The 57,671-nt window shown below is 38.2% G+C and carries 56 protein-coding genes and 1 riboswitch (1 of these 57 running past the window's edge); of the genes, 35 read left to right on the top strand and 21 right to left on the bottom strand.

Going from position 1 to position 57,671, the window contains the following annotated elements; translation table 11 throughout:
• Positions 1-855 carry the 3' portion of an MFS transporter gene (locus NO346_RS08875; RefSeq protein ID WP_256414936.1) on the top strand. The gene continues 318 nt to the left of window position 1, outside the view, so the window shows 855 of its 1,173 coding nt (coding positions 319-1,173); the start codon falls outside the window, past its left edge; it ends in the stop codon at positions 853-855.
• A 1-nt stretch (position 856) separates the two neighbouring features.
• Here the strand turns inward: NO346_RS08875 and NO346_RS08870 are convergent, their stop codons facing one another.
• Positions 857-2,347 (bottom strand): amidase, encoded by a 1,491-nt coding sequence (locus tag NO346_RS08870; RefSeq protein ID WP_256414935.1) that lies wholly within the window; start codon positions 2,345-2,347, stop codon positions 857-859.
• Between the two features lie 204 nt (positions 2,348-2,551).
• On the opposite strand from NO346_RS08870, the gene NO346_RS08865 reads away from it, so the two are divergent.
• Positions 2,552-3,028, top strand: coding sequence for a hypothetical protein (locus NO346_RS08865; protein ID WP_004661969.1), 477 nt, complete (start codon positions 2,552-2,554; stop codon positions 3,026-3,028).
• A 45-nt stretch (positions 3,029-3,073) separates the two neighbouring features.
• On the opposite strand, the gene accC is transcribed toward NO346_RS08865, so the two are convergent.
• From accC to NO346_RS08840, 5 genes are all read right to left on the bottom strand, one after another.
• Positions 3,074-4,438 (bottom strand): acetyl-CoA carboxylase biotin carboxylase subunit, encoded by a 1,365-nt coding sequence (gene accC, locus NO346_RS08860; protein WP_004661970.1) that lies wholly within the window; start codon positions 4,436-4,438, stop codon positions 3,074-3,076.
• Positions 4,439-4,455: 17 nt separating this feature from the next.
• On the bottom strand, positions 4,456-4,878 hold the full coding sequence (gene accB, locus NO346_RS08855; protein WP_005160413.1) for an acetyl-CoA carboxylase biotin carboxyl carrier protein: 423 nt from the start codon (positions 4,876-4,878) through the stop codon (positions 4,456-4,458).
• 26 nt (positions 4,879-4,904) lie between these two features.
• On the bottom strand, positions 4,905-5,354 hold the full coding sequence (gene aroQ, locus NO346_RS08850) for a type II 3-dehydroquinate dehydratase (protein ID WP_233738970.1): 450 nt from the start codon (positions 5,352-5,354) through the stop codon (positions 4,905-4,907).
• A 745-nt stretch (positions 5,355-6,099) separates the two neighbouring features.
• Complete coding sequence (locus NO346_RS08845; RefSeq protein WP_256414934.1) at positions 6,100-7,110, bottom strand: ABC transporter substrate-binding protein; 1,011 nt, start codon at positions 7,108-7,110, stop codon at positions 6,100-6,102.
• On the bottom strand, positions 7,111-7,701 hold the full coding sequence (locus NO346_RS08840; protein ID WP_004915545.1) for an ANTAR domain-containing response regulator: 591 nt from the start codon (positions 7,699-7,701) through the stop codon (positions 7,111-7,113).
• Between the two features lie 49 nt (positions 7,702-7,750).
• Between NO346_RS08840 and NO346_RS08835 the strand changes: the two genes are divergently transcribed.
• The 12 genes from NO346_RS08835 to NO346_RS08780 all read left to right on the top strand — a co-directional run bounded on the left by NO346_RS08835 (position 7,751) and on the right by NO346_RS08780 (position 22,320).
• Positions 7,751-7,879, top strand: coding sequence for a hypothetical protein (locus NO346_RS08835; RefSeq protein ID WP_017397303.1), 129 nt, complete (start codon positions 7,751-7,753; stop codon positions 7,877-7,879).
• Positions 7,880-8,229: 350 nt separating this feature from the next.
• The gene (locus NO346_RS08830) at positions 8,230-9,582 is read left to right on the top strand and encodes an MFS transporter (protein ID WP_004915549.1); all 1,353 of its coding nucleotides are present in this window, start codon (positions 8,230-8,232) and stop codon (positions 9,580-9,582) included.
• 28 nt (positions 9,583-9,610) lie between these two features.
• Positions 9,611-12,157, top strand: coding sequence for a nitrite reductase large subunit NirB (gene nirB, locus NO346_RS08825; RefSeq protein ID WP_256414933.1), 2,547 nt, complete (start codon positions 9,611-9,613; stop codon positions 12,155-12,157).
• A gap of 11 nt (positions 12,158-12,168) precedes the next feature.
• Complete coding sequence (nirD, locus tag NO346_RS08820; RefSeq protein WP_256414932.1) at positions 12,169-13,788, top strand: nitrite reductase small subunit NirD; 1,620 nt, start codon at positions 12,169-12,171, stop codon at positions 13,786-13,788.
• A 194-nt stretch (positions 13,789-13,982) separates the two neighbouring features.
• Positions 13,983-16,763: a nitrate reductase gene (locus NO346_RS08815; RefSeq protein WP_256414931.1), complete on the top strand. Its 2,781-nt coding sequence runs from the start codon at positions 13,983-13,985 to the stop codon at positions 16,761-16,763.
• Positions 16,760-17,383, top strand: a complete 624-nt coding sequence (locus NO346_RS08810) for a molybdenum cofactor guanylyltransferase (RefSeq protein ID WP_256414930.1) — start codon at positions 16,760-16,762, stop codon at positions 17,381-17,383. The genes NO346_RS08815 and NO346_RS08810 overlap by 4 nt, the downstream gene beginning before the upstream one ends.
• A gap of 277 nt (positions 17,384-17,660) precedes the next feature.
• The gene (gene moaA / locus NO346_RS08805) at positions 17,661-18,689 is read left to right on the top strand and encodes a GTP 3',8-cyclase MoaA (protein ID WP_256414929.1); all 1,029 of its coding nucleotides are present in this window, start codon (positions 17,661-17,663) and stop codon (positions 18,687-18,689) included.
• Between the two features lie 27 nt (positions 18,690-18,716).
• Entirely contained in the window at positions 18,717-18,968 is a 252-nt protein-coding gene (locus tag NO346_RS08800; RefSeq protein ID WP_256414928.1) for a MoaD/ThiS family protein, read from the top strand.
• A 1-nt stretch (position 18,969) separates the two neighbouring features.
• Positions 18,970-19,491 carry a molybdenum cofactor biosynthesis protein MoaE gene (locus tag NO346_RS08795; RefSeq protein WP_256414927.1) on the top strand — a complete coding sequence of 174 codons (522 nt, stop codon included), beginning with the start codon at positions 18,970-18,972 and terminating at the stop codon, positions 19,489-19,491.
• Between the two features lie 17 nt (positions 19,492-19,508).
• Entirely contained in the window at positions 19,509-20,432 is a 924-nt protein-coding gene (gene moaCB, locus NO346_RS08790; RefSeq protein ID WP_256414926.1) for a bifunctional molybdenum cofactor biosynthesis protein MoaC/MoaB, read from the top strand.
• Positions 20,432-21,658: a molybdopterin molybdotransferase MoeA gene (locus NO346_RS08785; protein ID WP_256414925.1), complete on the top strand. Its 1,227-nt coding sequence runs from the start codon at positions 20,432-20,434 to the stop codon at positions 21,656-21,658. Before moaCB ends, NO346_RS08785 begins: the two co-directional genes overlap by 1 nt.
• Before the next feature lie 179 nt (positions 21,659-21,837).
• A complete protein-coding gene (locus tag NO346_RS08780; RefSeq protein WP_249570741.1) occupies positions 21,838-22,320 on the top strand; it encodes a helix-turn-helix domain-containing protein in 483 nt (160 codons plus the stop codon).
• Between the two features lie 18 nt (positions 22,321-22,338).
• Here NO346_RS08780 and NO346_RS08775 read toward each other — a convergent pair whose 3' ends face one another.
• The 4 genes from NO346_RS08775 to tusD are packed head-to-tail and all read right to left on the bottom strand — an operon-like array spanning position 22,339 to position 23,736.
• Complete coding sequence (locus NO346_RS08775; RefSeq protein ID WP_005216019.1) at positions 22,339-22,650, bottom strand: TusE/DsrC/DsvC family sulfur relay protein; 312 nt, start codon at positions 22,648-22,650, stop codon at positions 22,339-22,341.
• 27 nt (positions 22,651-22,677) lie between these two features.
• Positions 22,678-22,962 (bottom strand): hypothetical protein, encoded by a 285-nt coding sequence (locus NO346_RS08770; RefSeq protein ID WP_005160343.1) that lies wholly within the window; start codon positions 22,960-22,962, stop codon positions 22,678-22,680.
• A gap of 11 nt (positions 22,963-22,973) precedes the next feature.
• A complete protein-coding gene (locus NO346_RS08765) occupies positions 22,974-23,324 on the bottom strand; it encodes a hypothetical protein (RefSeq protein ID WP_256414924.1) in 351 nt (116 codons plus the stop codon).
• Between the two features lie 43 nt (positions 23,325-23,367).
• A complete protein-coding gene (tusD, locus tag NO346_RS08760; RefSeq protein WP_005160335.1) occupies positions 23,368-23,736 on the bottom strand; it encodes a sulfurtransferase complex subunit TusD in 369 nt (122 codons plus the stop codon).
• Between the two features lie 63 nt (positions 23,737-23,799).
• On the opposite strand from tusD, the gene galE reads away from it, so the two are divergent.
• The 4 genes from galE to NO346_RS08740 all read left to right on the top strand — a co-directional run bounded on the left by galE (position 23,800) and on the right by NO346_RS08740 (position 28,611).
• Positions 23,800-24,807, top strand: coding sequence for a UDP-glucose 4-epimerase GalE (galE, locus tag NO346_RS08755; RefSeq protein ID WP_005160333.1), 1,008 nt, complete (start codon positions 23,800-23,802; stop codon positions 24,805-24,807).
• Between the two features lie 152 nt (positions 24,808-24,959).
• The gene (gene fumC, locus NO346_RS08750) at positions 24,960-26,354 is read left to right on the top strand and encodes a class II fumarate hydratase (protein ID WP_256414923.1); all 1,395 of its coding nucleotides are present in this window, start codon (positions 24,960-24,962) and stop codon (positions 26,352-26,354) included.
• Positions 26,355-26,468: 114 nt separating this feature from the next.
• Complete coding sequence (locus NO346_RS08745; protein WP_256414947.1) at positions 26,469-26,960, top strand: hypothetical protein; 492 nt, start codon at positions 26,469-26,471, stop codon at positions 26,958-26,960.
• 136 nt (positions 26,961-27,096) lie between these two features.
• Positions 27,097-27,186, top strand: a riboswitch (glycine riboswitch).
• Between the two features lie 180 nt (positions 27,187-27,366).
• Entirely contained in the window at positions 27,367-28,611 is a 1,245-nt protein-coding gene (locus NO346_RS08740) for a D-amino acid dehydrogenase (RefSeq protein ID WP_256414922.1), read from the top strand.
• Positions 28,612-28,658: 47 nt separating this feature from the next.
• On the opposite strand, the gene NO346_RS08735 is transcribed toward NO346_RS08740, so the two are convergent.
• Entirely contained in the window at positions 28,659-29,306 is a 648-nt protein-coding gene (locus NO346_RS08735; protein ID WP_087536144.1) for a hypothetical protein, read from the bottom strand.
• A 98-nt stretch (positions 29,307-29,404) separates the two neighbouring features.
• Here NO346_RS08735 and ispF point away from each other — a divergent pair, with 98 nt between their 5' ends.
• On the top strand, positions 29,405-29,896 hold the full coding sequence (gene ispF / locus NO346_RS08730; RefSeq protein WP_256414921.1) for a 2-C-methyl-D-erythritol 2,4-cyclodiphosphate synthase: 492 nt from the start codon (positions 29,405-29,407) through the stop codon (positions 29,894-29,896).
• Here ispF and NO346_RS08725 read toward each other — a convergent pair.
• The 5 genes from NO346_RS08725 to glnL all read right to left on the bottom strand — a co-directional run bounded on the left by NO346_RS08725 (position 29,884) and on the right by glnL (position 34,963).
• Complete coding sequence (locus NO346_RS08725) at positions 29,884-30,408, bottom strand: protein tyrosine phosphatase family protein (RefSeq protein WP_256414920.1); 525 nt, start codon at positions 30,406-30,408, stop codon at positions 29,884-29,886. The two genes, ispF and NO346_RS08725, sit on opposite strands and share 13 nt — an antisense overlap.
• A 149-nt stretch (positions 30,409-30,557) precedes the next feature.
• On the bottom strand, positions 30,558-31,478 hold the full coding sequence (gene argF / locus NO346_RS08720; RefSeq protein ID WP_004662017.1) for an ornithine carbamoyltransferase: 921 nt from the start codon (positions 31,476-31,478) through the stop codon (positions 30,558-30,560).
• Between the two features lie 112 nt (positions 31,479-31,590).
• A complete protein-coding gene (locus NO346_RS08715; protein WP_256414919.1) occupies positions 31,591-32,232 on the bottom strand; it encodes a TetR/AcrR family transcriptional regulator in 642 nt (213 codons plus the stop codon).
• Between the two features lie 147 nt (positions 32,233-32,379).
• On the bottom strand, positions 32,380-33,867 hold the full coding sequence (glnG, locus tag NO346_RS08710; protein WP_087545073.1) for a nitrogen regulation protein NR(I): 1,488 nt from the start codon (positions 33,865-33,867) through the stop codon (positions 32,380-32,382).
• Positions 33,854-34,963 carry a nitrogen regulation protein NR(II) gene (gene glnL, locus NO346_RS08705; RefSeq protein WP_087536139.1) on the bottom strand — a complete coding sequence of 370 codons (1,110 nt, stop codon included), beginning with the start codon at positions 34,961-34,963 and terminating at the stop codon, positions 33,854-33,856. Before glnL ends, glnG begins: the two co-directional genes overlap by 14 nt.
• Before the next feature lie 328 nt (positions 34,964-35,291).
• On the opposite strand from glnL, the gene rimO reads away from it, so the two are divergent.
• The 12 genes from rimO (at position 35,292) to lpxA (ending at position 47,631) form a co-directional block, all read left to right on the top strand.
• The gene (rimO, locus tag NO346_RS08700) at positions 35,292-36,635 is read left to right on the top strand and encodes a 30S ribosomal protein S12 methylthiotransferase RimO (RefSeq protein ID WP_256414918.1); all 1,344 of its coding nucleotides are present in this window, start codon (positions 35,292-35,294) and stop codon (positions 36,633-36,635) included.
• Positions 36,636-36,686: 51 nt separating this feature from the next.
• Positions 36,687-37,415 (top strand): UMP kinase, encoded by a 729-nt coding sequence (gene pyrH / locus NO346_RS08695; RefSeq protein ID WP_004662027.1) that lies wholly within the window; start codon positions 36,687-36,689, stop codon positions 37,413-37,415.
• A 77-nt stretch (positions 37,416-37,492) separates the two neighbouring features.
• The gene (gene frr, locus NO346_RS08690; RefSeq protein WP_004915629.1) at positions 37,493-38,047 is read left to right on the top strand and encodes a ribosome recycling factor; all 555 of its coding nucleotides are present in this window, start codon (positions 37,493-37,495) and stop codon (positions 38,045-38,047) included.
• Between the two features lie 5 nt (positions 38,048-38,052).
• Positions 38,053-38,802, top strand: a complete 750-nt coding sequence (uppS, locus tag NO346_RS08685; RefSeq protein ID WP_256414917.1) for a polyprenyl diphosphate synthase — start codon at positions 38,053-38,055, stop codon at positions 38,800-38,802.
• 2 nt (positions 38,803-38,804) lie between these two features.
• Positions 38,805-39,632, top strand: a complete 828-nt coding sequence (locus NO346_RS08680) for a phosphatidate cytidylyltransferase (protein WP_256414916.1) — start codon at positions 38,805-38,807, stop codon at positions 39,630-39,632.
• Entirely contained in the window at positions 39,633-40,829 is a 1,197-nt protein-coding gene (ispC, locus tag NO346_RS08675; protein ID WP_005160305.1) for a 1-deoxy-D-xylulose-5-phosphate reductoisomerase, read from the top strand.
• A 5-nt stretch (positions 40,830-40,834) separates the two neighbouring features.
• Entirely contained in the window at positions 40,835-42,190 is a 1,356-nt protein-coding gene (rseP, locus tag NO346_RS08670) for an RIP metalloprotease RseP (protein ID WP_046739595.1), read from the top strand.
• Positions 42,191-42,225: 35 nt separating this feature from the next.
• Positions 42,226-44,739, top strand: a complete 2,514-nt coding sequence (bamA, locus tag NO346_RS08665; RefSeq protein WP_256414915.1) for an outer membrane protein assembly factor BamA — start codon at positions 42,226-42,228, stop codon at positions 44,737-44,739.
• Positions 44,740-44,779: 40 nt separating this feature from the next.
• Complete coding sequence (locus NO346_RS08660; protein ID WP_005160299.1) at positions 44,780-45,280, top strand: OmpH family outer membrane protein; 501 nt, start codon at positions 44,780-44,782, stop codon at positions 45,278-45,280.
• A gap of 3 nt (positions 45,281-45,283) precedes the next feature.
• Positions 45,284-46,354: a UDP-3-O-(3-hydroxymyristoyl)glucosamine N-acyltransferase gene (gene lpxD / locus NO346_RS08655; protein ID WP_256414914.1), complete on the top strand. Its 1,071-nt coding sequence runs from the start codon at positions 45,284-45,286 to the stop codon at positions 46,352-46,354.
• A gap of 6 nt (positions 46,355-46,360) precedes the next feature.
• Positions 46,361-46,846: a 3-hydroxyacyl-ACP dehydratase FabZ gene (gene fabZ / locus NO346_RS08650; RefSeq protein WP_005160297.1), complete on the top strand. Its 486-nt coding sequence runs from the start codon at positions 46,361-46,363 to the stop codon at positions 46,844-46,846.
• The gene (gene lpxA, locus NO346_RS08645) at positions 46,843-47,631 is read left to right on the top strand and encodes an acyl-ACP--UDP-N-acetylglucosamine O-acyltransferase (RefSeq protein WP_046739600.1); all 789 of its coding nucleotides are present in this window, start codon (positions 46,843-46,845) and stop codon (positions 47,629-47,631) included. The genes fabZ and lpxA overlap by 4 nt, the downstream gene beginning before the upstream one ends.
• A gap of 45 nt (positions 47,632-47,676) precedes the next feature.
• Here the strand turns inward: lpxA and NO346_RS08640 are convergent, their stop codons facing one another.
• The gene (locus tag NO346_RS08640; protein ID WP_087537068.1) at positions 47,677-48,609 is read right to left on the bottom strand and encodes an AraC family transcriptional regulator; all 933 of its coding nucleotides are present in this window, start codon (positions 48,607-48,609) and stop codon (positions 47,677-47,679) included.
• 188 nt (positions 48,610-48,797) lie between these two features.
• Between NO346_RS08640 and NO346_RS08635 the strand changes: the two genes are divergently transcribed.
• The gene (locus NO346_RS08635; protein ID WP_256414913.1) at positions 48,798-50,042 is read left to right on the top strand and encodes an alkane 1-monooxygenase; all 1,245 of its coding nucleotides are present in this window, start codon (positions 48,798-48,800) and stop codon (positions 50,040-50,042) included.
• Positions 50,043-50,196: 154 nt separating this feature from the next.
• Complete coding sequence (gene gorA / locus NO346_RS08630) at positions 50,197-51,549, top strand: glutathione-disulfide reductase (RefSeq protein WP_256414946.1); 1,353 nt, start codon at positions 50,197-50,199, stop codon at positions 51,547-51,549.
• 67 nt (positions 51,550-51,616) lie between these two features.
• On the opposite strand, the gene NO346_RS08625 is transcribed toward gorA, so the two are convergent.
• The 4 genes from NO346_RS08625 to NO346_RS08610 form a co-directional block, all read right to left on the bottom strand.
• Positions 51,617-52,816 carry an acyl-CoA dehydrogenase family protein gene (locus tag NO346_RS08625; RefSeq protein ID WP_256414912.1) on the bottom strand — a complete coding sequence of 400 codons (1,200 nt, stop codon included), beginning with the start codon at positions 52,814-52,816 and terminating at the stop codon, positions 51,617-51,619.
• Positions 52,817-52,831: 15 nt separating this feature from the next.
• The gene (locus NO346_RS08620; protein ID WP_256414945.1) at positions 52,832-54,118 is read right to left on the bottom strand and encodes an acyl-CoA dehydrogenase family protein; all 1,287 of its coding nucleotides are present in this window, start codon (positions 54,116-54,118) and stop codon (positions 52,832-52,834) included.
• Positions 54,119-54,354: 236 nt separating this feature from the next.
• Positions 54,355-55,728, bottom strand: a complete 1,374-nt coding sequence (locus NO346_RS08615; RefSeq protein WP_256414911.1) for an AarF/ABC1/UbiB kinase family protein — start codon at positions 55,726-55,728, stop codon at positions 54,355-54,357.
• Between the two features lie 193 nt (positions 55,729-55,921).
• Positions 55,922-56,227 carry a hypothetical protein gene (locus NO346_RS08610; RefSeq protein WP_256414910.1) on the bottom strand — a complete coding sequence of 102 codons (306 nt, stop codon included), beginning with the start codon at positions 56,225-56,227 and terminating at the stop codon, positions 55,922-55,924.
• Positions 56,228-56,390: 163 nt separating this feature from the next.
• Here NO346_RS08610 and ybaK point away from each other — a divergent pair, with 163 nt between their 5' ends.
• Positions 56,391-56,858, top strand: a complete 468-nt coding sequence (ybaK, locus tag NO346_RS08605) for a Cys-tRNA(Pro) deacylase (RefSeq protein ID WP_256414909.1) — start codon at positions 56,391-56,393, stop codon at positions 56,856-56,858.
• A gap of 315 nt (positions 56,859-57,173) precedes the next feature.
• On the top strand, positions 57,174-57,671 hold a 498-nt coding region (locus NO346_RS08600; protein WP_256414908.1), incomplete at its 3' end, for a helix-turn-helix domain-containing protein.

The raw sequence follows: 57,671 nt of genomic DNA, 5'->3' as shown, positions 1-57,671 counted from the left end.
AGTTTCTTTCAAAATGCAATTTTGGCGCAATTTGAAGGCGTTACTTTATTCTGGTTGGGGGATAAACGCGCAGAGCTTTATGGAAAAGTTAGAAAGTGGGGATCTGTTGGCTTCATATTAGGCGTATTCATTATCGGAGCTTTATTAGAAATTATTCAAATTTCAATGCTACCTATTTTACTTCTAGCGATTTCTTTTTTAGCTTTTTTGTGGTCATTTACCATTAAAGAACCTGAACATGCGCCAAGCTCGCAAAAAAAACTAGAATCTATAATACCTATTTTAAAACGACCTACTGTAGCTGCATTTTTTACGATTGAATTTGTTTTATTATTCTCACAAGCGCCATTTTATAGTTTTTATAGTAATTTTTTAAAAGAGATTGGATTTAGCACGACACAGATTGGAACGCTGTGGGCAACAGGCGTAATTGCAGAGATTATGATGTTTGCCATAGCGCAAAAAGTTTTCTTTACTCGTTTCTCTTGGCGGACACTAGTTGCAGTATGCTTGATTTTGACAAGTTTACGCTGGTTTTTAGTTAGTATATTAAACACACATTTTTTGGGTCAGTTATTTGCTCAATGTTTACATGCCTTTAGTTTTGGATTATTTCACTTAATTGCAATGAAAGTGATTTTTCAAAATTTTTCAGCTGAGCAACAAGGGCGGGGACAAGCACTTTACAGCACCATGTGGGGGTTAGGGGTTGCATCTGGAAGTTTATTAGCTGGGCATTATTGGCAAGTGTTTTCAGGCGCAACAATTTTCTTATATGCAAGCGGTATTGTACTCGTCGGTTTGTTTTTAGTATTTTGGCTGCCGAATCAATTGGAAACGGCAGCTAAAACTTAGGTTAGAGTTGAATATTCTGATATTGAGACATCCATGGTTGTGTTTGTTCTAATTGTGCTGCAAGTTGCAATAAACGATCTTCACGTCCAAAAGGTGCAATAAATTGGCTGCCTAAAGGTAAGCCATTTTTGTTCCAGTATAATGGGACTGACATGGCAGGTAGACCTGTAACATTTGCTAACTGCGTAAAAGGTACCCAACTTAAATTATCCTGTACCATTTTTTCAACTAATTTACCTTGTGCCAGATAGTGCGCTTTTCCTACTTTTAACAGTCCTTTCAAGATTGGTTTTTGCCAATTAGGTGTAGCAACTTCCCCATTTTTAGGTGCGACTGATGCTGTTGTTGGGGTTAAATAAAGATCATATTTTTCAAAGAAAATGTTCATTTGAGTGCTATAAAGCCCCCAATTATTAAGCGTATGAATATATTCTGTTGCGGTTGTCTTGGCCCCAAAAGCAGCGAGGGCAATAGAATCTAATTCGAAATCATGATCAGTTGCACCTGCGATTTGTTTAATTTGTGCCTGCATATATGAGAACTGGCTGAACCAAGTCGTTACAAAGTCTTTTCCTAATGCTAAACCATCTATTTTTGGACGATCTTCTACAACAATATGCCCTAAAGATTCCAGTAACTTAGCGGTTTGTTGAACAGCTTGAATCGCGTCTTTAGAAACTTTTGTTCCAATCGGTGATTGAGTATTAAAAGCAATTTTGAGTTTTCTTGGAGTCTGTTGAATGATATCTAAATATTTCTTTTTAGGTGCTTCTATTCTAAAAAGTGAAGTTTGTTCTGGACCTTGAACTGCATCGAGCATGGCAGCACTATCGCGAACTGTTTTGCAGAGAACATGTTGCATGGCAGCACCATGCATTGCTTCACTGTATTGTGGCCCCCAAGGTGTACGACCACGACTCGGCTTTAATCCAAATAAACCACAATAAGAAGCGGGGATACGAATTGAACCGCCACCGTCACCTGCGCCAGCAATCGGGACGATTCCACCTGCAACTGCAGAGCCTGATCCACCAGAAGAACCACCACTATTGTGTTTTAAATTCCACGGATTGTGGCAAGCCCCCCAAGCATCGGGTTCAGTAATTCCTTTGATACCAAACTCAGGCGTGTTCGTACGACCAAAAGTGATAATCCCTGTTTGTTCCCAGCGGTTTACGATTTCAGCATTAAAATCAGGTGTATAGTTAATTTTTTTTAGCGCTTGGCTACCATAAGAGGTTGGAATACCTTGATATTCTTGGAATAAGTCTTTGACTAGAAATGGAACGCCTGCAAATAATCCAGAGAATTCTTGCTGTGTGCGCTGCTTCGCTTGCTCATACATTGGAATAATAATGGCATTTAGCTTTGGATTGACTTGATCTGTTCGTTCTAATGCAATTTTTAATAATTCTGAAGGATGAACTTGTTTGCTTTTGACCAGTTCTGCTAATCCTAAACCATCATATTGCACGTATTCAGAAAATTTCATGGCTTTTATCCTTAAAGCTAAATCTTTATAATGTAAATAAAATAACTGTAAATCTAGAACTAGCATACCTGAAAAAATGCCATAACAATCAAATAAAGTTCAAGCTAAAAATATTGTGTTTATATGGTTATGAATGCATGTTTTTCTCAAAAAATATGCTAATTTAAAGCCTTGCACCGTTTAGATTACGACTTAATTAAATCTATGAAAAATATTTATATTATTGGATTATTATGGGCTTGCTCAACATGGACTATGGCAGACACGGTCGTAAATGAAAAAGCAGTAACAGCACAACAATTGGCTAAAGCAAATGCGATTCGGGTAATAACTCGTCCTGAAATCATGGGGCTATGGGGAATGGAAATTCCCAATAATAAGAAGTGTGTCGAATACTATAATTTTCGTGGAATGAATGAGGTCGTGATTAAGAGTAACCAAGAGTGGTCTTATGGTTTATATGATTATCAACCTTCAGAAGATCATAAAGAGCGTTTACCTGCATTAGTTTTACAGATTAAGTATGACAATAATCAGATGGATTGCTCAGGTCAAACACTAGACCAAACTGGTGAAGTTTCGCAATATTTTGTGAAGTGGGAAAATGATAACACTATTAATTTTTGCGCCAATGAAAAAGGCGAAAAATGTTTTGCGACATTACGCCGTGTGCTACCTTAGAAAGATTGAATAATAAAAAGCCTCTTAACTTAGAGGCTTTTTTATTTATGCTTTTTCAGCTTTGGGTTCAAGCTGTTTTAGTAGATGCTTCTCTAGATAATGAATATCCATAGCTTGTTCACAGAAGTTTTTGTCCTGCAAAATAAGATCTTTGTGCAATGGAATATTGGTTTTGATTCCAGTCAAAATCATTTCATCTAAAGCTTGACGCATGCGAGCTAAAGATGTTTTGCGATCTTTACCATGAGCGATGAGCTTTGCAATCATCGAATCATAATACGGTGGAATACTATAGCCTTGATAAATATGAGAATCTAAACGAATACCTGCGCCACCTGGTGCATAGAAATTTTCTATTTTACCAGGAGAAGGTAAGAAGGTGGTTGGATCCTCAGCATTGATACGGCATTCAATCGCATGACCTTTTACTTCGACTTCATGCTGTTCAATATTTAAACCTAAACCAGCCGCAATCCGCAGTTGTTGTTCAATAATATCAATGCCAGTAACCATTTCAGTTACAGGATGCTCAACTTGAACACGAGTATTCATTTCGATAAAGAAGAATTCGCCTTCTTCAAATAAAAACTCAAAAGTTCCAGCACCACGGTATTGCATCAACTTACAAGCATTGACACATGCTTCTAAAATATCAGCACGTGCTTGTTCTGGTAGATTTGGAGCAGGTGCTTCTTCTAACACCTTTTGATGACGACGTTGTAAAGAACAGTCTCGGTCATATAAATGGATTGCATGACCGTTACCATCACCTAACACTTGAACTTCTACATGGCGAGGTTTCTGTAAGAAGCGCTCCATGTATACAGTATCATCACCAAACCACATCTCAGCATCACGTTGTGCAGCTTGAACTGATTCAAGCAGGGTATCGACACGCTCGACAATACGCATACCACGACCACCGCCGCCTGATGCTGCTTTGACGATCAACGGGAAGCCAATTTCTTTTGCTTCAGCAAGTGCATTGTTAATCGTTACAGCATGGTCACATCCAGGCACGGTGGGTACGCCAGCCTTTTTCATGGCAATAATCGCGGATACCTTGTTACCCATAAGACGAATGTGTTCAGGGCGAGGACCAATAAAAATAAAACCTGAGCTTTCTACAATTTCAGCAAATTCAGCATTTTCAGACAAAAAGCCGTATCCAGGATGGATAGCATCCGCACCTGTAATTTCTGCAGCAGTAATAATTGCAGGAATATTTAAATAACTTTCACTTGTGGTACCCGGCCCAATACAGACAGCTTCATCAACGAAGCGTAAATGCATTAAGTCTTTGTCAGCATCAGAATAAATACCAACTGTTTTAATGCCAAGCGTTTTACAAGCTCGCGTAATTCGTAAGGCGATTTCACCACGATTTGCAATTAATACTTTTTGCAACATTAGAATCCCCAAATTAATTAGGCGCGGTAGCGGAAAAGTGGTTGACCAAATTGGATCACTTCACCATTTTTTACCAAGATTTCTTCAATCACGCCGCTTTTAGTCGCCTCAATTGGGTTCATGATTTTCATCGCTTCGATGATACCCAGTGTTTCACCTGCAGAAACTGTTTGACCTACATTTACGAATGGGCCTTCGCCTGGGCTTGGTGCAGAATAGAACACACCAACCATCGGTGACGTTTCTACGGCGCCACGAGGTGTTTTTGCTGCTGGAGCCGCAGGAGCAGAAGCACTAGGTGCTGCTGCCAAAGGTGCCGCTGCGTAAACTGGAGTAGGGCGAGTTAATGAGATGGATTGATCACCTTCCTTAACTTCAATCGCTTGTAAGTCAGATTCAATCATCAAATCGATGAGTTTCTTGATTTTACGGATATCCATGAGTGAGCATTCCTGAAATGTATAAATTAGTTAGAAGATTGAATTTTTTCGATTGCAAAATCGAGAGCAAAGGAGTAACCCTTCGCACCTAAGCCACAAATAACACCAATGGCTTTGTCTGATAAATATGAGTGATGACGGAATGATTCACGGGCGTGAACATTTGACAAATGAACCTCAATAAATGGAATCGCAACGCCAAGAAGGGCATCGCGTAGAGCAACTGAAGTATGAGTCAAGGCTGCAGGGTTAATAATGATAAATTTAACCCCTTCAGTTTGTGCTTGATGAATGCGATCGACAATCGCACCTTCCCAGTTGCTTTGAAATGTATCTAGTGTAAATGATGCTTGTTCGGCTTGAGTGGTGAGTTGCTGGTTAATATCATCTAAGGTCAGATAACCATAAACCTCTGGTTCGCGTTTTCCTAGCAAGTTCAAATTCGGTCCGTGAATTACCAAAATGGTTGAGCTCATTCAGCCTGCTCCAGTTCTAAATCTGCAAATGTTTTTTGCAAGATGTCTGCAAAGTTTGCTTATTATGGCACAAAATTCTGCATTTTTTCTTATAATTTCTTTTAATGGATGAAGAAAATTGCATACCAAGCATGCTGCATATAATGAAAACTTTGCAAGGAAATGGCAATGTTAAAATATGACAAATTTCAGGCTTATTTATTTTTCACTATTTTAAACTGAATTACCTTATTTCGTTCATGTAATTTGTGTAACTCGAAGGTCATGTAATTCATTGATTTGCTTTTTTGAAACTTAAATTGAGTTCTAATTAGTTCATATGTTTATTTCAAGCTATGAATATTTTTTTATTCTAAACTTTTGAAAAATATTTGTTTTAATTCTAATGGATTTTTTAAAATTAGTATAAACATACTTCTAAAGAGAGCAGTGGATGAAGCGTCGTGATACTGAATTATAAAAATATGCTAGTTTAGATTAATAATAAGCATTAGCTTCAATTTGACATTCGGTTCAAGCTCGTGGGTAGGGGGGTGATTAAATCGACGAAAGTGGCTTATTGGCAAAAAAGATGAATTGTGAAGTTTTGTATGGCTGCTAATGACATGAAAATGTCCGAAAAAGATAAATTGAATATAGATAGTATACCTATTACATAAGAGATCGCTCTCGATTGGCAGAATCTCTTATGGGTCTTTTCAAAGCTGTCTTTTTCACAAGACAGCTTTTTTTATCACGAGTTCTCTTATTTTGATGCTGCTAAATAAGTATCTAATAGTAGAAAACTTTGCGCTTTATTTTCGTAATCTATAGAACCTACAGGCAAATTGTTCCATTTTTGCATTTGCTGAAATAACCATTCAAAATCTGTACTTTTAGGTATAGCGCTACTTTTAACGAAGTTCCGAATTATATCTTGGATCGTATAATATTTTTCAACATGAATGCTTGGCGAACATTCAAACTGGATGACATCAAAATCAATTAAAAGTTGCCAGACAGGTTCAAAATCTTCTAACACACGTAACTCTTGTTGAGCCTGCAAGATTGCGCGAGTTAAGGCAATTAATGTATTTGGATGCTGTTGAGCCCACTCTTGCGTTACAGCTAGAACTTTATCCGCAACATTGGGAATGATGTCTTGGCTCGAACCGACAATTTGCGCTAATCCCGCCAATTCTGCCTGAGTATTCCATGGCTCGCCAACACAAAAACCATCAATTAAATGGTTATTTAGCGCTTCTACCATATATGGAGGTGGTAAGGTTTTGAGTTGTATTGAATGTGCCAGTTCAGAATCTGCTAATGCTAGCCATTCTCTTAAGCAATAATGATGGATGGAATGCTGGAAAACATGTCCTAAAGAGACCACGTGATTTTTTTTCATGTGTTCTACTAATTTTTTAGCTGATAGCTCTACAGCATCATATTTCTTTATATCTAACTGATAACACAGTTTTTGACTTAAACTTATAAAAGCTCGATTTTCACTGAGAACGAGCGGCGTTTGTAAGGGAATACCAATCTGATCATTGCCAATTGCGGCAGCAGGTAACATAGCAGACAAGCAATGTGCAGCATCGAGTAAACCAAATGCTAGTCGATCGCGTAAACTTGCCCAAGAAGCCTCTTTGATCAGGCGAACATTTAATCCTTCTTCATCAAAAAAACCGCGTTGTTTAGCCCAAAGTAGTGCTACGCAATCAAGTAAAGGGATATAACCAAGTTGCAATTCTGTTTTTTCTAAACTGCTCATTTATTCATCCTTTAGTTGATTGTTTAAAAGCTCTTGTGCATCGAGTAGACGACGTGCCATTTCACCGATGGTCATACGATGACTCATCGCATTTTTTCTTAATAATTGGAATGCTGTATCTTCAGTGAGACCGTGAAGTTGCATCAGTAAAACTTTCGCTTTTTCAATATCTTTTCGATCTGCGAGTTTTGTTTTTGCATCTTTTAGATCACATTCAAGTTTTTTATGCTTTTTATATTGCTCAATCGAAATATCCAGAATGGTATGTAAACGACTTGGATCGATACCATCAACAATATAGGCAGTGATGCCTGCATCAATTGCTTGTTTGATGGTGTCTTTGTCAGTGTTTTTAGTAAAGAGTACAGTGGGTAGGTCAAAGTTACTTACACAGCTTTCAATAACGTCACGATGTGGATGATCCATATCGAGCAAAATGACATCTGCTTGAAGATGTTCCAATTTGAAAATATTCAGGTGATCAAGAGTAAAGCAAGCAACAACATCAAAATCATGTTCAATTAAACAAGTTTTGATGTATTCAGCTCGGGCTTGATCATCATCAATAAGTGCGATTCTGAGTTTCGGCATAAGTATAAAGATCAAACGATAAGTGTGTGTGCATTTAAGACGATGCACGATGAATGTTGTTTTAAAAGCAAAATTGGTGCCATTGGAGTTATTCTTATTCGGTGCAATCGCTCCTTTAGCATCTACATTATGCGCTTTATTGTATCGTTCATTGATTTCAGAACCAAAGAAAATTTAGAACTATGTTTTAAAACTATAAAATGTATTGTTTTGGTGCGTAAAAAGAGTTCTTTTGAAGCAGAAAGAATTGTGCTTTAAAACAGGTCATTCTCATAAAGCCCTATTTTGTATAGGGGTAAAATGTAGTGCTTAAGCTATTTTTATTCATAAAAATCATTAAAAAACAATTATTAATATAATATCTTGCTTTGATTTATTAAAGTTGGCATAGCATTTGCTAAATATTTATTGAGTCAAAGACGACTTTCCAAAAAATTGTAAGACGGCCAACGATGTCCGATCTGATCTGTTTGTTCACACAGAGTGCTGTGTCAACAAAGCAATATACGTTCAGTATGGGAGATGGCAATGTCTTTAGATTTATCGGCAAAAAAAGCCACATCAATAAAGTTATTTAACTTTTCTGCACCAGCGATGCGGGCATTCCACATGAGTTGGCTTGCTTTCTTCGTTTGTTTCTTTGCTTGGTTTGCATGTGCACCTTTAATGCCAGTCATTGCAGGTGAATTTCATCTGACTAAAGATCAAATCGCAAATATCAATATCGCAGCAGTCGCAATTACCATCTTAGTCCGTTTGATCGTTGGTCCTTTATGTGACAAGTACGGACCACGTAAAACATATACCGCTTTGTTGATTATCGGCAGTATCCCCGTTTTTGGTGTCGCTTCTGCAAATAGTTATGAATCATTTCTGTTCTTTCGCTTATTAATTGGTGCAATTGGTGCGAGTTTTGTGATTACGCAATATCACACTAGCATCATGTTTGCTCCAAATGTTGTAGGAACTGCAAATGCAGCCTCAGCTGGTTGGGGTAATGCTGGTGGTGGGGCAACACAAGCACTCATGCCGTTATTACTATCTGCATTGGTGATGTTTGGTGTTGAGCAAGCATTTGGTTGGAGACTCGCACTAATCGTTCCAGGTGTCATGATGGTAATCGTAGGTTTCCTTTACTGGAAGTTTACTCAAGATTGTCCTCAAGGAGATTTCAAAGAGTTACGTGCTCAAGGTGTAGTTGTTGGTAGCGATAAAAAAGGTGGTCTAGCAATCTTAATGCATGCTGCACGTAACTACCGCGTATGGATTCTCTTTTTCTCATATGCAGCTTGTTTCGGTATCGAAATCTTTATCCATAACATCATTGCGATGTACTACGTCGAACACTTTAGTTTCGGATTAAAAGAGGCTGGTTTAGCAGCAGGTATCTTTGGTTTGCTCGCATTATTTGCCCGTGCATTGGGTGGGATTCTTTCAGACAAAGTTGCACTCAAAAAAGGCTTGGATGGTCGTACTAAAGTACTGTTTGGATTGATTCTTGGCGAAGGGCTTTTCTTAATGTTGTTCTCGCAAATGAATGGACCTGTACTCGCTATTCTCGTAATGACGGTATTTGCATTATTCACACACATGGCATGTGGTGCGACTTATGCGCTTGTTCCATTTATTGATCGTGAAGCGCTAGGTGGTGTTGCAGGCATCATCGGTGCAGGTGGAAACGTTGGTGCAGTGGCGGCAGGTTTCTTATTGAAAGGTATGTTGGATATTCAAACTTGTTTAATGGTTTTAGGTGGCTTAGTGGTCATTGCTGCGAGTTCGGTCATGCTTATCCGATTTTCGGTAGAGCATAAAGAAAAAGAACAACGTTTATTTGAACAAGCAATTTTAGAACGTGGCTCAGAACAAAACAGCGCAGCTTAATCTCAGATTAGATTTTAGGAGAAACACAATGAAATTAGTGATGATTGGTCACGGTATGGTGGGTCATAAATTCATCGAAGCCATCTTAGAGAAAGCTGATGATGAATTAGAGATAACAATTCTTGCTGAAGAACCACGTATTGCATATGACCGCGTACATTTGACTGAATATTTTTCAGGTAAATCAGCGAAAGATTTATCACTTGCTCGTTTCGATTTTGCCGATGCACATGGTATCGATTTAAGACTAAATACCAAAGCTATTGCAATTGATACAAAAGAACAAACAGTGACAACTAGTATGGGTGATGTCATCAGTTACGACAAACTTGTACTGGCAACTGGTTCATATGCTTTCGTTCCGCCAATTTCGGGCAATGACCGTGAAAACTGTTTCGTTTACCGCACCATTGAAGACTTGGATGCCATTCGTGCAGCCAGTTTAAATGCCAAAACGGGTGTCGTCATTGGCGGTGGTCTACTCGGTTTGGAAGCGGCTAAAGCTTTACGTGATTTAAATCTTGAAACACATGTAGTTGAATTTGCTCCACGTTTGATGGCGGTTCAGATCGATGATTTAGGCGGTAAAGTATTACGCCGTAAAATCGAAAACTTAGGTGTAAAAGTTCACACACAAAAAGCAACGCAATGTATCGAAGCTGGCAATAATGCTAAGCATGTAATGAAATTTGCTGATGGTAGTGAGCTTGAAACGGATGTGATTTTATTCTCTGCGGGGATTCGTCCACGTGATGAGTTAGCACGTTCAAGTGGTTTAGCGCTTGGTGAGCGTGGTGGTATCAAGATCAATGATTACTGCCAAACCTCTGATGAAAATATTTACGCAATTGGTGAATGTGCGCTTTGGGACAATAAAATCTATGGTCTCGTTGCGCCGGGCTATGACATGGCGCGTATTGCAGCCAAGCATATCTTAGCTGAAGAAACACATTGTTTCGCTGGTGCTGATATGAGCACTAAGTTGAAATTGATGGGTGTAGATGTGGCATCGGTTGGTGATGCACATGGTATGACACCGAACTCACTTAGCTATTTCTATGCTGATGAAGATGCATTGGTTTATAAGAAAATCGTTGTAGATGCAGATAAAACCAAATTACTGGGCGCAGTACTGGTTGGTGATGCTAAAGAATATAACGATCTTTTACAAATGATGTTGAATGGTATCCCATTGCCAGAAACACCTGAAAGCTTAATCATGCCAGGATTTGCTGATTCTGGTGCGAAAGCGGGTGGTAGCGGTGTGGATTTACTTCCAGACAGTGCAACGATTTGTTCATGTAACAACGTGTCGAAAGCAGATATTTGCCAAGCGATTTGTGATGGTTCGACCTCTTTAGGTGCTTTAAAGAAATGTACTAAAGCAGCAACAGCATGTGGTGGTTGTGCGCCATTAGTTACTCAAGTTTTAAAGTCTGAGTTACAACGTCAAGGTGTAACGGTTAATAACCATGTCTGTGAACACTTCCCATACTCACGTCAAGAGATCTATCACTTGGTACGTGTCAATGAAATCAAAACATTTGATGACTTGATTCAACAACATGGTCATGGTTTAGGTTGTGATATTTGTAAACCAATGACAGCGAACATTTTGGCATCGTGCTGGAATGACTTTGTATTGGAGCCAACGCACGCAGGTCTACAAGACAGTAATGACTACTACTTAGGAAATATCCAAAAGGATGGTTCATACTCTGTTGTACCGCGTATGGCAGGTGGTGAAGTCACGCCAGATGGTTTGATTGCTGTCGGTCAAATTGCTAAAAAATATAACCTGTATACCAAAATTACAGGTGGTCAACGTGTTGACTTATTTGGTGCTCAACTGCACGAGCTACCATTTATTTGGGAAGAGTTGAATGCAGCAGGCTTCGAGTCAGGTCATGCTTATGGTAAATCATTGCGTACAGTGAAATCATGTGTAGGTAGCACGTGGTGCCGTTATGGCGTAGATGATTCTGTTGGTTTAGCGATTGAATTAGAAAACCGCTACAAAGGCTTACGCTCACCGCACAAACTAAAAATGGCTGTGTCGGGTTGTACGCGTGAGTGTGCTGAAGCACAAGGTAAAGATGTTGGTGTCATTGCGACAGAAAAAGGTTGGAACCTATATGTGTGTGGTAATGGTGGAATGAAGCCGCGCCATGCAGAGCTTTTAGCTTCTGATCTTGATACCGAAACTTTGATCCGTTATATCGACCGCTTCTTTATGTTCTATATCCAAACCGCTGATCGTTTACAACGTACGAGTGTGTGGCGTGACAACATGGAAGGTGGTTTAGATTATCTTAAAGCTGTGATTGTTGATGATTCTCTAGGTCTTGCTGAAGAGTTGGAAAATCGTATGGCGCACGTGATTGGAACTTATCAAGATGAATGGCGTACTGCGGTAGAGAATCCTGAAATTCGTAAACGTTTCCAAACTTACATCAATGCAAGCGCAGAAGAGCAAGCTGATCCATATATTCAATTTACCGAAGTTCGTGATCAGATCCGTCCATTAAATGAAGCTGAACGTTCAGTTGATCGTATCCCGATGGTAGAAGCATAAGGAGAATCAAAATGACAAATTTAAAAGACATGAGTATGCTTCCAGAAAATCAATGGGTCGATGTATGTAACCTTGATGACATCACACCAAATACAGGTGTAGGAGCTCTTATTGCGGGTCAATCCGTTGCTTTATTCCGCGTAGGGAGCGAAAAACGTATTTATGCATTAAGCAATAAAGATCCATTCAGCCAAGCGAATGTTATGGCGCGCGGTATTATTGGTGATTTGCAAGGTGAACGCGTGATTGCATCACCTATTTACAAACAACATTTTAGTTTGGCGACTGGACGCTGCTTAGAAGATAAAGATCAAAAACTATTGGTTTTCCCGACTAAAATTGAAAATGGTCGTGTCTGGGTCGGAGCCGTACCACAAAAAACTTATATTACCAATAATGGAATTTCACAAGAGAAGTTAAAGCTTGTTCTGATTGGTAATGGTTTGGCTGGGATGCGTTGCCTAGAAGATTTGCTTGATATGGCGCCAGATCGTTATGAAGTGACAGTCATTGGTGAAGAACCTTGGGGTAACTATAACCGTATCATGCTGTCACCAGTGCTTTCAGGTGAGAAAACGATCGAAGATATTATGTTGCATCCTCATGCTTGGTATAGCGATAAAAGGATTAAGTTTATTGCTGATGATCCTGCGATAAAAATTGATCGTACTCGCAAGACAGTCCATACAGAAAAAGGTGAAACTGTTGATTATGACCGTTTAATTATTGCGACAGGTTCTAAGCCGTTTATTCCACCAGTACAAGGTGTTGACTTGAAAGGTGTGATTAGTTTCCGTGATATTTATGATGTGAATACCATGATTAAATATTGTGAAACTAAAAAAAATGCAGTTGTGATTGGCGGTGGTTTACTTGGCCTAGAAGCAGCGTATGGTCTGAAGCAACGTGGCATGAATGTAACAGTGCTTCATCTAATGGATCGTATCATGGAGCGTCAATTAGATGGTCGAGCAAGCCGTATGCTACGTCATAGCATTGAAGAGAAAGGCATCAAGATTATTACTGAAGCCAATACCGAAGCTTTAATTGGTAAAAATGGTCATGTCAGTCAGATCCGTTTAAAAGATGGTACTTTATTAGATGCTGATTTGGTGGTCTTTGCTGTTGGTATTCGTCCAAATATCACTTTGGCGCAAAGCGCTGGATTACGTTGTAATCGCGGCATTTTAGTGAATGACACTATGCAAACCTTTGATCCAAGTATTTATGCTGTGGGTGAATGTATTGAGCATCGTAACCAAACCTTTGGATTGGTGGAGCCACTTTGGGGGCAAGCATTTATTTGCGCAACCCATTTGGCTGAACATGGTAGCTTAACGTTTAAGTCTCCAACGGTACCAACTCAGCTTAAAGTGAGTGGTGTCGATGTCTTTTCAGCAGGTAATTTTGAGCCTAAAGAAGATTATGAAGACATCATTCTAAATGACGAAAAACGCCATATTTACAAGCGTATTATTATCCAAAAAGATAAAGTGATTGGCGCTGTTTTATTCGGTGATACCGAAGATGGTATGTGGTATGCCGAGTTAATTGCGGATCAAACACCTGTTTCGACATTTAGAAATAAATTGTTATTTGGTAAAGATTTTGCATTGAAAAAAGCAGGTTAATCTTACTTTGGTTTAGGAGGAATTTCTCCTAAACCAAAAAAACTCAGTTATTTAACTACTTTATGGTAGTCAACCAAAGATTCACAATAAAAGTTAAGGCGTAGATTATAAATTGGCTATTGATCACGGATCATACAATTTTAAGCGATCGAAACTTTAGTTAGGGCAAAGATGGAATAGGTAAAGGAGCAGTCATGAACAGTATTCAAAATTTAGAACACAGTCGCTCCGATCATGCACAAACACTCATTACAAAAACAACTTGTCCATATTGTGGCGTTGGATGTGGTGTTAATGTTGAAGTTCAACATAAAACACAAGGTTCAAATATTAAAGTTTCAGGAGATACAGAACACCCTGCAAATTTTGGGCGACTCTGTATTAAAGGGAGCAATTTAGCAGATACCTTAGGGTTGGAAACCCGTGTTTTAAATCCGATGTTGGGACGCAAACATCACCGTAATGTGACAACATGGGATGTTGCAATTGACAAAATTGCAACTCAATTTCAGGCATGTATTGAGCAATATGGACGTGACAGCATTGCTTTTTATGTGTCTGGGCAATTGCTCACCGAAGACTATTATGTGGTGAATAAATTCGTAAAGGGTTATTTAGGCACAGCCAATATTGATACCAATTCACGTCTATGTATGTCTTCAGCCGTGGCTGCGCATAAACGTAGCTTTGGTGAAGATATTGTACCTGCAAGTTATGAAGACTTTGAACATGCTGATATGGTGGTATTGGTTGGTTCAAATACAGCATGGTGTCATCCAGTTTTGTATCAACGGATTATGCAAGCGAAGAGTCAAAATCCTAATTTATTTGTGGTTGTTGTCGATCCACGATTTACGAGCACTTGTGAGCAAGCAGATTTACATTTGCCAATCTTGCCAGGTCAAGATGTGGCTTTGTTTAAAGGATTATTACAATATTTATATCAACATGGTTATGCTGATCATGAGTTTGTTGAATCTTACACAGAGGGGCTTCAAGCACTTTTAGAAGCGAATCGAACGGAACAAGATTTTAAAGCTGTTGCTAAACGCACAGGTATTTCAGAAGAAAAATTACAATTGTTTTTTGATAAATTTGCCACAACTGAAAAAGTAGTGACTCTTTTTTCAATGGGAGTTAATCAATCATCTCAAGGGGTGAATAAAGCCAATAGTATTATCAACTGTCATTTGATGACAGGTAAAATTGGTAAGCTAGGCGCTGCTCCATTTTCAATGACTGGACAACCCAATGCGATGGGTGGTCGTGAGGTTGGTGGACTGGCCAATATGTTGGCAGCACACTTGGATATTGATAATGCAACGCATCAAAATTTGGTGCAAAGTTTTTGGAATAGCCCAACCATTGCGACACAAGCTGGACTTAAAGCAGTTGATTTGTTTCAAGCGGTTGAAAGTGGAAAAATTAAAGCAATCTGGATTATGGCAACCAATCCTGTGGTAAGTCTGCCTGATGCTGATCAAGTGAAACGAGCATTGGATAAATGTGAATTTGTCGTCGTTTCAGATATTTGTTCCGATACCGATACCACGGCTTATGCTGATATTTTGCTACCAGCGTTAGGTTGGGGTGAAAAAGATGGAACGGTAACTAACTCAGAACGTCGAATTTCACGTCAACGCGCATTTTTAGCTTCACCAAAACAAGCCAAAGCAGATTGGTGGGCTGTTGCTGAAGTTGCAAAAAAACTTGGTTTTTCTGGTTTTGATTTTAGCAATGCGTGTGACATCTTTAATGAGCATGCTGCATTGTCTGCATATCAAAATGCAAGTTTAGCTGAACGTGATCAGGTAGAAAATTTTCGTTATTTTAATTTAAAAGGTTTAACCAATCTAAGTCTTGAAGAATATAACGAGTTAAAACCAACTCAGTGGCCTGTGTGGGAAAAAGGTCAGACGACATCGGTTAAGCAACTTTTTGGTCAAGGTGAGTTTAGTTATGCTTCTCGTAAAGCAAAACTTATTCCAACGGTCGCAATCGATCCCGTACACTCAATTTCTGAAGATTATCCATTAATTTTGAATACGGGGCGTATTCGTGATCAATGGCATACCATGACACGAACAGGTTTATCAGCAAATTTGACCACACATCGTGCTGAACCATTTTGTGAGATTCATCCAAACGATGCGCTTAAATTTGGTATTCGCGATAAAGGATTGGTCGAGATTCGTTCGGCATGGGGAAGTTGTGTATTACGTGTGACATTGGCTCAAGGTGTTCGTCGTGGACAAATCTTTGCGCCGATTCATTGGACAGAACAAGTTGCCTCAGATGCTCGGATTGGTAAAGTAGTTAACCCTGTTGTGGATGCAATTTCAGGTGAACCTGAGTTTAAGCATACGCCAGTATCGATACAGCCTTTCCATACGACTTGGCAAGGCGTTTTATATGTTCGAGAAGGGTTCGAACATCAAATTAAACCATCTTTACAGACTTGTGCTTGGTGGACAAAAATCAAAACTGCAAAAGCAATGCGTTATGAGCTTGCCGATCGACACAGTATTGATCAAACTCAAAAAAACTTAAAAACCTTTTTGCCTTTTGTCGATGAAACATATGAATGGTTAAGTATTGAGGATATTTCATCGCAACTCAGTCATAGTATTGTACTCAAAGATGGGATTTTAATCGCAAGTCTTTATATTGCACCTGCTGAGTTATTACCAGATCGTGATTGGGTTGCAAGTTTATTTAAACGTGAGCGATTAAGTGCTTTGCACCGTAAAGCATTGTTGGCAGGTATGCCAATGTCTGCTGCTAATAATGATGGTCCATTGGTGTGTAGTTGCTTCAAAGTAGGAAAAAACAAGATTATTGAAGCGATCAAAACTCAAAATATCACGCATGAAAAGCAAGTCACTGCATGTTTAAAAGCGGGCGGTAACTGTGGTTCATGTTTACCAGAAATTCGTGGTTTGATTAAGACTTGTCAGTTGGAGGCAGAAGCATGACTATGCAAATTCCCGCTACAGATCTCGTGATCTTGGCGGGAGGACAGGCAAGACGAATGAATGGGATGAACAAACTATTGCAACAGTTTGATGATCAGATTCAATTGTCAAAAATTTGTCAACGCTTTAAATCGGAAGTTCAGCAGATATGGGTCAATAGTCATCGTGATAGCTCGATCTATAAAAGTATAGAGCCGACTGTTGAATGTTTTTCTGATGATCAAAACGGCTTTTTAGGGCCGTTGATGGGAATGAAAAGTGCATGGTCGCGTGTACAAGCAGAATATGCATTATTTATTCCTTGTGATGTGACTTATATCCCAAATCAAGTTTTAATTAAGTTGCATCGCGCACTACAAAAAAATCCACAAGCACTAGTGGCTTACGTTGCAATTAATGGAGATGCTTTATATCCATTTTGTTTATTAAAAAGAGAGAGTTTACCCATTTTAAAACAACAAATTTCCGCTGGTAAATTGAGCTTACGTGAATGTTTTAAACAGCTAAATTCTCAGCAAGTTATTTTGCAAAAGCAAAGTCTGTTTTGTCATAGCATCAATTCGCTAGATGAATTGCAGCAGTACCAGCAGATGAAATTTTTTAAACAATTGTTTATTTAAAATTTTAGCTTTAAGTTAATCGCACCAAAATATTTCAAAAAATACAAAATTGCTTTTAATTGGTGCGAATGGTTTTCGGTTGTATATTGAAATTTATAACAGTTGTGTGTTGTGAAGCGATAAATTGTTTTGTTAGATAAATAAATGCTCTCAAGATGGATTAGAGTAAAATATTGGAATAAATATTGCTTAAGTAGAGCAGTATGCTGCACATATACAAGCCTCGTCGCACATAACTTGTGCTTAAGTGTTCAGCGAATTCACAATATGAGTGCAAATGATGAAGCATGATATATCTACGAACATTCCGATCTTAGAAGATCAATATGGTCGTATTAAACGTAAGTTGCGGATTTCCGTGACAGATCGTTGCAATTTCAAATGTACCTATTGTATGCCTGAACATCCTGAATGGATGAAAAAACAAGATTTACTCAGTTTTGAAGCGTTGCTGCTATTTTGCCAATATATGGTGAAGCAAGGGATTGAAAATATTCGCATTACTGGGGGAGAACCTTTAATGCGGCAGGGCGTGGTACATTTTATACGTGATTTACAAGGTTTGAGAGATTTAGGTTTAAAACGTATTTCAATGACCACTAATGGACATTATTTAGCTAAATATGCTGAAGCCCTAAAACAAGCTGGATTAGATGATCTTAATATCAGCCTAGATAGTTTAGACCCAGATCAATTCAAGCAACTGACTAAAAAAGAACTTACTCCCGTATTAAATGGGATAGAGGCGGCAAAAAAAGCGGGGCTTGCTTTCAAAATCAATTGTGTGTTGATGAAAGGTCAAAATGATGATCAGATTTTGCCAATGGTAAAGTGGGCGAAGCAACACAGTATTCCATTACGCTTTATTGAGTTTATGCCTCTGGATGGTGATCAGCATTGGACTGATCAGGCAGTGGTCAGTGAAGCAGAAATTTTAGCGCAACTTCAGCCTTTTTATCAGATTCAAGTTTTGCAACAGCAGCATGAGCCCGCACGTCAGTATCAGTTAGATGGGCAATATTGTATTGGTATTATTTCTACGATAACTCATTCATTTTGCGGTGATTGTGATCGAATTAGATTAACAGCACAAGGTGAATTATATAATTGTTTATTTGCACAACAGGGTCTGAATATAAAGCCGTATTTACAAGCTGTGATTAAACAGAAACAACTAGCTCAAGATATAAATGATCAAGAGCTTGATCAGCAAATTAAACCTTATATTTGGCACAAAGCGAAAGGTTATCATGCGATAAAACACCAACAAGTACGCAAAATTAGTATGCATATGTTAGGTGGTTAGTTTGGAAAAAAGTGGTCTGGAGAGAATATGCAAACCATTGACATAAAAATAGAAGCTTTTGGTGCTATTGAACGGTTATTGCCAAAAGAGCTTGCATTTGAGTTTGCAGAGGATCAAATGGTTAATGATATATTAACGCATATTGTGACGCTTTATCCAGGTGCAAGTAGTGCGATGGAAAAGTGTGCCTGCGCCATTGGAGAGGATATCGTGACACGTCAAACCCCATTGGACCAGTCCTGTACTTTAGTGCTGTTGTCACCTGTTGCAGGAGGATGAAATGCGCGAATTTTCAAGAGTTCAAGATCAGGCTCTAAGCTTAGATAGTTTTGATCCAATACAATCATTTCCTGAATGTGGTGGTATTGATATTTTTATTGGAACTGTACGTAATCATCATGAAGGCAAAGCAGTTAAAGCATTAAAATATACTTCGTACACACCTGTTGCTGAAAAAATGATTCGTGAAATCGAACAACAAATCAAAGAGAAGCATCAGGTTTCTTATGTGCGTGTGATGCATCGAATTGGTTATTTAGATGTGAGTGAAACAGCAATCATTGCAATTGCGTATGCTGCACACCGCCGTGAAGCATTTCAAGCCTGTGAAGAAGCCGTTGAACGTGTAAAACACGAAGTACCAATTTGGAAAGAAGAGTTCTTTATGGATGGTACAAGTCAATATGTAGAAGGTTGCTGTATTCGTAAAGATACAGTCGAAACTGATGCTCATCTCCATAAACATGAGCATCACCACCGTCACGAACATGAAAATTGTGCACATGAGCATACACACGAATAAAGCGTTAGGAAGTAAAAATGAAAAATGTTGGGATGAAACCCGAAAGTTACCGTGTTGCAGAAGCACAAGCGATTTTATACGCCCCACCGCATTGTATTCAGCTATTGCGTGATGGAAATACTGAAAAAGGCGATGCTTTAAAAACAGCTCGTATCGCAGGAATCTTGGCGGCAAAACGGACTGATGAACTGATTCCTCTTTGCCATCCTTTACCGATTTATCGTGCTGATGTTGAATATGAATTACAACATGATCATGTTGTAATTCTCACGACTGTAGAAACCATTGGGCCTACAGGGGTTGAGATGGAAGCCTTGACTGCTGCGAGTTTGGCAGGATTAACCATTTATGACATGTTGAAGCCGCATTGTGAACCTGATGAATTATGTTTAGACCAATGTAAATTGCTTAAGAAAAAAGGAGGTAAGTCACATTTTAAACGGACTCTGCGTCAACCTGTTTCAGCGGCAGTGATTGTGCTTTCTGATACTGTTGCAGCAGGACGTAAACCTGATACCGCTGGCAAGTCCGTGGTTGAGACTTTAACCGAAGCAGGTTTTGATCCAATTCATTATCAAATTTTGCCAGATGAATCAGATCAATTGAAAGAATTGGTACTAGAATTGACAAAGTCTTATGCATGTATCATGACAGTTGGTGGTACAGGTATTGGTAAACGAGATATTACGGTTGATACACTTGAACCACTTTTAGAACGTAAATTAGATGGTCTGATGGAAGCGGCACGTTCTTTTGGCCAAAAACGTACACCATATGCAGCTATGTCTCGTGGCGTAGCAGGTTTTATTGATCGTTCCTTAGTGGTAACGCTGCCAGGTAGCCGTGGTGGTGCGAGTGAATCAATGGCAGCTATTCTACCAGCTCTGGTTCATATTTTTGATGTTTGCCGAGATTTACCACATCCGGGAGGATATGAATAATGTCTAGATGTGGTGCTGAAAAGGGTTTAATCAGTATTGATGAGGCACTTGAACTCATTCGAACTCAGCCCAAAACATTAACGACTGAGGTATTGGCTTTAGCCCAAGGTTTGAATCGTTATCTCGCTAAAGCAATCTATTCCGAGGTCAATCTACCTAGCTTTTCTCAAAGTGCGGTAGATGGTTATGCGATTAATAGTTCACTTACACAGCTTCAAGATGTTTGTTTTGATGTAATCGGTGAGATTAAAGCGGGTAGTGAACTCGAATATCAATTGCTTGATGGGCAAGCTATTCGTATTTTTACAGGTGGCAAAATTCCTGAAGGCACCACACATGTTGCTCGACAAGAAATTGTTAAAGTTGAGTCGGAGACAATTCGACTGATTGAACAGCTTAAACCACAGGCTGATATTCGATTTACTGGTGAAGAAGTTAAACAAGGTCAACTGCTTGCGGACGTTGGTCAGAATATCAATATCGGTGCACTTGCTGCTCTAAGTATGGCAGGTGTGCAAACTGTCGAGGTATTTCAACAGCCCAAGGTTGCTGTGGTTATTACTGGTGATGAGGTTGCTGAGCACCCTGAAGATTTACACGTTGGTAAAGTTTTTGATGCCAATGGGCCGTTATTGAAGGCTTGGTTCAAAGCTTATGGTATCGACGTCGAGATTCTACATATTGCAGATGCGGCGGAACAAGTCACAGCATGTTTCGAGCGATTAAAATCTTTATATGACGTCATTATTACCACGGGTGGTGTCTCTGTGGGGGATTATGACTTCGTTCGTCCATGTGCTTTTGAGATTGGATTTGAACAGATCTTTTGGAAAGTTAAACAAAAACCGGGTAAGCCATTATTTTTTGCAAAATATGAAGATCCTGACCATCATTGCTATTTATTAGGTTTACCGGGTAATCCAGCAGCTGTTTATGTGTGTATGCAGATTTATGGCAACGCTTTATTAGATACTTTGCAAAATCAACGTGAGCCTATGCAATGGTTTAGTGGGGTACTCACCCATGGACTGAAATCTGATGCACGTGAGCGATTTTTAAGAATGCATGCTTATTTTGATCAGGGACAGCTCAAGTTACAAAGCCTTGCGAAACAACAATCACATATGTTGAGTAATTTAATGCAGACCAATTGTTTAGTGCGTATTCCTGCAAATATTCAGTTAGATGCTGGACAAGAACTTTCAGGTGTTTTTATTCATAGCTAAGTTGTCGAATGAATTTAGATGAAATGATCTGTTTTTTTGACATTTAACTGAGTGCCAATATTGCATCTGATTGATCAGGTGGTTTAGTGTATATTTTATAGTGTTTAGTTTCTAAACGTGACGGTTCAATGCATCGATGAGATGTCTTCAAAGTTCTAAAAAATGATCAGGTGATAATAATGAAATGGGAAGAAATTGGCGATCAGCCATGTTCAGTTGCGAGAACGCTTTCTGTACTCGGTGATCGTTGGACAATGCTAATTTTACGTAACGCTTTCATGGGAATACGTCGTTTTGATGACTTTCAACGTAGTTTGGGACTGACCCGCCACGTACTTTCAGAGCGTCTTAAGCGTTTAGTCGAGCATGGTATTTTAACCAAAGTGCCTTATGTAGAACGTCAAGAACGTTTTGAATATCAACTTACCGATAAAGGTTTGGACTTGTATCCGATTATTCTGGCTATGGTGCAATGGGCCGATAAATGGATGGACATGGGTTTGGGAAAACCGATTGAATTTACCCATAAAACCTGTGGTCATAAATTTAACTCAAAGGTTGTTTGTTCAGAATGTAATGAACCCATTGATGTGAAAGAGGTAAAGGTCGCTGCTGGCCCAGGTTATTTTGCGTTTATGCAACAAAAACAAAATAGCGCCTGATAGATCATTTTCAATGATCTATAAACAATTGGCAGGTTTAGGCACGCCAGCCAAACGGCTTAAATGTCGGGCAACCAACCCTGTATTAAATCTTTGTTGTAATTCAGCATTATTGATTTCAGGACTAACCGTCTTCATCAAAAATTTAATCAGTGGACGAGTTGCTGGGGAATGCCCAAATTGTTGATAGAATTGACGTACGGCGTGGAGAATTTCGAAATGCCAAGCGGTCAGTTCTAGATCAAGTGATTGAGCAAGTTGCTGGGCAACTTCAGTATTCCAAATTGTATAATCGACCAAATGACCGTCTTGATCTAACTCTAATTGCATGAAATAGCCTAATTAACTAAAAATAATTTATTTTAAAGAAATACAGCGTTTGAATTGCAGAACTAAATCAGCGAATTCAGCGTATTCTATAATTTTGACCTCAGATTTGATTTCATCTCCAAGTAAGTTTTGCTCATTACTTAAGCAGTAAAGATTTGGATAAAGATCTACGATCTTTTTAGTTAGCAGTAAAAGCCCATCCCCCATGACTACAATCGTATCATGCACATGTGCCATTTGAGCTAACTCAATCCAGATTTTATCTGTGTTGTAGTAAGGGGATTGAATCAAAAATAAAGTTGAATTTTCCATGTTTCTGAGCTCTACCAATACAAAATATGATCGAAGGATTGAATAAATTCAGGCTGAATCTCAACAAACTCGATTTCTTGATCACTATTTTGCGCAATCGCCAAGTGTTGATTTTTAGTTTCAACTAAAATCGGGGTTAGATCATAGAACTCAAAACTGTCCACCATATTGGCAGCAACTTTGAAAGCTTGTTTGAATTGATCGAACTCTAATTTATTGTTCAATAAGCTCAGTGCAGCATCTTTTAATAATACTTTGACAGAAATACCAAAGGTTGCTAAAACCATAGTTGCAGACACGCTTTCGTTGATCTGCAAACTGGTTAAATTGGATTGCGTTAGGATGACGAGTACAGATTTCACACAATTTACCTTTTAAAAGCAACACTCTATTAATGAACTTAAACTAAAATTGAATTAAACGAGAACAGCTTTGCACAGCATCAGCTAGCTCTCCAAGCCCAACTAGCTCAAAACCTTGCGCTAAGTTGTGTTGTTGAAGTGAATGACGTTGGGCATTGCTTGCATCAGTGATTCCCCGAGCAAGGGCAGCACTGACACAGACAGGGAGTCGAATGCCAAGCTTTTGCCATTCTTGTTTTAGATTGCGTTGATCATCAGGAAACCACTGTAAATCATTCGCAACCTGAACACCATCTTGGTAAAAGAAGACACGAAAATCTTCGGACTTATTTCCTAATGCTTGAGCTAAACCAAAAGCATGCCAAGCCATAATTGAAGTAGGTGCAGAAGTTATTAACAGTAGTGTACTCATTGAACATTCACTATGGTCACGTAAGCAAAATGATGGACAGATTAAAAAGAAGGTAAGTATACAATGATTTTGGTGACAGGTGGTTTAGGCTTTATCGGTTCACATATTGCTTTGAGTTTATTAGCACGTGGGCAAGAAGTTGTTATTGTTGATAATTTAGCCAATTCAACTTTACAAACCTTGGAGCGCTTAGAATACATCTCAGGAATGTATATTCCATTTGTTAAAGTAGATGTGAGAAATACACCTGCCTTAAATAAAGTATTTGAACAATATTCAATCCATACTGTTATCCATACAGCCAGTTTTAAATCGCTTGAAGAATCTGTTCTAAAGCCACTGGAATACTACAATGATAATGTCAGCAGTATTATGAGCTTATTGAGAGCAATGCAGCGGATGGGAGTTAGAGAATTAATCAATATTTCTAGTTTGGCCGTATATGGGCAATCTAATCCAAGTGTAGTTGAAGAGACTGAGTTTAATTATCGCTACCCAAATCCATACATTCGATCTCAGCAAATGGTTGAAGATATTATTGCAGATACTTATAAAGTCGATCATGAATGGAAAATTATCAATCTCAGGTTATCCAATATTGTTGGTGCTTTTGAGCATGGAGTTTTAGGAGAATACGTAACTCAACTCCCTAAAAATATTGTGCCTTTAGCTTTACAAGTTGCAGCGATGCAGCGAGATTGTATCGAATTGCAGAATCAAGCACAGACAGAAGATGGAACGGTTGAAAGAAGCTTTTTACATGTTTTGGATGCTTGTGATGCAGTTTTGATCGCATTAAATTGGTTAAAAACACAAACTAGTTGTTTGGAAGCATTCAACATTGCACATCATCAACTCACATCTATACAAAATTTGATTGATGAAGTTGCGAGAGTCACTCAGACCGAAATTCAAGTGCAACCTGCTGTATATCAAAACCAAGAGTTAGCGCAATTGGGTGCAAATATTGATAAAGCAAAAAAAATATTAAATTGGGTTCCTAAACGTTCTCTATCACAAATGATTGAAGACGAATGGCGTTTTTATCGAAATACCTTAACAGGCAATTAAGATAATGATTCTTATTTACAATTTTAATGGCTTTGTTTAGGATAATTAAGACTTATCGAATATACATCAATATGAACTGAGTCTTCGCTAGCCAAAAGCATCAGTTTGCTTCAGCCCGTGAACATTTTAACCAAATAAAGCAGAGGTTGTTTATGCAAATGCGAATTGAACATGACACTATGGGCGAAGTTGAAGTTCCAAATGACGCCTTATGGGGTGCGCAAACGCAACGAAGTTTACAGAACTTTAAAATCGGTCAAGAACGTTTACCGCATGCCATGATTCGTGCCATGGGTTTGGTGAAAAAAGCAGCTGCAATCACCAACGCTGAGTTAAAACAATTACCTGAAGATTTAAGTCAATATATCGTTGATGCTGCTGAAGAAGTGATTGCGGGTCAATGGGACGCACAATTTCCGCTTGTCGTTTGGCAAACAGGTTCTGGTACGCAAAGTAATATGAACTGTAATGAAGTGATTGCCAATATTGCCAACCAGAAATTAGGTCAAGCATTAGGCGCACAAAAACCTGTCCATCCAAATGATCATGTCAACCGTGCACAATCTACCAATGATTCTTTCCCAACCGCAATCCATGTTGCCGCAAGTCTGCAAATCAATGAATTACTCATTCCTGCAGTGGAAAAGTTAAAAGCGACTTTAGAGCTTAAATCCAAAGAATTTGATGATATTGTCAAAATTGGTCGTACCCATTTGCAAGATGCGACTCCTTTAACCTTGGGACAAGAGTTCAGTGGTTATGTTTCGCAACTAGAGCATGGTCTAAAACGTTTGCAGCAAGCACTTGCAGGTCTTTATGAGTTGCCTTTAGGGGGAACCGCGGTAGGTACTGGCTTAAACGCACATCCAGATTATGCGGTGAAAGCAGCAGAACAACTGGCTGAATTTACAGGTTTACCATTTGTGACTGCACCGAATAAGTTCGAGGCTTTAGCAGGACGTGATGCGGCAGTATTTGCTTCTGGTGCATTAAAAACTTTGGCGGCAAGCTTAAATAAAATTGCCAATGACATTCGCTGGTTGGCAAGTGGTCCTCGTTGTGGTTTCGGTGAAATCCGTATTCCTGAGAACGAGCCAGGTTCAAGTATCATGCCAGGCAAGGTGAATCCGACCCAAAGTGAAGCCATGACCATGGTGGTGGCTCAAGTCTTGGGTAATGACACTACCATTAATATTGCTGGTGCATCTGGTAATTTTGAACTCAACGTGTTTATGCCTGTGATTGCTTATAACTTGCTGCAATCAATTCAGTTATTAGGCGATGCCTGTAATAGTTTTAATGATCATTGTGTGGTAGGTATTGAACCAAATCGTGAGAAAATTGATTATTTCTTGCATAACTCTTTAATGTTAGTCACAGCACTCAATCCACTGATTGGCTACGAAAATTCTGCCAAAGTTGCCAAAAAAGCTTATAAGGAAAACAAAACTTTAAAGCAAGTTGCAGTTGAACTTGGCTTAGTGACTGCTGAGCAATTTGATGAAGTGGTTAGACCTGAAAATATGGTTTCTCCGAATAGTAGGTAAATCGTATTGGTAGTTTAAAAATCCTTCTTTAACCTAGGGGGATTTTTTATGAGTAGTTTTTATAAATCGATCTGCGTACAATATGCTTTTGATTTACCTGATTGTTGCTTCATTATGCTCAATATTTATTTGACAGATACCAAAACCAATATCCAGTTTTCTGATCTTCCAAATGAAAATCCTGTTAAGTTTCTGTTGAATTTAAAGAAAATTTTTCCGAGCACCGCTGATTTATTGTTGCCAGTATTACCAGAAGACAATAATTTGGAAAATGTCACATGGGAAGCAACGTCTAAAGATTTCGAAGTATTTAAGAAATTATTGGAAGGTTGGGGTATCATTGAATTACGTTTAAGTGCCATTACCGCTTATAAAGATAAAAATTTTGCCAATGAATTGGTAAAAAAAGCTCAAGTTAGACGTAAGCAAATTTCCCAGAAACATCCTGAACTTTCGCTCATTGCTTTGGATTATATACTCATGCATGAAATTCATGCCTTGATTGATGCGGAATTAGTGATGATTGGTGAAAAATTCTATTTACCAACATTACGAGAACTCTGGAAAGGGCAGTTTTCAGATCAAGTTTTGCAATGTAAATTTTAATTTTCAAAAGCAGACTTCGAGTCTGCTTTTTTATACTTCGATTTATTTTAAATTGCTTAAATCTTAATCTACAAACAATTACAAGAATTTAGTGTCTGTATTTTTAAACGGCATATATATTGCTTATATGGATATAAATATTATTGCGGGAGAGAAGTTCTTCAATGAACTCGCCGAAGGAGCAACGACCCCGGAAACTCTCAGGCAGAAGGACTGTAATAATAGAAATACAATCTGGAGAGCAGTGCTCAACTTGTAGAAACATACGATAATTTTTCTTCTACGATTAACACTCACCGAAGGGGAAGGCTTCATGATTAATTGGTAATCATCTGCCAAAACTCTCAGGTACCATGACAGATGGGGCTAAGCATTATGAAATGTTATGCATTTCAAGGAGTTTGCTATGCCACATGTTGTTGTTATTGGTGCGGGGATTACGGGTGTAACGTCTGCTTATGAATTAATTAAATTGGGTTATGAAGTCACAGTGATTGATCGTCATTTATTTCCAGCAATGGAAACTTCATTTGCCAATGGTGGGCAGTTGTCTGCTTGTAACGCTGAGGTCTGGAATCAGAAGGCAACGGTGTTGAAAGGCATTAAATGGATGAGTAAGAAAGATGCACCTTTATTGCTCAATCCGTCTTTTAGTGTGCATAAGTATCGCTGGCTAGTCGAGTTTTTGACTCACATCAAGGACTATAAAGTAAATACAATTGAAACAGTTCGTTTAGCGTTGTTAGCAAGACAACGATTATTTGAAATTGCAGAAAAAGAGAATATTGCTTTTGATTTAGAAAAGCGTGGTATTTTGCATATGTACCATAGCAAAGAAGACTTTGATGTCGCAAAAAAAGTGAATGATGTTTTAGTGGAAGGTAAACTTGAACGTCATGCAATTACACCTGAAGAAATGAAGGCGATTGAGCCAAATTTAACTGGTGATTATTATGGTGGATATTACACAGCAGGCGATGCAACAGGTGATATTCATAAGTACTCTGTTGGTTTGGCGGAAAGAACGCAAGCGTATGGCGTGAAATATCGCTTTGGTTTGGATGTTGTTGATGTTAAATGTTTGCAAGATAAAGTGATTATTCGCTGTAAAAACAGTTCTGAGAATATGAACTCAACAACAGATGAGCAGACCATAATAGAAGCAGACTTAATCGTTGTGTGTGGTGGCGTTGGAAGTTACCAATTAGCCGATATGCTTGGTGATACTGTCAATGTCTATCCCGTAAAAGGATATTCAATTACAGTTCAGCTGAAAGATGAGCGAAGTGTAAAAAATGCGCCTTGGGTCAGCTTGCTAGATGAAAGAGCAAAGATTGTAACCTCAAGATTAGGCGTGGATCGTTTCCGTGTCGCAGGCACAGCCGAGTTTAATGGCTATAATCGTGATATTCGCGCAGATCGAATCCAACCTTTAATTAATTGGGTTAACCAAAATTTTGATATTTCAACTGAGCACGCTGTACCATGGGCGGGCTTACGTCCGATGATGCCAAATATGTTGCCTGTGGTGAAACAGGGGAAACATGCGCGAGTATTTTACAATACTGGGCATGGGCATTTAGGCTGGACTTTATCTGCCGCAACAGCGGTATTGATTAGCGAGGAAATTGCACAAAAATTCCCAAGCTAAATATAAAGAGCCGATGTGAAAACATCGGCTTATATTGCTTTTATTAATTAATCATACAAACGATAAATTCCTGTAAAACGTTCACAATCTTTTTGCCCACTTTTTATAATTAATAAGGCTTTTTGAAAGTCAAATTGGTACTGGCATTTTTTTTCATTATCAATAATGAGATTCTTTTGTTCGGGGGTCGTGTAGGCAAGTAAAGATAAAGTTTGAGTCTCCACACGATTATTGGGATTACGATAAGCAATTCCTTCGATTTTTAACTTATCTTTATCCAGTTGATGAATCTGAATGTGAACAGGTTGTTTGGCTAAATCACCATGTTCAAATTTTAAATAGTGTTGTGTAAGCGTCTGATTCATTGAAGTATAAAAGTTTAAATCATCTAAACGAACATCAAATTGTTGCTGATAACAATTTTTAGATTTGCATTGTTGGATTTGATTAAGCCAAAGTTTTTGTGTGTCATGTAGTAGTTGAATTGGAGCATCAGTCACAAGATAAGCGGTTAAAAACTTATTATTCAGCTTAGTTCGTTGGTCTTGATATTGCTTAGAGCAAATTTTTTTTTGCTCAGCATTCTGTGTTGTACAATTAATTGACGCAGCAAATACAAATGATGAGCAAAAACAACTCAATGTGATGATATAACCAGATTTCTTCAATTGATTTATTAAGGTGTTCAACAGCATAATCACTTATATGTTCAGCCTAATTTGCTCACTGTACTATAGCGAAATAGAAAGCCTGAATACAAGATTTGTTCAGTATATTGTAAAAGGAAAATCATATGGTTGCTCAAATTCGTATTGGACAAGGAATTGATGTACATGCTTTTGAAGAAGGCAATTTCGTTACTTTAGCTGGGATTAAAATTCCGCATACGCATGGTTTAAAAGCCCATTCTGATGGTGATGTGGTGCTGCATGCGCTGTGTGATGCATTGTTGGGTGGATTGGCTTTAGGCGATATTGGACAACATTTTCCTGACACTGACCCAGAATATAAGGGTGCAGATAGTCGTGTATTGCTTAAGCATGTGTATCAGTTGATTCTGGATCGTGGTTATCATCTCAACAATGCTGACATTACCGTGGCGTGTGAACGTCCAAAGCTCGCAAAACATAATTTAGAAATGCGCCAAAGTATTGCTGATGTACTTGAAGTCGATATCACTCAAATTAGTATCAAAGCAACGACAACGGAACAACTAGGATTTACAGGTCGCCAAGAAGGTATTTTAGCAACAGCAACTGTCTTAATTTCACATCAGGCAAGATGATGTACATTCATTAATGATTGTTCAAGTTCAAGTGTTGCTTTACGACCTTGCAGTTGTAAAGTAATATTATGAATTAAACCTGTCCAAGTCTCATTCGGTTCCCAAATTTCGTGAAGTAATGCTTGGGCTGTGGGCATATCCATATCCATATAAAATTGACGATATAAATACATCAAACTACTTACACGCATGTTTTTGGCACAATGCAGCCAAACAATTTCATTTTGAACAAGATGAGCAATTAAATCTAAAACGAACAAGCATTGTTCTGCACAAGGAAGATCCCAATCAATAGGAATATGAATGTAGTTTAAGCCTAAATCCAAGCAGATTTGGTCTTGTTTAGCTAAATGATTTTCTGATTTGCTCGTCGCAAGATTGATTACTGTACTACAGCCATATTCTTTAATTTGCTGTAATTGTTCAGCGCTTGGCTGAGCAGAACTAAATAAATGCTCGTGCACCAAAGAAAAACTAGGAATTTCAGAAAGTGCTTGTTCGAGTGAAGTCATAAGGTTCGCTGTACAATGATTGAAGTTCTCATTATATGAGAAACTTATTTTGAAAATGATGGCTTTACTATAAGTGTTTTTATTTAAGTGTTCAATTTAGATCGCAAAAATAAAAACAGCATCATGATGATGCTGTTTTCTTTAGCTATTTAGTCTTTCTTCAAATTCTCATTTAATAAGAATTCCATTAATGCTTTTTGAGCGTGTAAGCGATTCTCTGCTTCATCCCAAACAACAGCATTTTTATGATCCAGCATGTGCTCAGAAATTTCTTCGCCACGGTGTGCGGGTAAGCAATGCATAAATAAACAGTCTGGATGAGCCAGATCCATTAATTTTTCATTCACTTGGAAATCAGCAAATGCTTTTTCACGAAGCTTTTGTTCTTCTTCTTGCCCCATGCTTGCCCATACATCAGTTACGATCAAGTCAGCATTAACCGCAGCATCCTCAGCTTTATTGAACACTTCCACACAATCGGCAAATTCAGTCAAAAACTCAGGTTTTGGTTCATAACCTTCAGGTGCAGCAATTTTGAGTTTAAAACCCATCATATGTGCTGCCTCAATGTATGAATTACACATATTATTGCCATCACCAATCCAAGCAACCGTTTTACCTTTGATGCTTCCACGGTGTTCTTGAAAGGTTTGCAAGTCAGCAAGTAATTGACATGGATGGTGGTCATCCGTTAATCCATTAATGACAGGAACTTTCGAATAAGAAGCAAAACGTTCAACAATATCATGGCCAAAAGTACGAATCATCACGATATCAAGCATGCTTGAAATGACACGTGCTGAATCCTCAATTGGCTCACCACGACCTAATTGAGTATCGCGTGGAGAAAGGAAAATTGCATTACCACCAAATTGGCAAATACCGGCTTCAAAAGAAATACGTGTACGTGTACTCGATTTCTCAAAAATCATTCCTAAGACTTTACCTACAAATGGTTGAAAAACCGTATTTGCATGTTGCATGCGTTTCAATTCTTGAGCACGGTCTAAAATACGTTGCAACTCTAAAGTTGAAAGGTCTCGTAAAGTCAGGAAATGCCGAAGCGCCATAGTTACTCCCACAATAATTATTGAATAAAAACAATAATTAATTGTTATTTAATGGGTGGTGATAAAAAAGGAATTGACTACTATACTACACCCCAAAAAAAATGCAAAAGAATTAGACTTTTTGATGAGCTTTTAAGAATAAATCAACGGAATAATTAATATAATCAGTTATTTCAGCGTCATTTGCTGATACTTCTAAACCCATTAAAAGTCGCCACTCAACATCACGTAGAATTCCGAAATACATCATGGCAGAGAAATGAGGGTTAGAGCAGTATATTTCATTGAGGTCGTGTGCCTGACCTAAAGCAAATGCAATCGTATTCTGTATATTTAAAGCACATTGGTCATAAAAATATTGCGCTAATTGTATGTCTTTTTGAGTTTGCTCTGTGAACATGCGCATAAAGGCAATATTTTCAGGTTGAATAATATGTTGATAAAAGCGTCGTAATGTTTGTACAAGGTATGTTCTTAAATTATTTTGTTCTGAAGTGTATGGAAAACAAACACCTTTAAAAAACACTTCACGACGATAATCACAAATCGCAGTAAAGAGACCTTCTTTGTTGCCAAAATATTTATAAATAGAAGCTTTTGAGCCACCTGCATGATTGACAATATCATCCAAGGAAACCGCATCATAACCTTTTTCAAGAAATAAATCGGTTGCACATAGTAATAAGGCAAGGCGACGTTCTTGACCACGACGAGTTTGAGGTTGTTCGCAACTTGGGTAACAAATATCAGTCATTATATTCAATGAGTGTTGAGGCAATATTTTATTATAGCAAAAACCATATGTCTTGTATGGCTATGAGATTAGATCATGTATCTAAACATCTTAATGTAAAAAAGCGAGTAATGTGATCATTACTCGCTTTTATCGACTGTTTATGATTTATGCTGAACGCACTTCATCGTCTTCATCATCGTCTGTTGAATCCATGCCAAGCTCTTTAAGTTTGCGAGTCAGCGTGTTACGGCCCCAACCTAAAAGCTCTGCTGCATGGCGTTTGCGACCACGTGTTTGTTGTAGGGCGGCATTAATCAAAGTGCGCTCAAACATTGGTGTTGCGATATCTAAAATTTTCATTTCACCATTTTTTAACTTTTGAATCGCCCATTGAGCTAGTAGCTCATCCCAATGATGTACAGCAATTCTTTCAACTAAAGCTGGGCTTGTAACTGATGCATCATTCGTCGACTTCTGTATAGCAACTTGTTTTAGCTCGGCAGGTAGATCTTCTGGATAGACTTCACGCCCAGTAATCATGACTGTTAACCAACGACAAGTATTTTCTAATTGACGAACGTTACCTGGCCAAGGGAGTTGCTGCATATAGTCAGTTGTTTCTGTACGTAAGATTTTAGGACTAACACCTAATTCTTTACCTGCACGCGCCAAGAAATGTTGCGCAAGCATAGGAATATCTTCACTACGATGAGCAAGTTTCGGAATATGGATGCGAATCACATTGAGACGATGATATAAATCCTCACGGAAACGACCTTCATTGACCAGTTTTTCCAGATCCTGATGGGTTGCCGCAACAATACGCACATCGACTTTTACTGGAATATGTCCACCAACACGGTAGAACTCGCCATCAGCAAGCACACGGAGTAAGCGTGTTTGTGTTTCAAAAGGCATATCACCAATTTCATCAAGAAATAATGTACCGCCGTTGGCTTGCTCAAAGCGACCTTGATGCTGAGTATTTGCACCTGTAAATGCACCTTTTTCATGCCCAAATAACTCAGTTTCGATCAAGTCTTTTGGAATGGCAGCCATATTCAGCGCAATAAATGGTTTGGCACGGCGTGGTGAATGTTTATGCAATGCATGTGCGACAAGTTCTTTACCTGTACCTGATTCACCATTTATCAGAACCGTGATATGGGATTGTGATAAACGTCCAATGGCACGAAACACCTCCTGCATTGCAGGTGATTCACCAATAATTTCGGTTGATTGTAAAGGTGTCGTTGCTTTGGTTGCTTCTTGTTGTTGCAATTTATTGATATGTAAAATAGCACGATTCACTAATGCTAAAGCTTCATCGATATCAAATGGTTTTGGTAAATACTCAAATGCACCAGTTTGGTAACTTGAGACAGCAGATTCTAAATCAGAATGTGCTGTCATGATAATGACAGGTAGATCTGGATGTGTGTTTTTAACTTTAGATAAGAAAGTTAAACCATCAATTCCAGGCATACGAATATCTGTCAAAATGACATCGGGTGCAGCATCATGTAAGCGTTCGAGTGCTGTTTGTGCTTCTTCAAAGTTGGTGACGTCAAAACCTTCTTCTTTAAAAGTTTTTTCGAGTACCCAACGCATGGCACGATCATCATCAATTACCCAAATTTTATTTCGTGACACGGTCTGACTCCCAAGGTAAATATAAGCTAAATATGGTTTTTCCTGGAACGGATTGACACTCGATCATTCCGTTGTGTTGATGCATGATGTTTTGCGCGATACTGAGGCCAAGCCCTGTTCCCTTTGCCCGCCCAGTCACAAGAGGGTAAAATACAGACTCTAATATGCTTTCTGGAACACCTGGTCCATTGTCTTCAATATCAATTCTTATCGATGAGCGATTCAGAACACCGTTAATTGTGACTAAGCGTTGAATGCGCGTTCTTAAAATTAGCTCTGGTTCTGAATCGACAAAAAAATCTTTATTTTCAGTCATTGCTTGCACAGCATTTACGCTGATATTGAGCATGACTTGAATCAGTTGATCACGGTCAGCCATCACATCAGGTAAAGACAGGTCGTAATCACGAGTAATCTTAATTTTTTTCTTCGTTTGGTTCACAATAAGTGAACGAACGCGCTCTAAAGGTTCATGTACATTAACTAGCTCATAGCTTGGTAATTGACGTGAACCAAGCATGGTATCTGCGAGATTGGTTAGGCGATCGACTTCACTAATAATAATGTCGGTAAACTCACGATAGCTTTCATCATTTAAGCTGCGAGCAAGTAATTGTGTTGCACCACGAATGCCCGCTAGAGGATTCTTAATTTCATGTGCCACGCCGCGAACTAGTTGGCGTGCGACTTGATGTTGTTGTACTAAATTTTCTTCTTTAGAAATTTTCAACATCCGATCAATTGGATTGAGTTCGATTAATAAAAGTGGGTGATAACTTTTACCTGCATTTAGTTGTGAGACCGTATAATCCACATGGATTGGTTTAAAATTCACATTAATTACAGCTTCACGGCGTGTGTAATGTTGTCCGCTTTTTAATGTATTTAATAAAGCTTCATGTGTATTAAATGCATCGTCATGTGCATGAAGTAGATTGAGCACAGGCTGACCTGATGCGCGAAGTAAACTAACATCGAATAATGCTTCACAAGCCGAATTTAAATAAAAAATATTAAGTTTACTATCGACCAATAATATGGCAGTGGTCAGATTATCTACGAGCAGTCGATAGTCGATAGTGTTATGTTGATCCATTTGTGAATCGTCCTGTTTTAAAATGGCGCAATAAATATCAATATAGATGAATAGCCATTAACTTCTGAAATGTATTTAATGCAAAATGCAAGCCAACTTTGTATTAGCTAATTTTCAATAACTTAATTCATAAATAATGAGTTTATGCTGTATTTTTCACATAGATTGAGTTATTTCAATATTTTATCATGCTTTAAAATGGTGCGTTGTTAGGGTTTGTTTAAAATTTTGGTTGTATTTTGGTGCATTACACAAAGAGATGGCTTTGTAGCTATGCGGCAGCAAAGAAAAGTCATACAATACGCCGATTCAAGTGGAGCGCAGATTCATGAAGACCCCCAAAGTCGGTTTTGTATCTTTAGGTTGTCCTAAGGCATTGGTAGATTCTGAACGAATTTTAACTCAGTTAAAGACTGAAGGTTATCAAGTTGCATCAGATTACGACGGTGCAGATTTGGTTGTTGTTAACACCTGTGGTTTTATTGAATCTGCAGTGCAAGAGTCTTTAGATGCCATTGGCGAAGCCATGAGCGAAAACGGTCGTGTGATCGTTACTGGTTGCTTAGGTAAAGATGAAGATAAAATTCGTCAAATGCACCCAAATGTGCTTAAAGTTACAGGGGCGGCAGCTTATCAAGATGTAATGGAAGCTGTACATGAATATGTACCAGCTCCTCCAAAACATAACCCATTTATTGATCTAGTCCCAGAACAAGGTGTGCGTCTAACACCAAAACATTATGCTTATTTAAAAATATCAGAAGGCTGTAACCATCGTTGTACTTTCTGCATTATCCCAAGTATGCGTGGTGATTTAGTTTCTCGTCCTGTGGGTAGTGTGTTAGATGAAGCAGCAGCATTAAAACGTGCTGGTGTAAAAGAAGTATTGGTTATTTCTCAAGATACTTCTGCTTATGGTGTCGATACCAAATACAAGTTGGATTTTTGGAATGGTCAACCTGTAAAAACTAAGTTCTATGATATGTGTGAAGCACTTGGTCAGCTTGGTATTTGGGTGCGTTTACATTATGTTTATCCGTACCCACATGTCGATGCAGTTATTGAGCTAATGGCACAAGGGAAAATCCTGCCATATTTAGATATTCCTTTTCAGCATGCCAGTCCGCGCATTTTAAAATTAATGAAGCGACCAGCCCATAGCGAAAATACATTAGAGCGTCTGAAATTGTGGCGTGAAAAATGCCCTGAATTGGTGATTCGCTCAACTTTTGTTGTGGGTTTCCCTGGTGAAACTGAAGAAGATTTCCAAATTCTATTAGAGTGGTTAAAAGAAGCTCAATTAGATCGCGTGGGCTGTTTTACTTATTCGCCAGTAGAGGGTGCAACGGCAAATGATCTACCTGATCACGTACCTGAAGAAATTAAGCAAGAACGTTATGAACGTTTTATGGAAGTCCAACAAGAAATTTCTGCTGCAAAACTACAAAAGCGTATCGGTCAAAAGATGACTGTGCTTGTAGATAGCTTGGAAGATGAATTTCCAGTAGCGGTAGCGCGTTCTTACGCGGATGCACCTGAAATTGACGGTAATGTTTTTGTAGAAGATATTGATAAAAGTGTGATTAAAGCAGGTGATCTGCTTGAAGTCGAAATTACAGATGCGGATGAATATGATTTATTTGCAAAGTTAATTCAGATTAAATCTGCTTAATATTAAATGCGATAAAAGAATTTATGAGATTGGTCGGTTTGGAGTAAAAGTATGTCAGCTTCTAAAAATCCACGTTATGCACGAATCTTGCTAAAGCTTTCTGGTGAAGCTTTAGCAGGCAATAAAGATATGGGTATTGATGCCCAAGTATTAGATCAGATGTCACTTTCAATTGCACACTTGGTTGGTTTGGGAGTACAAGTCGGAATTGTAGTTGGTGGCGGTAACTTATATCGTGGGAGTCAGTTACAAAAAGACGGTTTGGTTGGGCGTGTAACTGGTGACCAAATGGGGATGCTGGCTACAGTTATGAATGGTTTGGCAATGCGTGATGCATTAGTGCGTCGCAACATTAAAACACGTTTAATGTCTGCTCTTCCGATCGGAACAGTTGTTGAATCTTATTCAAGTCGTGATGCGATTCGTCATTTAAGCCAAGGTGAAGTTTGTGTGTTTGTTGCGGGTACAGGTAATCCATTCTTTACCACAGATACAGCTGCTTGCTTACGTGGTATTGAAATTGAAGCAAACCTCATCTTAAAAGCAACTAAAGTTGATGGTGTTTATAATAAAGATCCAAGTAAATATGATGATGCGGTTAAGTATGATAATTTAACTTTCGATCAAGTACTTGATGAAAAGTTGGGTGTAATGGATCTTACAGCAATTTGCTTATGCCGTGATCATAATGTCCCATTACAAGTATTCGATATGAATAAATCGGGTGCTTTACTTTCTGTTGTTATGGGTGAAAAAGAGGGTACTCACGTTACGAATTAATGTACGTGAGCCGTAAAGCGCTTTATACTAATGTCTAAATATTTTGTAATACCTAATGAATAAGTAAGGAAGATCATATGATTAACGATCTCAAAAAAGATAGCGAACAGCGCATGCAGAAAACACTTGATTCTTTAGAACAAGGTTTTGCTAAAGTTCGTACTGGACGTGCTCACCCATCAATTTTAAATGGTGTGATGGTTCCTTACTATGGTTCTGACGTTCCTTTGAATCAAGTTGCTAACGTAGGTGTTGAAGATTCTCGTACGCTTATTGTTCAGCCATTTGAGCGTACAATGGTTTCTGCAATTGATAAAGCAATTCGTGAAAGCGATTTGGGTTTAAATCCAATTACAGCTGATTCAATTCGTGTACCTTTACCTGCGTTGACTGAAGAAACTCGTCGTGACATGCAAAAAGTTGCTCGTAATGAAGCTGAAAATGCAAAAGTTGCTATTCGAAACATTCGTCGTGATGTTTTAGGTGATATCAAAGCATTATTGAAAGAAAAAGAAATTTCTGAAGATGATGAACGCCGTGCTGGTGAAGATATTCAAAAGATCACAGATAAATATGTTGCAGAAGTAGATAAACGTCTAGCTGCAAAAGAAGCAGAATTAATGAAGGTCTAATTTTTATGACCTTACAAGAAGAACCGCTTCTTCCAAAACATGTTGCCATCATTATGGATGGCAACAATCGTTTTGCAAAAAAAAATAAATTGCAAAAAGGTGATGGGCATCGAGAAGGTAAGAATGTCCTTGATCCGATCGTTGAACATTGTAAAAGAGTTGGTGTTCAAGCTTTAACTGTTTTTGCATTTTCAAGTGAAAATTGGAATAGACCTCAGTTCGAAGTTGATTTGTTAATGAAATTGTTAGAAGACACAATTCATGAACAACTACCTCGAATGGAAAAATTCAATATAGCATTACGTTTCATTGGTGATCGTTCTAAATTATCAAATGAATTAAAAGATTTAATGTTATATGCAGAACAAAAAACGGCATCTTTCAATTCTATGACTTTAACGATTGCAATCAGTTATGGCGGAATGTGGGATATGGCGCATGCAGCCAAGTGTATCGCTCAAGATGTTCTTGCTGGAAAAGTTCAAACAAATCATATAAATGTTGATTTATTTGATAAATATGTCTGTCTAAATGACCTACCTGCTGTGGATTTATTAATTCGTACAGGGGGGGATTATCGCCTTTCAAATTTCTTATTGTGGCAAGCTGCGTATGCAGAATTGTACTTTACAGAAACTTTATGGCCAGAGTTTAAGGTCGAAGAATTGGATTACGCATTTCGTGTTTTTTCAGGACGTGAACGACGTTTCGGTAAGACGACAGAACAGATTCAACAAGCGAAAATAGAGAATTAATAATGTTAGAGCGGATTATTACCGCATTGGTGTTAGTTGCTGTTGTTTTAAGTTGCATGTTTGCGACGCAATCACATTATCCAATGTTTGTGCTTATGATTTTAGCAGCTGGGGTTGCAGGCTATGAGTGGTTTAAGCTTATGCCTCATAAAGAAGCTATTGTTTCAAAACCTAAGGCTTGGATATATGGTATATGTGTAGCATCGGTTTCAACACTCGCATTATTTTTTGATGATGTTGCATTGTTGCTATGGGCAGCATCTATTCTTACGTGGCTAGGTAGTATTTACTGGGTTAAAAACTTTCCAGAATCAGATAATTGGTACAATGTATCATTATATGTAATTGGTTTTATTCTAATTTCTGCAGCAGTGACTGCGCTTTATGCGGTTTGGCATAGCTCACCTTGGTGGCTGATGTATTTGTTCTTGTTGGTTTGGGGGGCAGATAGTGGTGCATATTTTGTTGGTCGTAAATTGGGTAAAAGAAAACTTGCTCCTACAGTAAGCCCAAATAAATCGGTTGAGGGATTGTATGGTGGTATTGCAACAACAGTTGTGATTATGTTGGTTGTACAACATTTCTATTTAGACTTAACTGTAATACAGCTTATCTTATTCCTGATTCTTTCTATTATTACCGTTTTTGCATCAGTATTAGGTGACTTGTTTGAGTCAATGATCAAACGTCGTGCAGGCATTAAAGACTCAGGTCGTGTACTTCCTGGGCATGGTGGAGTATTAGATCGAATTGATTCACTTCTTGCTGCATCGCCTATTTTTGCAACTGGTATGTATGTATTGGTAAAACTTATTGGTGTAGATCTATAAATGACACAGGCTGTTTGTATATTGGGTGTTACAGGCTCTATTGGGCAAAGTACCTTAAAAGTATTGGCACGACACCCAGACCAATACTCTGTTTATGCGGTTTCTGCATATAGTCGTTTAGATGAACTGGTAGAAATATGTAAAAAATACAGCCCTAAAATAGTGGTTGTTCCGAAAATAAAAGCTTTAGAACTAGAGCAACGTTTAAATCAAGAAAACCTAAAAAATATTGAAATTTTAACAGATGAAGCGGGTTTGATAGCGATTGCTGAACACGATGAAGTTGATATTGTTATGGCTGCAATTGTCGGTGCTGCTGGTTTATTACCAACACTTGCCGCAGTCAAAGCGGGAAAACGAGTGTTACTTGCAAACAAGGAAGCCTTAGTGATGTCAGGTGACATCATGATGCAGGCAGCACGTGATCATAATGCTTTATTGCTTCCTGTCGATTCAGAGCATAATGCGATTTTTCAGTCATTACCACACAATTATTTACAGATTGAGAGAACAGGTGAGCCACAACTTGGAGTGTCTCAGGTTTTATTAACAGCTTCTGGTGGTCCATTTCTTAATCATTCTTTAGAACAATTACATGATGTAACGCCTCAACAGGCTTGTAAGCATCCAAATTGGTCGATGGGGCAAAAAATTTCGGTAGATTCAGCGACTTTAATGAATAAAGGTTTGGAATTGATCGAAGCGTGTCATTTGTTTTCAATATCAGAACATTTTGTTACAGTTGTTGTTCATCCACAGAGTATTATTCATTCCATGGTGCAATATGTGGATGGATCAACTTTGGCTCAAATGGGTAACCCAGACATGTGTACGCCAATTGCGCACGCATTGGCATGGCCGCAACGATTAAAGACGGATGTTCCTGCTTTAAATCTGTTTGAAACAGCTCAATTAAATTTTCAGGCACCTGATAATATTAAGTTTCCAGCTTTAAATTTAGCTCGTCAAGCAATGCGTGAGGGTGGGTTGGCTCCTACAATTTTGAATGCTGCCAATGAAATCGCGGTCGCTGCATTTTTAAATCGGCAAATTCGATTCACTGAAATTACGCAAGTGGTCGAGCATACTTTACAAGCTGTACAAAATGCTAAAGCAGAAAGCATAGACATCATTTTGCAGACTGATATGATCGCAAGAGGTAATGCAGAGAAGTACATCGTGGGTATAGGGGGTTAAATCGTATGAGCGCACTATTTATGATTGTTGCGGCGATTTTATTATTAGGCCCACTGATCGCGATTCATGAGTTTGGTCATTATTGGGTCGCACGTAAATTAGGTGTTAAAGTTTTAGTCTATTCTATTGGCTTTGGACCCACTTTGCTTAAATGGCAATCGAAAAAATCAGGTATACAATACCAGCTTTCTGCATTGCCACTTGGTGGTTATGTCAAAATGTTGGATGAGCGTGAAGGTAATGTTGCTGAGCAAGATTTACCTTATGCGTTTAATCGTCAGTCACCTTGGAAACGTATTGCAATTGTTGCTGCTGGACCGCTGATTAATCTTATTTTTGCTGTTTTATTGTTTTGGATTTTGTTTTTACCAGCTCAGGAACAATTAAATACACGTATTGGTAAGATTGTACCAAATACACCTGCTGCTCAAGTCAATTTACATGTTGGCGATAAAGTAGTCATGGTTGATGGTCAAACGACACCGACATGGGAAAAACTAAACTACGCTTTAGTTAATCGTGTTGGAGAGACAGGTCAGGTTTCAATTGTCGTTGAGCGTACTGGAACTGAAAAACAGTTTAGTTTACCGATTAAAGATTTTCTAAAAGATCAGAGCCAATCGCCTTTGGATGAGTTAGGGTTTTTACCTTATCGTCCTGTGATTCCAGCGATCGTAAAAGAACTGAGTACTGATGGTGCTGCAATACGTCAAGGTATGAAAGTCGGAGATAAAATTGTTGCGATTAATAACGTTGCAATGAAAGATTGGTTTGATGTCGTTGATGTTGTACAAAATTCACCTGAAAAACTCTTAAATATTGATGTGCTACGTCAAGGCAAACTGGTTCATTTACAAGTGATGCCTCAAGGCCAACGTGACAATATGGGTAATATGAGTGGTGTTCTTGGAGTAAAAAGTGATGCAGGTAAAATCACAATTCCGAATGAATATAAACAAACTATTCAGTATTCACCTGTAGAAGCTTTCGGGGTTGCTGTTGAAAAAACAACACAATTGTCAGGTATGATTTTTAGTTCGATTACGAAAATGGTACGTGGCCTAATTGGATTGGATAACTTATCAGGTCCTATTACGATTGCTAAAGTTGCAGGACAGAGTGCTGAAATGGGGTGGCAAACCTTTATTTCTTTTATGGCATTGATGAGTGTTAGTTTAGGAATTTTAAATTTATTACCAATACCGATGCTTGATGGCGGTCATTTAGTTTATTACTTTATTGAAGCAATACGTGGTAAACCTGTTTCTGAACAAATACAGATGTTTGGTCTAAAAGTTGGTATGGTACTGCTCGGTAGCATGATGCTTTTGGCTTTATTTAACGACTTCATGCGTTTATAAAAAACGCAAACGGAATTTAACTTACTGGAAAATATATGGGCATGCGTCACACACATTTATTAATGCCTTTGGCACTGGTTAGTGCGATGGCAGTGGTACAACAAGCATACGCAGCAGATGAGTTTCTTGCACAAGATATACGAATTGATGGCCTCGTGCGTTTAACACCTGCAAGTATCTATTCTATGTTACCAATAAATAGTGGCGATAGAGTAAGTGATCCAATGATTGCTGAGGCGATACGTAGTTTATATGCTTCAGGTTTATTTGATGACATTAAAGCTTATAAAGAAAAAGACGTATTAGTGTTTAAAGTTGTAGAGCGTCCAATCATTTCAAAATTGGAATTCAAAGGCAATAAACTTATCCCTAAAGAAGCCTTAGAACAGGGCTTAAAAAAGATGGGTATTGCTGAAGGCGAAGTGTTCAAGAAATCTGCATTACAGATTATTGAGACTGAGCTTGAACAACAATATACTCAGCAAGGTCGTTATGATGCAGATGTAACGATTGATACTGTTGCTAGACCAAATAACCGTGTTGAGCTCAAGCTTAATTTTAATGAAGGTACTGCTGCAAAAGTATTTGATATTAATATCATTGGTAATACTGTATTTAGTGATAGTGATATTAAGCAAGCTTTTGCAGTTAAAGAAAGCGGTTGGGCTTCTATTGTTACACGTAATGATCGCTATGCACGTGAAAAAATGGCAGCAAGCTTAGAAGCGTTACGAGCTCTATATCTGAATAAAGGTTATATCAACTTTAATATTATCAATTCACAACTCAACATTAGCGAAGATAAAAAGCACATCTTTATTGAGGTTTCAGTTGATGAAGGTAGTCAATTTAAGTTTGGTGAAACCAAATTCTTAGGCGATGCACTCTATAAACCTGAAGAATTAAAAGCACTAAAATTATATAAAGATGGTGAAACTTATTCACAAGAAAAAGTAAATGCCGTTAAGCAGTTGCTACTTCGCAAATATGGTAATGCAGGTTATTACTATGCAGAAGTGAATGTTGTACCTGAAATTAATAATCAAACAGGGATTGTGAATCTAAATTATTATATTAACCCTGGTCAACAAGTCACTGTTCGTCGTATTAACTTTACTGGAAATAGTAAAACAGCTGATGAAGTATTACGTCGTGAAATGCGCCAAATGGAAGGTGCTTTAGCAAGCAATGAAAAAATTGACTTGTCCAAAGTGCGTCTGGAACGTACAGGTTTCTTTAAAACTGTTGATGTAAAACCTGTTCGTGTACCTAATTCACCAGACCAAGTTGATTTAAATATTAATGTCGAAGAGCAACACTCTGGTACAACGACACTTGCGGTTGGTTATTCTCAAAATGGTGGTATTACTTTCCAAGCAGGTTTAAGCCAAACCAACTTTATGGGTACTGGAAACCGTGTTGCGATTGATTTATCTCGTTCTGAAACACAAGACTATTATAACTTAAGTGTGACTGACCCATATTTTACTATTGATGGCGTGAGTCGTGGTTATAACGTTTATTATCGAAAAACGAAGTTAAGTGAGAACTATAACGTTAATAACTATGTTACTGATAGTGTCGGTGGTAGTTTAAGTTTCGGATACCCAATTGATGAAAATCAGAGTATTAGTGCGTCTTTAGGTATCGATCAAACTAAAGTACGTACTGGTCCGAGCGTTTCGACTTATATCCGTGATTACTTATTAGCGAATGGTGGTAAAGCAACTGCACAGAGCACTTATTGTCCTGAAGACCAATTAGATAAAGATTTAGATGGTAACTATACAGGTAAATGTAAACCAGGTGGTGAGATTACTTATAATAGTGCTTTCGAGGGTAGTTTCCTAACTTATACTTTGAATTTAGGTTGGTCTTATAACACCTTGAACAGACCACTTTTCCCGACGTCAGGTATGTCGCACCGTGTTGGTCTAGAAGTAGGCCTTCCAGGTAGTGATGTTGACTATCAAAAAATGACTTATGATGCTCAGGCATTCAAATCATTACCTATGGGTTTTGTGCTTAGAGGTTATGGTAAATTAGGTTATGGTAATGACCTACCATTCTATAAAAACTTCTATGCGGGTGGTTATGGATCAGTCCGTGGCTATGATAACAGTTCATTAGGTCCTAAATATCCAAGTGTTATTTTCCAGGAAATGGGTAAAGATGACTTATCAAAAGAGGAAGTGGGTGGTAACGCACTAGTTCAATTTGGAACAGAATTGGCGCTTCCTTTACCATTCAAAGGAGATTGGACACGTCAAGTTCGACCTGTGCTTTTTGCAGAGGGTGCTCAAGTATTTGATACACAATGTAATGTACCAAGTGGTAATATTCTGGTAGGTGGTAATACTGTTGATATCAAACAATATTGTAATGATAACTACAAATTCGATTTTGGCAATATGCGTTATAGCGTTGGCGCTGGTTTTACGTGGATTACGATGATTGGTCCATTATCATTAAGTTATGCTTATCCGCTTAATGATAAGAGTGGCGATAATACCAAATCTATTCAATTCGAAATTGGTCGTACTTTCTAAGTATGGCCCTTAAGCTCTTAAAATATAAAAGGACGAAATAATGAAAAAATTAACGATGTTGATGTTAGGCTTAGGTTTAACGGTTTCTGCTATGACGAATGCTGCTGGTATAGGTGTTGTTGATCTAGCTCGCGTAGTTGAAAGTAGCACATATCTTAAACAACAAAATGCTGCTCTTGGCCAATCAGTTAAACCAACATCGACACGATTAGAACAATTAGGCAAAGAATTGGAAACTATGCAGCAAAAAGCGCAAACTGATGGTCCTAAGATGAATCAAGCAGATATTCAAAAAATGACTGCGCTGTATCAAGCTAAGTTAAATGAGTTCAATACAACTCAACAGGGTTTACAGACTAAAGTACAGTCTACATTACAGTCAATGAACACTGCATTTGAAGGAAAAGTGAAGCAAGTTGCTGAGCAATTAAGAAAAGAAAATAATTTAGATCTTATTTTGAATAAAAATTCAACAATTGCCTCTGACGCTCAGTATGATTTAACTGATAAAATGATCCAAAAGGTTAACGCACTGAAATAATCAATGAATAGACGTATTTATCGTTTAGAAGAAATAGCTCATCTTGTAAAAGGTGAGCTTTTTGGTGATAAAGATTTTAAAATTTCTAATTTGTCTAGTTTGGAACAGGCACAAAATCATCACATTTGTTTTGTAAATAGTGAAAAATATTTAGCACAAGCTGAAGCAAGCGAAGCAGGTGTTTATATTGTGACAACTGCATTAAAACAACAATTATCATCGAAGCAAAATTTTATCGTTGTAGAAAATCCTTATCTCGCTTTTGCAACTCTTACACATTTATTTGAGAAGAAAATTTCTCAAAGAGGTATCGAAAGTACTGCTCAAATTCATCCTTCTGCAATTGTGGCTGATAATGCTTATATAGGGCACTATGCTGTTATTGGTGAGCATTGTGTTATTGGAGATAATACAATTATCCAAGCACATGCTTTTATTGATGATGATGTTGAAATTGGTAACGACTGTTTCATTGATGCAAATGTCACGATTACTGGCGGTGCAAAGTTAAAAGATCGGGTTCGTATTCATGCGAATACGGTGATTGGATCAGAAGGTTTTGGTTTTGCACCTTATCAAGGAAAATGGCACCGTATTGCTCAACTCGGTTCAGTAAGAATCGGTAATGATGTTCGTATTGGTTCAAATTGTAGTATTGATCGTGGCGCATTAGATGACACAATTTTAGCAGATGGCGTCATTATTGATAACCTTGTGCAAATTGCTCACAATGTTCAAATTGATCAACATACAGCCATCGCTGCAAACACGGCAATCGCTGGAAGTGTCCGAATTGGCAAAAACTGTATTATCGGTGGTGGCAGCGCAGTTGCAGGGCATTTAAATATTGCGAATAATGTGACGCTTACTGGAATGTCAATGGTCACAAAAAGTATTTCTGAGTCGGGAACCTTTTCTTCTGGAATTGGACTGTTTGAAAATAGTCACTGGAAAAGAACTGTTGTACGCCTTAGACAATTAGCAGATGTGCCATTGACCCAAATCACTAAAAGGCTTGATCATATGCAAGCTCAATTAGAGTCCCTTGAATCAACCTTTAAGTTACGTAAATAATTTATTATGACTGAGTCTACATCTCCAGCATTTACAATGCCTGAATTACCCATGGATATTCTTACGATTCGTGAATATTTACCGCATCGTTATCCTTTTTTGCTTGTTGATAGAGTTACAGAAATAACTGAGAATAGTATTGTCGGCTATAAAAATGTCTCTATTAATGAAGAGTTTTTGCAAGGTCATTTCCCGACATACCCGATTATGCCGGGTGTGTTGATTATTGAAGCGCTTGCTCAGGTCTCAGGTATATTGGGTTTTGTTTTGACAAATCAAAAGCCAAAAGAAGGATCATTGTTCTTATTTGCTGGCGCAGAAAAAGTAAGATTTAAGAAACAAGTTGTTGCTGGTGACCAGCTTGTCTTAAAATCAGAACTAGTGATGCAAAAACGTGGCATTTACAAGTACAATTGCAAGGCTAGTGTCGACGGTATTGTCGCTGCAACAGCCGAGATCATGATTTCCCACCAAAAAATTGAGCAGACATGAGTAGTCAAAACCTAATTCACCCAACCGCAATTATTGACCCATCTGCAGAAATTGCATCTGATGTACAAATTGGACCGTATTGTATTGTTGGTCCAAATGTAACGATTGATGCTGGGACTAAATTACGTTCACATGTGGTAATTGGCGGTTTTACGAAAATTGGAAAAAATAATGATATTTTTCAGTTTTCGAGTGTCGGTGAAATTTGCCAAGATTTAAAGTATCAAGGTGAAGAAACATGGCTAGAGATTGGGGATAATAACTTTATTCGTGAACATTGTACTTTGCATAGAGGTACGGTTCAGGATAACGCAATAACAAAAATTGGCAGTCATAACTTATTCATGGTGAATACCCATATTGCGCATGACTGTGTAATTGGTGATCACAATATTTTTGCCAATAATGTAGGTGTTGCAGGTCATGTCCATGTCGGCAATCATGTTATTGTAGGCGGTAATGCGGGTATTCATCAGTTCTGTCGTATTGATTCATATAGCATGATTGGTGGAGCAGCTTTAATTCTTAAGGACGTTCCTGCTTACGTGATGGCATCTGGTAATCCTGCACATGCATATGGTATGAATATTGAAGGCATGCGACGCAAAGGTTGGACTCGAGACACGATTCAGGGTTTAAGAGAAGCATATAAGCTGATTTATAAGGCTGGTTTAACCACTGAGCAAGCGATTGAGCAGATTCGTAGCGACATACTGACGAAGACGCCTGAAGCACAATTGTTTATTGATTCACTCGAAAAGTCTACACGCGGTATTGTCCGTTAAAATTTACAGAAATAAAAAAGACACCTCGGTGTCTTTTTTTATATTCTAATTTTCTGCTTCGATGAATTGCTGTCGATACTGCTTAGGTGATACTTCAAAAGTTCGTTTGAATGCTTGGCTAAAGGCTGTTTCAGAAGAATAGCCCACTTTATTTGCAATCAGATGAATGGAGTAATTACTTTTACGTAAATATTGGCTTGCTAAGCGCATACGATGTTGTTGTAGATAAGCCAAGGGAGATTCTCCGATCACCTCATGAAATAAACTTGCAAATTTTGAACGCGACATGCAGCATTGTTCTGCAAGGGTTTCAACTGTCCATGCATCTTCAGGATGGTTATGAATTGCAGCAAGGCTATTGCTGAGCTCAGGATGATTTAAAGCGCTTAGCCATCCATGTTGATTTGAGATCTGTTGAATATGATCTCTGATACATTTGATCAATAAAATATTTACAAGATGATCAATAATGATATCTCTGCCAGCCTGAATATTTTGTGTCTCTAATGCTAAAAAGTGTAAACCAATTTGTAACCATTCAGGTGCTGTATTTTCTCCGTGTTGAATATGAATGATTGAAGGTAACGCTTGAATAAAAGGGCGCGCCATGATGGTGTCAATCTGACAACGAACACTTAAAATAAGATTTTTCTCTGACGAATCTGTACCGAATTCAATAGCATCTTCTTTATGTCCATCAAACAATTTTGAAATATCGACTGCATTCACAAGCTTTGTGATGGAGTTATCGGCACCCGTATGTGCTGTTCCAGAAGGAATTAGGACAATTTCACCAGCATGAGCAGTTAAACTATTTTGTGAATCAATTTGAATGAAAACTGAACCAACTAAAACAATATAAACAATCAGGGCGGTTTGATCCTGACAGATAAAACTCCATTCTCCCTGAGTTTTCAAGTAGATATATTCGGTGTGATTTAAATGTATATCAGCAAATATTTTACTTAAAGCATCCATATGATTTTAAAACTATGTATTCATTTTAAATTATAGAGAGCTACTGTAATAACTCAATATGTGTTTATAGGACAAAAACAGGGGTGATGATGCCAAAGACTTTGACATAGGTTTTTTGGACGCTTGCAACTGTCATGAAATTCATAATTCATCAAAATATACATATATACAAAGACATGGATAAGATGATGAATGCACCAGTAAATGTTGAGCAAGAACTTACGCCAGTAAGCATTTCAAAATCGAAAACTGAATTGGATCGTAAACGTTATTTATGGGCAATTAGCCCAGCTTTACCTGCAATTGGAATTGGCATTTTAGCAGGTTATCAATTTGCACCTCGTCCACTGAAAAAAATCTTTGCATTAGGCGGGCCAATTGTTTTGCACATCGTTATTCCAGCAATTGACGCATTGATTGGAAAAGACGCAAATAACCCAACTGATGAAGATATTAAACTACTTGAAAAAGATCCGTATTATTCACGCTTAGTGAAAAGCTTTCTTCCACTACAATATGCAGCTAATTTTTATGCGTGTTATTTATCTAGCCGTAAAGAAACTTCATTTATCGATAAAATCCTATTGGGTATTTCAATGGGTGCGATCAATGGTATCGCAATCAATACTGCACATGAGCTTAGCCATAAACATGATCGTATAGATCATATTCTTTCTCATCTTGCTCTTGTACCAACAGGATATAATCACTTCCGTGTAGAACATCCGTATGGGCACCATAAACGTGCTGCAACACCAGAAGATCCAGCATCTTCACAAATGGGTGAAACATTCTATGAGTTTTGGCCACGTACAGTCATTGGTTCTTTCAAATCTGCTATTGAAATTGAAACTAATCGTTTGAAACGTAAAGGTAAAAAATTCTGGTCAACTGAAAATGAATTATTGCAAGGCTGGGGAATGAGTGCTGCCTTTCATGGTTCAATGATCGGATTATTCGGTAAAGGTGTCATTCCTTACTTAGCGACTCAAGCTTTTTACGGTATTAGCTTGTTTGAAATCATTAATTATATTGAACATTATGGTTTAAAACGTCAAAAAGATAAGAATGGTAAATATGAACGTACGATGCCAGAGCATAGCTGGAACAATAACAATATTGTGACCAACTTATTCTTGTATCAATTACAGCGTCATTCAGATCATCATGCTTATCCAACACGTCCATTCCAAGCACTGCGCCATTTTGATGAAGCACCAGAATTACCTAGTGGTTATGCAACAATGCTATTACCAGCATTAATTCCACCACTATGGTCAAAAATGATGGATAAGCGTGTATTTGATCACTACAAAGGTGATTTGAATAAAGCCAATATCTATCCAAAACGTCGTGCAAAACTATTTAAGAAATTTGGTGTCTTGGATCAATCTTTAGTTGAAACTTCAGTTGAAGCCGTGGCAGCCGAATAACTTAAAACTTTCCCAAAGCAGAAGCATTGATCATTCATGGTCAGTGCTTTTTTCTTGTATTAAAAATTTAAAAAACAAAAGTTTTTGCATCATGTTGCTGTATATTTATAAAGAGTACTTAAAAATAATTGTGTAATTACAGCATGAGGCGATGATGACAAAACATTATGATTATATTGCGATTGGTGGTGGTAGTGGTGGAATTGCATCAGTTAACCGTGCTGCGATGTATGGGAAGAAATGCGCCTTGATTGAAAAGGCTGAAATTGGTGGAACCTGCGTCAATGTCGGCTGTGTGCCTAAAAAAGTTATGTGGTATGCGGCACATATTGCTGAATCAATTCAAAAATATGGTCCTGATTATGGCTTTAACAGTAAAGTTGAATCTTTCGATTGGCAGACACTGGTCAAAAATCGTCAAGCTTATATAGAACGTATTCATCAGTCCTATCAAAATAGCCTAAGCAAAAATAAAGTTGATTTAATCCATGGTGCAGCTCATTTTATTGATAAAAATACTATCGAAGTCAACGGTGAGAAATTCACAGCAGATCATATCCTGATTGCAACGGGGACACAGCCATCATTGCCTGATATTGATGGTGTTGAATATGGCATTGATTCGAATGGTTTCTTTGAACTAACGGCTTTACCTAAAACTACTGCTGTGATTGGTTCGGGTTATATTGCAGTTGAATTGGCTGGGGTACTTAATTCTTTAGGTTCACAAGTTGGATTATTTATCCGTAAAGATCTACCTGTTCGACGTTTTGACTCTTTCTTAAGTGAAACTTTGGTTGAAGTGATGCAAACAGATGGAATTACTATACATACACAAGCTGTTCCTAAAAAAATCACCAAGAATGCCGATGGCTCTGTCGTATTACATTTAGAAAGTGGCGAAAGTCATACTGTCGATTGCTTGATTTGGGCAACAGGCCGTGAGCCAAATACGGCGAGCTTGAATTTAGAAAAAGCCAATATACAGCTCGATGATCGAGGATATATTCAAGTCGATAAATTCCAGAATACATCCCAAACAGGCATTTATGCGGTAGGAGATATTACAGGGAAAATGGAGCTGACACCTGTCGCAGTTGCAGCAGGTCGTAAATTGTCTGAGCGATTATTCAATCATAAGCCAGATGAGCATTTAGATTACGATAATATTCCAACGGTTGTTTTCAGTCATCCTCCGATTGGAACAATAGGGATAACTGAGCAAGAAGCGATTGATAAATACGGTCAGCAAGTTGTGAAAGTTTATAATTCATCATTTACTGCGATGTATAGCGCCATTACGCAACATCGTCAGCCGACCAAAATGAAGCTAGTCTGTGTGGGTGAAAATGAAAAAATTGTCGGTATTCACGGTATCGGTTTTGGCATGGATGAGATTCTGCAAGGTTTTGCGGTTGCTTTAAAAATGGGAGCGACGAAAAAAGATTTTGATAATACCGTTGCGATTCATCCAACATCTGCGGAAGAGTTTGTGACGATGCGATAGCGCGCGCTATATGGAAATAAAAGGACGTAAATAACGTCCTTTTTAAATTTTTTGTTTAAATGGGTATTTATTTCAATTCACTCGAAGATTTACCCAATTCACGACGAGCAATAATGAGCTGTTGAATCTGTTGTGTACCTTCAAAAATATCAAGGATTTTTGAGTCACGTGCCCATTTTTCTAATAACTCATCTTCACCATAGCCCACGCTTGCAGCTAATTCGACGCATTTGAGAGTAATTTCATTACCTACACGCCCAGCTTTTGCTTTAGCAATCGAAGCTTCTTTAGAGTTGGGCTTTTTATTGTCAGCCATCCATGTGGCTTTAATCATAAGTAGGCGAGCAGCTTCCCACTCAGCTTCCATACGGTAAATCTGTGCGGCTAAATTCGAGGTTTGCAAATAAGGCGTTTTGTAGTCAGGATCAAGCTGGTCTTTGAAAATTTCCTTGATACGTTCTAAAGATGCCTTTGCACAACCGATTGCCATTGCTGCAACAAGTGGACGAGTGTTGTCAAAAGTTTCCATAACACCAGCAAAACCTTTAGCAACATCAATTTCTGGATTACCCAATAAATTTGCAGCAGGTACACGGCAGTCCGTAAAGCTAATCACCGCCGTATCTGAGGCTTTAATCCCGAGCTTGTGTTCCAGACGTTCAACTTTCATACCTACTGTACCTTTAGGTACAACGAAAGATTTAATCGCAGCACGACCCAGCTTTTTATCTAGGGTTGCCCAAACTACAACTGAGTCAGCACGTTCACCAGAAGTGACAAAGATTTTTTCTCCATTTAAGATGTAATCATCACCATCTTTGGTTGCTGTTGTACGAATAGCCGCTGAGTCTGAACCACAACTAGGTTCAGTAATCGCCATAGCAGCCCAAGTCCCTTTGAAACGTTCAAGTTGTTCATCATTGGCAACTGCTGCAATGGCAGAGTTGCCTAAGCCTTGACGTGGCATACTGAGCAGTAAGCCTGTATCACCATAACACATTTCAATAATACCAAGTGCCGCAGACATGTTACCGCCATTCACAATGTCATCTGGGTTCGCTGTCCCTCGTTTACTCGCATTGGCTGCACCCACACCTTCGCCACTTTCATTCATACCATCCAATAGGGCAGCTAGCATATCGAGTTCTTTTGGATAGGCATGTTCAGCTTTATCATATTTGCGTGAGATTGGACGCAAAACATTGATTGCAGTTTCATGCGCCTGATCAACCAACATTTTAAATTTTTTCGGATTTTGTAAGTTCATTATTATTCTCCAAAATTACGCATGCAAGCCAGAATGTAAGATAGCGGTTGCACGTAGATCACGATACCAACGCTCAACAGGATGCTCTTTAGTAAAACCATGACCACCTAAGATTTGAACACCATCTGTACCGATTTTCATAGATTTTTCGGCACAAAGTAAGCGAGCAAGATAGGCTTCACGATGAAATGGTTGACCCGCTTCAGCCAAGCTTGCCGCATTTAAAACCAACATACGCATAGCATCAATTTCAATGGCCATATCGGCAATCATGAATGCCACACTTTGACGATGCGAGATGGGTTCGCCAAAAGCAGTACGTTCATTGGCATATTTAATACAGTAAGCTTTGATTGCTTCTCCTGTACCAATCGCCATGGCGCACCACATTAAGTTTCCAAGGTCGACAAATGCAGTGTAATCAAAATCAGCATCGCCTAAGCGTAAAGCTGGTGTTTGATTGAAGTGAAGTGTTGCTGTTTCAGTTGCTTTTAATCCCATTGCTGGATTAGCTTTGATTGCAATCGTTTCATTTGACTGTACAACAAAAATGTCAGATTGACCGTTAAACTCGGCACTGACAAGGAATACATCCGCAGTATCGCCTAGAATAACTAAGGTTTTTTCACCTGTAATGTAGAATTGACCGTTTGCTTCATTTGCAGTTGTTTTTAACTGATATGGATTAAATGCAGCAGTCGCTTCTTGAAATGCAAATGTTGCCGTAACGTCAGTATCTTCAGCAAACACAGGCAAATACATCGATTGAACTTGTGTTGAACCCCAACGGGTAATTGCATTAATAACGCTAAATGTGCTGAGCAGACCTGCTGTTAAACTGAAATCACCTTTTGCCAAACTTTCAGCAATCAGAATATTACTGACAATATTTTGTTCAGCGGCAACACCACCTAATGCTTCAGGTAACGCATAGTAGTTCAAACCTAAGTCGACCAAATGTTGCCAAAGTTGTTCTGGGAATTGTGCTTGATGATCAGCGTCATGCGCTAAAGCATATAAAACTTCTTCAGCGAATTGAGACATTGCATCAACCGTCATTTGCTGTTCTTCAGTCAGGCTGAGATCAAACAAATTTTTATTAACTTGATTCGGGAGGCGTTGCTTATCAATTGCTTGTGGTTTAAACGCTTTTTGTGTTTTATTCAGTACTTTAAAACCTGTTTTTGATCCTTGATATAATGATTTCTCTACAAATTTTCTTAATTTGAGTTGATCTAATACTTCGCTTCCTGCGATTTTAGTGATCAAAAATAGCCCAAAGCCTTGAGCTTTATTCATCATATTCGACATGATTTTATCCTAGAGGATGGTTGTAAAATTATGCTGACATGGCCCTAGTAAAAAAACTATGTCTTGTTTGACGTGCTCAATTAAGAAAGATAAAGGGTAAAATGATTCGTATATAGATTTTATATTATTGTTTTTAAATGAATAAAAGAAATATCAGAAAAATAAATTTTAAAAAAAATGACCAAACTGACAAATCAGATTGGTCAAAATGACTTTAGATATAGTGCTTATGCAAACTGACGAATCATTTTTCGTACATTGGTCTTTGCTTCGATCACGGTCATAAACGTATATGCACCAATAAACTTACGGCTAATAAACATAAATTCTTTTGGTGGAACCGAGAAATAGCGCGATGCCATAGACTGTGCTGCCTGTTGCATGACACGACTATGGAGTTGGCTTTTTTTCCAATCGTAGCGATCTTGCTCATCCATTACACCTGCAGGCATGTCAGGATTGTTAGCTGGACAGCTAAATGCTTCTGTGGCGATAAGGAACACATCTGCCATACCAGGTTTTATACTTTCTGGCATTGCATCAAAGAACTCGTAGCCTGTCATCGCTTTAACCATTTCATCTTTGTTATGGTTATAACCAGCATGGATCAGGTTACGTGCGACAGTGAGCAAATTCTCATCGAACTGACGAATTGCACCAAAGTCGAGGAGAACGATTTTGTCCTTTACATCATCGCCGTTACCCAAACGAACAAGATAATTACCGAAGTTCGGATCGGTTTGCATTTCGCCCCATTCAAACAGCTCACGTACTGCAATTTCCAAAGAAGCTTCGCCTAATTGGTTACGACGTTCTTGGGGGAGGGAGAGCATGACAGGGCTATTTACAGGCACACCACGTTCAAAGGTCATACACAACACTTTTTTAGCGCAAAATTCATCGACAATTTCAGGAACGATATAACGAGGATCATCTTTCAGGCGTGCAGCAAAGCGGCGAGTTGTCGCGGCTTCAATGTTATAGTCGACTTCTCGATGCATCATTTCACGAACTTCATCAAACCACTGATCAAATTCACGAGTTTGTGGCACCATACGTGTGAGTTTAAGCATGTTCTTAAATAGATTCATATCAGAATCAATTGCTTCCGCTACACCAGGGTATTGAATTTTAAGAACCAGTTCTAAACCATCTGATTTACGTGTCGCACGATGAACTTGAGCAAGTGAGGCTGTACCGATTGGTTCATGATCAATCGTGAGTTCATCTAATTTAGAACCTAACTGTTCTTGCAAATGTGCTTTGATTGCAGGCCAAGCTAGTGCGACAGTTTGATTGTTCAGTGTATTTAATGCTTGTGTAATTTCTTCAGGTAAGAAATGTTCGCCGTATAAAGCCATCATTTGACCAATCTTTACGATTGATCCTTTTAGTTTTCCTATTTCAGAAACTAAATAATGAGCTTGTTCAGCCATGGCTTTTTTACGCTTTTTCTCTTTTTCTTCTTCACTAGAAAAAATTGAAGTAGCGCTAGCAGTCGCCCAACGTGTTCCAGCGAGTAAAGAGGCTTTTGCAATAGATAAGCGACGATCTACAGAGGAGGTTTTTAGATTCTTAAGCTTATCGTTCTGATCTGACATGAAAGAAAAATCCTATGCTGAAATCGGAGGGTTAAAAGCCGAGACTTAAACTGTAGCGGATATTACAGCTTTTGAACGTATTAAAATAGTTCAATCTCTTGAATTATCAGTCTAAATTTGTGAATTAGGTCAATAAAGCAGAATAGCCTAAGTAAAATTTAACTTTCAAATTTGGCTTTCGTATACAGATGTCCTAAATCCTAAACTGAATTTTTAGAGTAGATTTTCTCATTAAAGCAGCACGATTAGTATGAATATGAGCAATCAACATACGCTTTACATGACTATGATGAAAGCCTAAAGCATGAGCTTTCACAATAATGATACTGGGTAATGTAAAGAAAAAATACTTGGTGTCGTCTAAAGTCGCATTTTTAAAAATACCTTCTTCAATCAAAGTATTCCGAAGAAAAATTTTCTCTTCTTGCACAGTAGGAGATGACTCATCATCCCAATAATTCTGACGCATTGCCATCAAATTATTATGTTTATAACTCATCGTTGCTTGAGCTCATTCTGTTTACTATTAGCAAATATATGTGGTTAATTGAGTGTTTATCAAGAATAGATTTATCTCAAAAATAGCCTAAGTAAATTTAATCCTTGATTTTTAAATGCTACACTTATACTACTTTAATCACTAAAGCAAAAAACTGAAAAAAATGACTCCAGCTTGCAAGTTATTAGAAAAAAATAAAATAGCATTCACAATTCATGAATATGAACATGATGTAAATGCAAAAAGTTTTGGCTTAGAAGCCGCAGAAAAACTCAATCTAAATGTAGATGAAGTATTCAAAACGCTAATGGTCACCGATGAAAAAAGTTATTTCATCGCAGTTTTACCAGTGAATTATCAATTAAATTTAAAAAAAGTTGCATCAGCAGTAGGGTGTAAGAAGTTGCAAATGGCCAATCCAAAAGATGCTGAACGTTTAACTGGTTATTTGGTAGGTGGAATTAGTCCTCTAGGGCAGAAAAAACGACTCAAAACTGTAATAGATGAAACAGCGAAATCATTAAATAAGATCTATGTAAGTGGTGGAAAAAGGGGGTTGGACATTGGTCTTAACCCAATTGATCTAGCTAGGTTACTGGAAGCTACATTTTCAGATGTTTTAGATTGTTAATATCTTTAAAAGGGCTTTAAAACATAAAGCCCTTTTGATTTGATTTATAAAAAAAGTCTTTGTACACGACAAAAAAGATAACTCATTGAAATAATGGCATAATACTTGTTTTCTGACGACGAATATGATAACACATTTCAATGAGTTACATCTCATCTTAAACAAATATCTAAAGTGGAACAAGTCACATGTAAAATGTTTTACACTGATTATGTGTATTAGTTCAGACTTGATCGTACATTCTTCTTGAAAAGGAGAAAGTTACCCGTTTTGATAAAGGTGTCGAAATCTTAATCAAACAAAGGTAACTTTCTTATGTTGCATACTAACAATCAAATCATTAAACACAAAGTAGGTCTGCTTAATTTAGCTGAAGAGCTTCAGAATGTATCCAGAGCATGCAAAGTGATGGGTGTTTCAAGAGATACATTTTATCGCTATAAAGAGTTAGTGAAATCTGGTTATATTGATGCATTAATCAATAAATCCCGTCGAGTACCAAATTTAAAAAACCGTGTAGATGATGCTACTGAACAGGCTGTTATTGATTTCGCAATTCAATATCCCGCATATGGTCAGCACCGTACGAGTAATGAATTACGCAAGAAGGGTGTATTCGTTTCAGGGAGTGGGGTTCGCTCTATATGGCTTCGTCATGATTTAGAAAACTTTAAGAAGCGCTTAAAAGCACTTGAGGCTAAAGTGGCACAGGATGGTATTGAATTAAATGATCAGCAGATTGCGGCACTTGAACGTAAGCATGAGGATGACGTTGCTTGTGGTGAAATCGAAACAGCTCATCCAGGCTATTTA

Origin of the sequence: Acinetobacter sp. 5862, from assembly GCF_024494585.1 — a bacterium.
Lineage (GTDB): Bacteria > Pseudomonadota > Gammaproteobacteria > Pseudomonadales > Moraxellaceae > Acinetobacter.
This window is presented reverse-complemented; position numbering and strand designations above follow the sequence as displayed.

What these genes read in the sequence shown, in the direction of transcription:
- frr (WP_004915629.1), top strand. Translation starts at nt 37,493, where the DNA reads ATGATTAACGATCTCAAAAAAGATAGCGAACAGCGCATGCAGAAAACA.
- rimO (WP_256414918.1), top strand. Translation starts at nt 35,292, where the DNA reads ATGAAGACCCCCAAAGTCGGTTTTGTATCTTTAGGTTGTCCTAAGGCA.
- fumC (WP_256414923.1), top strand. Translation starts at nt 24,960, where the DNA reads ATGCAAATGCGAATTGAACATGACACTATGGGCGAAGTTGAAGTTCCA.
- NO346_RS08660 (WP_005160299.1), top strand. Translation starts at nt 44,780, where the DNA reads ATGAAAAAATTAACGATGTTGATGTTAGGCTTAGGTTTAACGGTTTCT.
- NO346_RS08845 (WP_256414934.1), bottom strand. Translation starts at nt 7,110, where the DNA reads ATGAGCAGTTTAGAAAAAACAGAATTGCAACTTGGTTATATCCCTTTA.
- NO346_RS08625 (WP_256414912.1), bottom strand. Translation starts at nt 52,816, where the DNA reads ATGAACTTACAAAATCCGAAAAAATTTAAAATGTTGGTTGATCAGGCG.
- argF (WP_004662017.1), bottom strand. Translation starts at nt 31,478, where the DNA reads ATGGCGCTTCGGCATTTCCTGACTTTACGAGACCTTTCAACTTTAGAG.
- bamA (WP_256414915.1), top strand. Translation starts at nt 42,226, where the DNA reads ATGGGCATGCGTCACACACATTTATTAATGCCTTTGGCACTGGTTAGT.
- NO346_RS08795 (WP_256414927.1), top strand. Translation starts at nt 18,970, where the DNA reads ATGCGCGAATTTTCAAGAGTTCAAGATCAGGCTCTAAGCTTAGATAGT.
- NO346_RS08740 (WP_256414922.1), top strand. Translation starts at nt 27,367, where the DNA reads ATGCCACATGTTGTTGTTATTGGTGCGGGGATTACGGGTGTAACGTCT.
- uppS (WP_256414917.1), top strand. Translation starts at nt 38,053, where the DNA reads ATGACCTTACAAGAAGAACCGCTTCTTCCAAAACATGTTGCCATCATT.
- aroQ (WP_233738970.1), bottom strand. Translation starts at nt 5,354, where the DNA reads ATGAGCTCAACCATTTTGGTAATTCACGGACCGAATTTGAACTTGCTA.
- NO346_RS08635 (WP_256414913.1), top strand. Translation starts at nt 48,798, where the DNA reads ATGAATGCACCAGTAAATGTTGAGCAAGAACTTACGCCAGTAAGCATT.
- NO346_RS08745 (WP_256414947.1), top strand. Translation starts at nt 26,469, where the DNA reads ATGCTCAATATTTATTTGACAGATACCAAAACCAATATCCAGTTTTCT.
- NO346_RS08680 (WP_256414916.1), top strand. Translation starts at nt 38,805, where the DNA reads ATGTTAGAGCGGATTATTACCGCATTGGTGTTAGTTGCTGTTGTTTTA.
- NO346_RS08610 (WP_256414910.1), bottom strand. Translation starts at nt 56,227, where the DNA reads ATGAGTTATAAACATAATAATTTGATGGCAATGCGTCAGAATTATTGG.
- NO346_RS08640 (WP_087537068.1), bottom strand. Translation starts at nt 48,609, where the DNA reads ATGGATGCTTTAAGTAAAATATTTGCTGATATACATTTAAATCACACC.
- NO346_RS08715 (WP_256414919.1), bottom strand. Translation starts at nt 32,232, where the DNA reads ATGACTGATATTTGTTACCCAAGTTGCGAACAACCTCAAACTCGTCGT.
- NO346_RS08840 (WP_004915545.1), bottom strand. Translation starts at nt 7,701, where the DNA reads ATGCCGAAACTCAGAATCGCACTTATTGATGATGATCAAGCCCGAGCT.
- NO346_RS08870 (WP_256414935.1), bottom strand. Translation starts at nt 2,347, where the DNA reads ATGAAATTTTCTGAATACGTGCAATATGATGGTTTAGGATTAGCAGAA.
- accB (WP_005160413.1), bottom strand. Translation starts at nt 4,878, where the DNA reads ATGGATATCCGTAAAATCAAGAAACTCATCGATTTGATGATTGAATCT.
- ybaK (WP_256414909.1), top strand. Translation starts at nt 56,391, where the DNA reads ATGACTCCAGCTTGCAAGTTATTAGAAAAAAATAAAATAGCATTCACA.
- NO346_RS08785 (WP_256414925.1), top strand. Translation starts at nt 20,432, where the DNA reads ATGTCTAGATGTGGTGCTGAAAAGGGTTTAATCAGTATTGATGAGGCA.
- NO346_RS08620 (WP_256414945.1), bottom strand. Translation starts at nt 54,118, where the DNA reads ATGATGAATAAAGCTCAAGGCTTTGGGCTATTTTTGATCACTAAAATC.
- accC (WP_004661970.1), bottom strand. Translation starts at nt 4,438, where the DNA reads ATGTTGCAAAAAGTATTAATTGCAAATCGTGGTGAAATCGCCTTACGA.
- glnL (WP_087536139.1), bottom strand. Translation starts at nt 34,963, where the DNA reads ATGGATCAACATAACACTATCGACTATCGACTGCTCGTAGATAATCTG.
- rseP (WP_046739595.1), top strand. Translation starts at nt 40,835, where the DNA reads ATGAGCGCACTATTTATGATTGTTGCGGCGATTTTATTATTAGGCCCA.
- ispF (WP_256414921.1), top strand. Translation starts at nt 29,405, where the DNA reads ATGGTTGCTCAAATTCGTATTGGACAAGGAATTGATGTACATGCTTTT.
- gorA (WP_256414946.1), top strand. Translation starts at nt 50,197, where the DNA reads ATGACAAAACATTATGATTATATTGCGATTGGTGGTGGTAGTGGTGGA.
- tusD (WP_005160335.1), bottom strand. Translation starts at nt 23,736, where the DNA reads ATGAGTACACTACTGTTAATAACTTCTGCACCTACTTCAATTATGGCT.
- NO346_RS08800 (WP_256414928.1), top strand. Translation starts at nt 18,717, where the DNA reads ATGCAAACCATTGACATAAAAATAGAAGCTTTTGGTGCTATTGAACGG.
- NO346_RS08830 (WP_004915549.1), top strand. Translation starts at nt 8,230, where the DNA reads ATGTCTTTAGATTTATCGGCAAAAAAAGCCACATCAATAAAGTTATTT.
- pyrH (WP_004662027.1), top strand. Translation starts at nt 36,687, where the DNA reads ATGTCAGCTTCTAAAAATCCACGTTATGCACGAATCTTGCTAAAGCTT.
- lpxA (WP_046739600.1), top strand. Translation starts at nt 46,843, where the DNA reads ATGAGTAGTCAAAACCTAATTCACCCAACCGCAATTATTGACCCATCT.
- NO346_RS08815 (WP_256414931.1), top strand. Translation starts at nt 13,983, where the DNA reads ATGAACAGTATTCAAAATTTAGAACACAGTCGCTCCGATCATGCACAA.
- NO346_RS08835 (WP_017397303.1), top strand. Translation starts at nt 7,751, where the DNA reads ATGAATGTTGTTTTAAAAGCAAAATTGGTGCCATTGGAGTTATTCTTA.
- galE (WP_005160333.1), top strand. Translation starts at nt 23,800, where the DNA reads ATGATTTTGGTGACAGGTGGTTTAGGCTTTATCGGTTCACATATTGCT.
- NO346_RS08865 (WP_004661969.1), top strand. Translation starts at nt 2,552, where the DNA reads ATGAAAAATATTTATATTATTGGATTATTATGGGCTTGCTCAACATGG.
- nirD (WP_256414932.1), top strand. Translation starts at nt 12,169, where the DNA reads ATGACAAATTTAAAAGACATGAGTATGCTTCCAGAAAATCAATGGGTC.
- NO346_RS08725 (WP_256414920.1), bottom strand. Translation starts at nt 30,408, where the DNA reads ATGACTTCACTCGAACAAGCACTTTCTGAAATTCCTAGTTTTTCTTTG.
- NO346_RS08775 (WP_005216019.1), bottom strand. Translation starts at nt 22,650, where the DNA reads ATGCAATTAGAGTTAGATCAAGACGGTCATTTGGTCGATTATACAATT.
- moaA (WP_256414929.1), top strand. Translation starts at nt 17,661, where the DNA reads ATGATGAAGCATGATATATCTACGAACATTCCGATCTTAGAAGATCAA.
- lpxD (WP_256414914.1), top strand. Translation starts at nt 45,284, where the DNA reads ATGAATAGACGTATTTATCGTTTAGAAGAAATAGCTCATCTTGTAAAA.
- NO346_RS08780 (WP_249570741.1), top strand. Translation starts at nt 21,838, where the DNA reads ATGAAATGGGAAGAAATTGGCGATCAGCCATGTTCAGTTGCGAGAACG.
- NO346_RS08770 (WP_005160343.1), bottom strand. Translation starts at nt 22,962, where the DNA reads ATGGAAAATTCAACTTTATTTTTGATTCAATCCCCTTACTACAACACA.
- NO346_RS08615 (WP_256414911.1), bottom strand. Translation starts at nt 55,728, where the DNA reads ATGTCAGATCAGAACGATAAGCTTAAGAATCTAAAAACCTCCTCTGTA.
- NO346_RS08810 (WP_256414930.1), top strand. Translation starts at nt 16,760, where the DNA reads ATGACTATGCAAATTCCCGCTACAGATCTCGTGATCTTGGCGGGAGGA.
- fabZ (WP_005160297.1), top strand. Translation starts at nt 46,361, where the DNA reads ATGACTGAGTCTACATCTCCAGCATTTACAATGCCTGAATTACCCATG.
- ispC (WP_005160305.1), top strand. Translation starts at nt 39,633, where the DNA reads ATGACACAGGCTGTTTGTATATTGGGTGTTACAGGCTCTATTGGGCAA.
- nirB (WP_256414933.1), top strand. Translation starts at nt 9,611, where the DNA reads ATGAAATTAGTGATGATTGGTCACGGTATGGTGGGTCATAAATTCATC.
- moaCB (WP_256414926.1), top strand. Translation starts at nt 19,509, where the DNA reads ATGAAAAATGTTGGGATGAAACCCGAAAGTTACCGTGTTGCAGAAGCA.
- NO346_RS08735 (WP_087536144.1), bottom strand. Translation starts at nt 29,306, where the DNA reads ATGCTGTTGAACACCTTAATAAATCAATTGAAGAAATCTGGTTATATC.